Origin of the sequence: Archangium lipolyticum, assembly GCF_024623785.1 — a bacterium.
GTDB lineage: Bacteria > Myxococcota > Myxococcia > Myxococcales > Myxococcaceae > Archangium > Archangium lipolyticum.
In genome coordinates this window covers 57164-113264 of the sequence record NZ_JANKBZ010000016.1, presented here as the reverse complement: position 1 = coordinate 113264, position 56101 = coordinate 57164, and the positions used below count along the sequence as shown (strand labels likewise).

Sequence of the window (56101 nt, the reverse complement as noted above, 5' to 3'; positions counted from 1 at the left end):
CGATGGTCCGCGCCTTCCTGCGCTGATGCCTGGAAACACGACGGGTGAGCACGGTGGCAACCCGAGGGACCGCGCTACCCTCACCCCGTCCCTCTCCCAGAGGGAGAGGGGAAGTGACCCGGGAGCCTCCTTTTGTGCTCCCACGCTCGCCCGGAAGGCAGCGGCCCGCCGGAGCCCCGGAAGGAGATCACCTTCACGGTCATCCAGGGCTACACAACGTTTGAAGTTGGGTGTAGTCTGCTTGTATGAGCACCGAAACCAGCGGTGTGCCTTGGAGCCCCCTTGAAGAGGCCCGCCCGGCTGCCCATGCTCGGGACATGGGCGGAGGGCAGAAGCGCAAGGCGACCTACGCGGACCTGGAGGCAGTGCCTGCCCACCTCGTGGCGGAGCTGCTGGACGGCGAGCTGCACGTGAGCCCCCGGCCGGCCTCACCGCACGCGCTCGCGGCGGCGGTCCTGCACGGTGAGCTTCACGGGCCCTTCCACCGGGGACGCGGTGGCCCGGGAGGCTGGCTGCTCCTCATGGAACCCGAACTGCACCTGGGCGAGGACGTGCTGGTGCCGGACCTGGCCGGCTGGCGTCGGGAGCGCATGCCGGAGATGCCCCGGGTGGTGGGCTTCACCCTGGCGCCGGACTGGGTCTGCGAGGTGCTCTCCCCCTCCACGGCGGTGCTGGACCGGGAGAAGAAGATGAGGGTCTACGCCCGGGAGGGCGTGCGCCACCTGTGGCTGGTGGACCCGCTGCGCCAGGAGCTGGAGGTGTACGGGCTGGAAGACGTCCGGTGGAAGCGCCTGGGCACGCACGGTGGACAGGAGCGGGTACACGCCGAGCCCTTCACACCTCTTCAACTGGAGCTGGGCGCGCTCTGGGAGGGCTGAGGCCACCTACCTGGGCAGCAGGTAGTTCCCCTTGCTCGGGATGACATGGCGCACGCCGCCGCGCGGGTCCTCCATGTCTCCCCGGTAGCGAGGGATGACGTGCACGTGCAGGTGGAACACCGTCTGCCCCGCGGCCTCTCCCACGTTGAAGCCCACGTTGTACCCGTCCGGCCGGTGGCTCGTGTCCAGCTCGCGCCGCACCTCGTCCACCAGCTCGAAGAGGGCGTGCTGCTCCTCCTGCGAGGCCTCGAACCAGGTGGCCACCAGCCGGTGGGGAATCACCAGCGTATGCCCCGGGCTCACCGGGTTGGCGTCCCGGATGGCGAAGGCCAGCCGGTTGGACGCGACCCACCGTTCCCGGGGGACCTGTAAGAAGGAGGAGGACGACATGAGGGGCTCGACGCGAGGATAGACCTACGCGGCGGCCTCCCGGAACTGCCGTTCGACGACTTCCGTCATCGCGTCGCGGGCGCGCTTGCCCTGGTGGGTGACGAGGTACACCTGGTGGCAGATGGGCAGCTCCACCCCGGTGCGCTGCGAGAGCGCATGCGCGCTCAGGGCCGTCTTCACGCCCTCGATGGAGGGCTTCTTGATGGAGCGCAGGATGTCCTCCAGGGCGCGGTCCCTGGCCAGCTCGAAGCCCACCTGCCAGCTCCGGGACAGCTCCCCGGTGCAGGTGAGCACCAGGTCCCCCATGCCGGACAGCCCGCTGAGGGTGCGCGGGTTGGCGCCCAGGTGCACGGCCAGCCGCGAAATCTCCTCCAGCCCCCAGGTGATGAGGGAGGCGCGCGTGTTGAATCCAAAGCCCAGGCCCTCGGTCATCCCCACCGCGAGGGCGATGACGTTCTTCAACGCCCCGCCAATCTCCACCCCGATGACATCCGTGGTGGTGTAGGTGCGGAGCGTCTCGGTCTGGAACAGCCGCTGGCAGTCGCGCGCCACCTGCTCGTCGCGGGCGGCGATCGTCACCGTGGTGGGCTGCCGCCGGGCCAGCTCCTGGGCGAAGGAGGGACCGGACAGCAGGGCGATGAAGGGGTGGAAGGACGGGGGCAGACAGTCCTCCAGCAGCTGCGTCATGGTGAAGAGCGTCCCATTCTCGAGCGCCTTGGACACGGTGAGGAGGGGAACGCCGGACGGCAGGTGGGGGAGGGCGGCGCGCATCACCTCGCGGGTGACGTGCGAGGGGACGGCGGACACCACGAGCCGCGCGCCCTCCAGCGCCTCCTCCATGGACAACGTGGCGCGGATCCTCGGTGAGAGGGGAATGCCGGCCAGGTAGACGCCATTCTCGTGCCGCGCGTTGACGCTGGCCACCACCTGCTCGTTGCGGCCCCAGAGCCAGACCTGGTCGCAATGCACGGCCAACACGTTGGCCAGCGAGGTGCCAAAGGGGCCGGAGCCGAGAACGCAGACACGCATGAGCCGTCTTCCCCCCGCGGACTACCTGGGCTGCGCCGGCTTCGGAAGCAGACTCGGCGCGAGCGCGAAGGCCTCGTCCACGGTCTTCACGAAGCGGGTGACGTGGGCCTTGAGCCAGCGGCGCCCCTGGATGGTGGAATCCCCCACGATGGCCACCACGGGGATGCCCGCCTCGGCGGCGTAGACGATCTCCATCAGCGAGCCGACGTACTGCCAGTTGGGGCGCGCCAGGTCGACGATGAGCAGATCCGACGCCTCGATGAACTTGCGCTCGGTCTCGACGAGATAGGCATTGAGCCGGTCCTCGGGCAGGTCGATCTCCTTGAGCGACTTCTCGAGGAGCTCGTACATGGAGAACAGGGTGGCCTGGGGGCAGTGGCGGGCGAGCGTGGCGCGGGCCTGCTGGATGTTCTCCTTCACCTCGGCGGTGGAGAGATCCTCGATGGCGTGGGCGTAATAGATGCCGCGAGGGGTGATGCCCGCGTCGCGGAACATGCGCACCGTCTTGACCGAGTCATCCTCCATGGGGTGGTGCTGCCAGTTCCAGCGGTCGCCCTTGCCGCTGCGCTCGGCGAGCACCTGGCGGACGAACTGGGAGGAATAGGCGGGCGGGGTGAGGACGTAGTGCGCGCCGTCCGGGTTGCGGACGTAGATGTAATTGTCGGCGGTGCCGGACTCACGCACCTGCCGCAGCTCGTGCATGGCCTCGATGCGCCGCGCCTCGCACGACAGCCGGGTGGCGAGATCCGCGGCCAGGTCCATGTCCACGGGCAGAAGGTGCAGGTGGAGATGATCCACACAGCAGGCCTTGAGGCCACAGTCGAGCGTGGTGCCATGCTCGAACACCACCCAGCGGGTGGCGGGGGTCTGCTTCTGGACCAGGGAGAGCACGGATTCGATCTCCCGCTGCACCTGGTCCGCCTGGGGCGCCTTCAGCGTGGCCACCGAGCTGCGATGCCGCTTGGAGACGAGCATCACATAGCCCTCGATGATCGACCCCAGCGCCGGCAGGATGACGTGCTCGTCGGTGGAATGGACGATCATATTGGCTGGATGTCTTTGCCCTTCCTCCGAGATGGCCCAACACAGTCGACATCCATCGAACTGGTTGCGAACTTCCCTCTGGGAAACCTCGCTCAGGATTCCAAACTGATAGAGACGTGAACCGGGATTTCCCGAAGAAGAAGACAAGCCGGACCTCCATGTGATTTGCGGGTCAGTGTTTATGAAGCAATGGCTCATCATCTGTCAACGGTCTGACATACTCCCCGTGACGATTTCTTTGCCGCGCCGTGACAATCCGAGCCCTCTCGAATTCCCATAACGCACCGCGACAGCCGGGAAAAAGCCGACCAGTCGGTAGGTGGGGAGGGATTCAGGGACGCGCCGGATTCAGGCGCCGCGCCAGAAGTAATAACCCGTCATGGCCCAGGCGGTGGCGCCCACGAAGGAGCGGACGCGGGCGGGCTCCACGCGCTGGGCCAGGACGGCGCCGAGGAAGCTGCCGGAGGTGGTGCCCACCGTGACGAGCACGCCGTGCTCCCAGGCGATGGCGTCCGCGCCCACGAAGATGGCGGTGACGAGCCCATTGAGGATGACGCCCAGGACGGACTTGAGGGCGTTGGCCTGGTGGATGTTCTTCAACCCCATGAGGGAGAAGAGGGAGAGCATCAGGATGCCGAGCCCCGCGCCGAAATAGCCTCCATAGATGGAGACGAGGAATTGCAGCACCAGGGAGAGGCCCAGGGGGAGCGGAGGGGCATCGGCCTCCGACACTCCCCGGAGCCTGGCGAGCAACGGTCCCCCGAAATTGAAGAGCAGGGTGGCCGCCAGGAGCATGATGGGGACGAGCGCGCCGAAGGTGGCGCGCGAGCTGTGGAGCAGCAGGACGGCGCCAATGGCGGCGCCGAGCAGGCTCGCGACACTCAATAACGCGGTGAGCCGTCCCAGTCCTTGCATCTCGCGGCGGTAGGCGAGCGCGCTGGCGACATCGCCCGGCCAGAGGGCGACGGTGCTGGTGGCATTGGCACGGATGGGGTCCACCCCGGTGAACATCAACGCGGGGAAGATCAGGAACGTCCCGCCCCCCGCCACGGCCTTCAATGCTCCCGCCCCGAACGAGGCCAGCAGCAGGACGAAACCCTGGACGAATGTCATTGTGCCTCGGGATTCAAGACCCGGTTGCAACTGTCGGAATCACTTCATGGATGTGAATACTATTGACAGCGGGACGAAAACAATTCTTTTTATCCGATGTCAGACAGTGCGGCCATGATGCGCGGGTGACGGTGACACCCGCCGCCGGCCGGATTCCCGAAAGGCTCCCGTGAAGCTTCCCATCTACATGGACAACCATGCCACCACGCCCGTGGACCCGCGGGTGCTGGAGGCGATGCTGCCGTATCTGAAGGAAGAGTTCGGAAATGCCGCGTCGCGTAATCACTCCCATGGACGCAAGGCGGAGGCGGCCGTCGAGAAGGCGCGCGCGCAGGTGGCGGAGCTGATTGGCGCGGAGAAGCGGGAGATCATCTTCACCTCCGGCGCCACCGAGTCCGACAACCTCGCCATCAAGGGCGTGGTGGAGAGCTACAAGGCCAGGGGCGATCATCTCATCACCTTGAAAACCGAGCACAAGGCGGTGCTCGAGGCCTGCAAGCGGTTGGAGCGGACGCGGGCCGAGCACATCGAGGGCTTGAAGAGGTTGCGGCTCTCGGAGCTGAGCGGCCAGGAAGTCACCCCGGAGAATCAATCCGCGCTGGCCGCCCGACACGACTTCGAGCGGGACGAGGTCTTCCAGCGCTGGCTGCGGATGCCAATGCCGGGCGCGCGGGTGACCTATCTGGACGTGGAGAAGGATGGGCGGGTGGACCTGAAGCGGCTCGAGGCGGCGATGACCGACAAGACGCTGCTGGTCAGCGTCATGCTCGCCAACAACGAGATCGGGACGATCCAGCCAGTCAACGCCATCGGGGAGCTGTGCCGGCGCAAGGGCATCCTCTTCCACTGTGACGCGGTGCAGGGCCTGGGGCGGGTGCCCTTCGACGTGGAGGAGGCGAAGGTGGACCTGGTGTCCCTCTCCTCGCACAAGATGTATGGCCCCAAGGGAGTGGGGGCGTTGTACGTGCGAAGCAATCCCCGGGTGCGGCTCGCGCCGATGATCGACGGGGGGGACCAGGAGAAGGGCATGCGCTCGGGCACGCTGAACGTCCCGGCCATCGTCGGCTTCGGGAAGGCGGCGCAGCTGGCCCGGGAGGAGCTCGAGGAGGATTCCTCCCGCGAGCTGCGGCTCCGGGAGCGGCTGCGCCACGGTTTGTTCTCGCGGTTGGAGCTGCTCACGTTGAACGGGTCGCTCGAGCACCGGTTGCCGGGGAACATCAACGTCTCGTTCGCCTTCGTGGAGGGGGAGGCGTTGATGATGGCGCTCAAGGACGTGGCGCTCTCCTCGGGCTCGGCCTGCTCCACGGCCGCGCTGGAGCCGTCCTACGTGCTGAAGGCCTGCGGCGTGGAGGATGACCTGGCGCACTCGTCCATCCGCTTCGGGCTGGGCCGCTTCAACACCGAGGAGGAGGTCGACCACGTGAGCAACCTGGTGGTGGAGAGCGTCCAGCGGCTGCGCGCGATGAGCCCCCGGTACCAGGCCCTCACCGGGGGAAGCCGGACCGCCGCCGCCGTGGGGTGATACGTGCACCAGGGCTCCCCTCCACGGCTCGTCGCGGGCTCGAAGATGCCCGGCTGGATGCGCCACTTCGGCAGGCCAGAGGGGCTGCTGGGCGCGATCGCCGGCCGGCTCATGGCCTGGAAGAACCGCGGGCGCAGCCTGTCGGTGCTCGAGTTGGTGGACCCGCGCCCTGGCGAGCGCATCCTGGAGATTGGCTTCGGCCCGGGTGTCGACATCCACCGCGTCAGCCGCATCGCCGCCTTCGTCGCCGGAGTGGACCGATCCGAGGTCATGCTGCGGCAGGCCAGGCGCCGCAATGCCGAGGCCATCCGCGCCGGCAGGGTCGAGCTGCACGCCGGAGAGGCCTGTTCACTCGCCTTTCCGGATGGCTCCTTCGACAAGGCCTTCTCCATCAACTCCGCGCAGTTCTGGCCCGAGCCCTTCGCCGTCACCCGGGAGCTCCACCGCGTCCTCGAGCCGGGTGGACGCCTCGTGCTCGCGGTGCAACCCCGCTCGAGTGGAGCCAACGCGCGGACCTCCCAGGAGACGGCCGTGGAGCTCGCCGCGCTGCTGAGGGCCAGCGGGTTCCAGGACGTCACCCCGGAGCTCCGGCCCGCGGGTGGGGTGCCCATCGCCTGCGCCATCGCGACGAAGGCGTCGATTTTGGATTGAGGCCCGAAACAGGGGCTCTTAGTAAGCCGTGCCATGAACACCCAGAATCAGGAACAAGGGCTCGAGCTTCGCTCGCGGGTGAGCTCCCAGGGCGAACTGGAGTTGTCACTGGCGCGGGTCGCGATACCGGACCCGGGTCCCGACGAGGTCGTCATCCGGGTCGAAGCCTCGCCGATCAATCCCTCGGACCTGGGCCTGCTGCTGGGCCCGGCCGACCTGTCCACGGCCCGGGCCGGAGGAACGGCGGAAAGTCCCGTGGTCACGGCGACCATTCCGCAGCCGCTGCTGAAGTCCCTGGCGCCGCGGCTGGACAAGTCCCTGCCCGTGGGCAACGAGGGCGCCGGCGTGGTGATCAAGGCGGGCGCCAATGCCCGGGAGCTGCTCGGCAAGACCGTGGCCGCGCTGGGGGGCGGCATGTACTCCCAATTCCGGTTGCTCAAGGCGTCCCATTGCCTGGTCCTGCCGGCGGACGCGACTCCGGCCGACGGCGCTTCTTGCTTCGTCAACCCGCTGACGGCGCTGGGCATGGTCGAGACCATGCGTCGAGAGGGTCACAAGGCGCTGGTGCACACGGCCGCCGCCTCCAACCTCGGGCAGATGCTCCACAAGATCTGCCTCAAGGAGGGCATCGGGCTGGTGAACATCGTCCGGAGCCCGGAGCAGGTGGCGCTCCTGCGCGGCCTCGGTGCGGTCCATGTGTATGACAGCACCTCGCCCACGTTCACGGAGGATCTGACCAGGGCCCTGGTGGAAACCGGCGCCACGCTCGCGTTCGACGCCACCGGTGGCGGGCGGCTCGCCGCGCAGCTCCTGACCTGCATGGAAGCCGCGGCCAACCGCACCGCCACCTCCTACAGTCCTTACGGCTCATCCATCCACAAGCAGGTCTACATCTACGGCAAACTCGAGCCGAGCCCGATCGAGCTCGCGGGCAACTTCGGCATGGCCTGGGGGGTGGGCGGCTGGCTGCTGATTCCGTTCCTGGAGAAGATTGGACCCCAGGCCGCGCAGAAGCTGCGGGAGCGGGTGGCAGCCGAGCTGAAGACCACTTTCGCCAGTCATTACGCCGCGGAGCTCTCGCTGACCGAGGTGCTGCGGCTCGACATGATCGCCCTCTACAGCAAGCGCGCCACCGGCAAGAAGTACTTGATCAATCCCAACAAGTCGAAGTGAGAAGGGTGAGGGCAGTGGCAACCCGAGGGCCGCACGACCCTCACCCCGACCCTCTCCCGGAGGGAGAGGGGAAGTGACTACGGAGCCGGAGGATTGGCCACGGGGGCCTTGGCCTTCTTCTCCGCTCCGGCGAAGTCACCGGCCTTGACCACCAGCACCTTCTTCCAGTCCAGGTGCCGGGCCATGGCGGCGCGCACGTCCTCGGGCTTGAGCTCGCTCATGCGCTTCTCGAAGGCGGCGTCGAACTCCAGCGTGCGGCCGACGTACAGGTACGAGGCGAGCATGCTGGCCAGGCCGCTGTCATTGGCGCGGCCGGTGCGGCGGTACTCGAGCAGACCCGCGCGGGCCTTCTCCAGCTCCTCGGGGGTGAAGCCCTTCTGCAGCACCTTCTCGAGCTCCTCGCGCATGGCCTTCTCCAGCTTGCTGGCGTTCTGCGGGGCGTAGATGGCGTACGAGGAGAAGGTGCCCACGGGGTCCAACGCGCCCGCGGTCAGCGAGCTGCTGACGCTATAGGACAGGCCCTCCTGCTGGCGCACGCGCGTGGCCAGACGCGAGTTGAGGAAGCCGCCACCCATCATGAAGTTGCCGAGCACGAGCGCGGGGTAGTCCGCGTTGTCATCGCGCAGGGCGAGGCCCTGGCCGGCGAGGAAGAAGGCGTTGGCCTTGTCGGGCGTCTCGATGGAGAGCGGCTGGGCGACGGGCTTGTAGGGCTGGGCGACGATGCGCTCGTAGGAGGCGGGGCTCTTCCAGCCCGTGAACAGCTCGGAGACCTGCTTCTTGAGGGCCTCGGCGTCGAAGTCACCCACGGCGGCGAGCTCACCCTGCGAGGCGCCGTAGAAGTCGCGGTAGAAGGACTGGGCCTGCTCGAGGGTGGTGTCCTTGAGACCGGCGAGCGCCTCCTCGAGGGTATCGGAGTAGTAGGGGTGCCCCTTGGCGTAGGGGGAGAGGGCGCGCGAGTAGGCGATGGAGGCCTGGGTGCTGGGCTCGCTGCGCTGGGCCTCGAGGGCGGCCAGACGCTCCTCCTTGAGGAGGGCGAACTCCTTGGCGTCGAAGGAGGGCTCGCGGAGCACCTCGGCGACCAGCTCGAGCACCTTGGGGAGGTGCTGGCGGGGGGCCTCGACGTAGACGTTGGCACCATCGGCGCGGCCGCTCACGTTGACGCGGGCCTTGAACTGGTCGAAGGCGTCCTTGAGCTGCTGGCGGGAGTGCTTCTTGGTGCCGCGCATGAGCATGGCGCCGGCGTACTCGGCGGCATCGGCGCGGTTCCAGAGGGACTTCTCGGTGCCCCAGCGCAGGGTGAAGACGACGGTGGCCATCTCACCGCGGGTCTTCTTGGGGAGCAGGGCGAGCTTGAGGCCGGCGGCCTGCGAGCGCTGCACGCGCTTCTCGATGTTGGAGGGAGAGGGATCGAAGGCCTCGCCCTGGGCGATCTCCCCCTTGCCCTTGTAGCCCTGGAGCATGGCGGCGACGTCGACGCGCGGAGGCAGCTCGGCGCGGTCGGGCTTCGCGGTGGGGATGAACTGGCCGAGGGTGCGGTTGGAGGGCTTGAGGTACTGCTCGGCGACGCGGGTGACGTCGGCGGGGGTGACGGCCTCGACGCGGTCGCGGTGGAGGAAGAGCAGACGCCAGTCGCCGATGGCGGCCCACTCGGAGAGCTGGATGGCGGCGCGCTCGGAGTTGTTGAGCATGAGCTCCACGGACTTGAGCAGGGCGACCTTGGCGCGGTTGACCTCGTCGGCGGTGAAGGGAGTACGGGCGGACTCCTCGACGGTCTTCAGGAGGGTATCGCGGGCGGCATCGAGGGACTGACCCTCGCGGACCTCGGCGGAGAAGGAGAGGACGCCGGGGTCATGGAGCTGGAAGTTGTAGGCGTCGGCGGTGGCGGCCTTCTTGGTTTCGACGAGGGCCTTGTAGAGGCGGCCGGAGGGCTCGTTGCCGAGGATATGGGTGAGGACGTCGATGGCGGCGAAGTCGGGGTGGGCGCCCTGGGGCACGTGGTAGACGGCGGCGAGGGCACTGACGTCACCGACGCGGCGGAGGGTGACGAAGCGCTCGCCGTCCTGGGTGGGCTCCTCGGTGTAGGTGGCGGGGATGGGCTCGGAGGGCTTGCGCAGCCGGCCGAAGGTCTTCTGGACCTCGGCGAGGGCCTTCTGGGGCTCGAAGTTGCCGGCGACGACGAGCATGGCGTTATCGGGGCGGTAGTACTTCCGGTAGAAGGCCTGGAGACGGTCGATGGGGACGTTCTCGAGATCGGCACGGGAGCCGATGGTGGTCTTGCCGTAGTTGTGCCACTCGAAGGCGGCGCTCATGACGCGCTGGGCGAGGATGTTGGAGGGGTCGTTCTCGCCGCGCTCGAGCTCATTGCGGACGACGGTCATCTCGCTGTCGAGGTCCTTCTTGGCGATGAAGCTGTTGACCATGCGGTCGGCTTCGAAGGAGAGGGCCCAGGCGAGGTTGGAGTCGGAGGCGGGGAGGGTTTCGAAGTAGTTGGTGCGATCCAGCCAGGTGGTGCCATTGGGGCGGGCGCCGCGCTGGGTGAGGGCCTGGGGCACGTTGGGGGTGGTGGGGGTCCCCTTGAACAGGAGGTGTTCGAGGAGGTGGGCCATCCCGGTCTCACCGTAACCTTCGTGGCGGGAGCCGACGAAGTAGGTGACGTTGACGGTGACGGTGGACTTGGTGGGGTCTGGGAAGAGGAGGACGCGGAGGCCGTTGGGGAGACGGTACTCGGTGATGCCCTCGACGCTGGTGAAGGGGGCGAGGGAGCCGGGCTTGGACTTGCTCTGAGGAGAGGGAGCGGCCTGAGCGGGGGCAGGAGGGTTGGGCCCCTTGGCGAGAGCGGGAGCGGAGGAGAGGAGGAGGGCCGCGACGAGGAGTCGGAGGCGAGGGGAGAGGAGCATGCGGGGAAAGCCTGCTTTCGCGAGGGAGTTCCGGGACAGCGTGCGGAAGCTACCAACCGGGCATGCCGCGTCCATGTTCCCAAAAGAAGAAAAGGGAGGGAGCGGCTGGGGACGAGGGGAAACGAGGGAGCACGCAGGCGGAGTCGTGCAGGTCCCCTCTCCCTCTGGGAGAGGGCCAGGGTGAGGGTATATCCCGCCTCGGGTTCCAACCCTGGAGCACGTACGGTCTCCCGCTACAAGGCTCATCCCGGCAGTCCCCCCGCCGCCCCTGGTGGCACATGCGACAAGCACGATCTACCCAGGGCAGGAGCGCGTGGCGTAGCCGGGTAGGAGCGGCATTGACAGCGGTCCTGGCCTTTACCGGATGCGCTCCGAGCATGAACCTGCGTGGGGCGGGCTTTCAAAGCTCGCCTTGGGATGACGACTGCAACAACAATCCCGCAGCCTCGAACGGACCAGCCTCCAGAAGACCAGGCAGGCCCACCTCCCAACCTGACCCGATGCCTCGACGCCTGTGCGGCGGGTGGTGAAGTTCTGCGAAGCTTCTGTCGGTCGATCCGCGATCCCAGACTCAAGGCAGGCTGCTGGGGCTTGGAACTCGTGAGCGAGACCGCATGCCGGGGCTGGTGCTTCTTGTACTATGGCAAGAAGTGAGTCCACGACTCCATGGCCACAAGAGCGAAAAGACCCGTCACGAAGAAGAAGGACGCCCAGTCCCGCCCGTTGGGGACCGTCATTGCCGAGCGGTCGCTCACGATCGTCGGGCAGGGTGATTCTCTCGCGCGCATCCGGGTTGGGAAGCCGAGGAAGGACCGCGCGACGAACGACTACTTCTGTCCCTTCATCCTGCTGGGAGTCGGCGAACAGAAGGTCCGCCAGGCCTGGGGCATCGATTCCATGCAGGCGCTCCAGAACGCCTTGCAGGCCATCCGCATCGAACTTGCTTCCCATGCCGACGATTTGAGGTGGGAAGGTGGGCAGGACGGCTGGCTGGGATTTTCCCAGACGCTCCCCGACCTCTTTGGTCCGAAGTTCACCCGTCGTCTGGAGAGATTGGTGGGGCGAGAAACGGACCGCTTCGCGCGAACCCTGGAAGCAGCCAATCAACCCATCAAACGGCTGGTCGGAGGGAAACGGGTCACGATAACGAAATCCCGGCACTGATACCGGAACGAAGACCATGTCCAAGTACTACGAACTACGGGACGACAGGCGTCATCCGGGGAGATGGCATCTCGGCAGCCCCATCGACGAACGGGGGCTGGAGCTGAATCCCTGGCAGTTCTTCAAGGGCAGGCCTCTGGAGTGGGAAGGGAGGCATCGATTCCCGCTCGATGTACCGGGACACCCACTGGACTTCAGCTGGGCCGCCTTCAGCATCCCCGTGGTTCACGGTCGCTTCGTCCAACTCTTCGAACATCTGGGCGTCCAGGAAGTCCAGTTCCTCCCCGTCCAGGTGGAGGGCCATCCTGGACCCTGGTTCATCCTCAATACCCTGCGGACCCTCCGCTGCATCGATGACGCCCGATGCGAGGAAGTGCGGCACTGGCAGCCAGAGGATGGTCAACCGGAGAAGGTGGGAAGGTATCGCTCCGTCACGGGACTGCGCATCGACCCGGCGAAAGTCGAAGGAGCCCGCATCTTCCGCACCTGGGGCTGGTCGCTCGCCCTCATCATCTCGGAAGACCTCAAGGAGGCCCTGGAGCGCGAGGGCCTCACGGGCACGAAGTTCACCGAGGTGTGAAGCGCCGCCTCTCGAATCTGGCTCCGCATCACACGTCAGGTCGAGCAAGCTGTCGCGCCATGAGGACTCCCCTCGCGTTGCCACACATCGCCGTGGCCCTGTTGCTCCTTCTGCCCCTCTCGTGCGCCACGACACCGGATGAAGCCCCGGGCGGCGTACGCCCGGGGGCGCAGCCCAGGGTGGTGAGAACGAGCGAGCTGCCCGGAGGCAGGTTGCGGCTCTCCTTCGAGCCGGTACCTCCCGACCCTGCCCTGGAGCGGCTGCACGTGCAGGAGGCGAGAGCAGTGCTCGCGGCGCTGTACGACGCCCTGCCCGCGAAGGAGAAGTCCCGGCCGCGGCTCGTCCTGGCCTCAACCGGGACGAATCCAGACCCACAGTGGGAGCTGCGCTTGAGGGAGGAGTACCTGTCCAGGTACGGCCCGCCCCTGCTGCCCCTGCCAGAGTCTGTCGAGAACAGCCCCCTCTTCCTGGCCCTGAAGCTCTCTCCCCGCTACATGGGCGAGGGCGTGCGCGAGGCGGCCGCGGAGCTGTTCCGCTCGCCCGTCTTCCTGGCCAGCGTGGCCCTCTCGGTGCTGGTGTACTTCGCGGCGTGGCTGGCACCCGAGCCACTCTTCACCAAGGCCTTCGCGGCGACGCTGACGGTGGTGCTGGCGCTGACGGTGGGCGTGCTGGAGCTCACCCAACTCGCACGGGCCTGCGTGCGGCTGTACCAGGAGACGCAAGCCGCCCGGACGGTGGGAGAGCTCGAAGCGGCGGCGGAACACTTCGGCAGGGCCCTGGGAGGCACGGCGCTGCGGGTGCTGATGCTGGTGGCGAGCGCGGGAGTGGCCAAGGGGCTGCCGCAGGTGCCCAAGGGCGGCCTGGGCTCGCTGCTGCCGCCCCGGTTCGCCCTGGAGGGAGGCGCGACACTGGTGGGCGCATCGGAGGTGCGGATGGTGGCCGACGGCACCGTCCTCGTCACCGGAGTAGCGGCGGGTACGGCTGCGGCCAGGGCCGGCGCGGCGGGCAGCGCCTGCACCGATGGCTCCCAGAAGCAGGACGGCTACCAGTGGCACCACCTCGCCACCAACAAGAACGACAGCTCGCCGCTGAACGGCGGCCCGTGGACGCCGCAGGTCGAGACAATCTTCGCGAAGGCGGGGATGAGCCTGGATGCAGCGGAAAACCTCGTCTACCTCAAGGGACACAAAGGCCCGCATCCAGAGGAGTACCACATGGAAGTGTACCGCAGGCTCAGGAGTGCGGTCGCACAATGCCGTTCCCAACCGCAGTGTCGTGGCCTGCTGGTTGAGTCCTTGAGAGAGCTGGCGGATGAGGTATGCACTCCAGGTTCACACCTCCACCGTCTGGCAACCAGAAGGGTGGATGGATAGGAACAAGAGCGCATGGGCCGATTTTTCGACCTGGATGACGACAGGCGTTCCCACGATCGCTGGCACTTGAGGAGCCCCATCGACGAGCGCGGGGATGAAATCGACCCCTGGCAGTTCGACGAAGGCAGACGAATCGAGCCCTGGGGAATGACCCGCTTCCCCGTGAAACCCGATGGGCGGGAGCTGGACTTCACCATGGCCGCGTTCTCCATCCCCGTGGTCCACGGCCGCGTCGTTCAGCTCTTCGAACGTCTGGGCGTCCAGGAAGTCCAATTCCTCCCCGTTCAGGTGGAGGGCCATCCTGGAGCCTGGTTCATCCTCAATCCCCTGAGAATCATCCGCTGCATCGATGACGCCCGATGCAGGGAGGTGCGCTACTGGAAACCCGAAGATGGCCAACCGGAGAAGGTGGGTCAGTACCGGGTCGTCTCGGGCATGCGCATCGACCCCGCGAAGGTAGGGGATGCACGCATCTTCCGCCCCTGGGGTTGGACGGTGGCCCTCATCGTCTCCGAGGACCTCAAGGAGGCCCTGGAGCGCGAGGGCCTCACGGGCACGAAGTTCACCGAGGTGTGAAGCGCGGGCCTACCAGCACCGGGCGGCGAAGGCGGCCAGCTCGCGGTTGAACCTGCGTGCGTCCTCCCAGAAGGGCGAGTGGCCGATGCCGGAGTAGAGCGACACCTGGGCGCCGGGCACGACGGAGGCGATGTGGCGGCCGGACTCGGGGCGCACGACGCGGTCCTCCAGCCCATGCGAGACGAGCACGGGGAGGGTGAGGCGGTGCAGCACGTCGTCATTGTCCACCACGCGCGAGCCGAGCGCCTCGCGCACATGCGGGGGCACGTGCCGGGTGTAGGCGAGCACGGTGTTCCGGGTCTCCTGCGGCACGGGCAGGTGGTGGAGCAGCGAGACGAAGCGCTCGAGGGTGGGGTGGCTGGTGGCCTCGTCCTGGGCGAAGAGCCCGGGGATGAGCCCGAGCATCTCGGGGGCGAGCAACCCGAAGGCCTCCTCGGAGCCGCTCTTCACCATGGAGGAGACGAAGTTGATGCCGGAAATGCCCTCCTGGCCGTAGTGGCGCAGGTAGTCGGAGACGACGATGCCACCGTAGGACCAGGCGACGAGCAGGGGCCGCTCCAGGCCGAGCCCGGAGATGACGGCCTGGAGGTCATCGGCCCACAGCCGCCCGTCGCCATAGACGCCGCGGGGCTTGTCCGAGTGGCCATGGCCGCGCAGGTCCACGGCGACCAGACGGAAGCCCAGGCCGAGAGCGCTCTGGAACTGCCGGTGCCAGGCCAGGTGGCACTGGGAGAAGCCGTGGATGAAGAGGAGGGGAGGCCCGTAGAAGTCGCCCGCGTCGTATACGCGGAGCGAGACGTCCTCGGCGCCCTGGACGGTGTGGACGCGGACCGGGACGGGCTCGGCGAAGGGAACCGGAGAAGGCGTCTGCACTGCGAGTGAGAGGATGTCGTCCATGAGCGGGCCCCTCGGGGGGATGCGTGTCGTCTCCTCGGGAAGAAATAGGCATCCCCACAACGCGAGGAGACCCCTCACTTCATTCCACGGCCTTCGGACGTTTCCAGGAAGACGGGTTTAGTCGGACAGCCCATCCACGGGTGGACAGTTGCGCTCCTGGGGAGGGTGGCGGAGATGCCCGCCTGCATGGAGGGCGGGGGCGAATAAAGACGCGGGGTTCGTGTTGGGAGACAGGTGGTAGTAAGCCTTCCGCATACACGCAGGTATCAGGAGCCTCGCGCATGAAACGCTTCATCATCGGTTCGCTCGCGGCAGTGGGCGCGCTGAGCCTTCTCTTCTTTGGAGCCGTGGTGGGGCTCGCCATCCTGGGGGCGGCGAGCAAGCCGGGGGTGCCGTCGGGCCCGATGGTGTTGGAGCTGGAGCTGGACGAGCCGCTGGTGGAGTACCTGCCGGAGGACTCGCTGGCGAGCGCGTTCGGGCAGGAGCGGATGACGGTGCGGGACGTGGTGGACGCGCTGGAGAAGGCGGGGGGTGACGAGCGGGTGAAGGCGCTGGTGGTGCGGCTCAACGGCACCCCGGGGAGCACGGCGGTGGTGCAGGAGCTGAGGGACGCGGTGAAGGCGTTCCGGGCGAAGGGGAAGAAGGCGGTGGCGTACGCGGACACCTTCGGTGAGGGAGGGAGCGGGACGGGGGCGTACTACCTGGCGTCGGCGTTCGACGAAATCTACCTCCAGCCCTCGGGGGACGTGTCGGTGGTGGGGGCGGCCATCGAGACGCCGTTCGCGCGCGAGGCGTTCGCGAAGCTGGGGGTGAAGCCGAGGATTGGACAGCGCTACGAGTACAAGAACGCGGTGAACACGTACACGGAGCAGACGTACACGCCGGAGCACCGTGAGGCGACGGAGCGGTTCCTGACGAGCATGTTCGGGCAGATGGTGAAGGGGGTGGCGGAGGACCGGAAGCTGAGCGAGGAGCAGGTGAAGGCGGCGATCGACGCGGCGCCGCTGTTGGGGAAGGCGGCGGTGGAGGCGAAGCTGGTGGACGGGCTGATGTACCGCGACGAGGTGTACGCGAAGGTGAAGGAGGAGGCGGGGAAGGAGGCGCGGCTGCTGTACCTGGAGAAGTACCTGGAGAGGGCGGGGAGGCCGAACACGACGGGGCCGACGGTGGCGCTCATCTACGGGGCGGGAGGGATTGCGCGGGGCAAGAGCTCGACGAACCCCATGTCGGGAGAGGTGACGATGGGGAGCGAGTCGGTGGCGGCGGCGTTCCGGAAGGCGGCGGAGGACGACAAGGTGAAGGCGATCATCTTCCGGGTGGACAGCCCGGGAGGGAGCTACGTGGCGAGCGACACGGTGAGGCGGGAGGTGCAGAGGGCGAGGGAGAAGGGCAAGCCGGTGATCGTGACGATGGGGACGTACGCGGCGAGCGGTGGGTATTTCGTGTCGATGGACGCGGACAAGATTGTCGCGCAGCCGGGGACGCTGACGGGGAGCATCGGGGTGTTCGGGGGGAAGATGGTGACGGCGGACCTGTGGGAGAAGCTGGGGGTGAACTGGGAGCCGTTGGGGGTGGGGAAGAACGCGACGATGTACAGCACGGATCTGGACTTCACGCCGGAGCAGCTGGCGAAGAACGACGCGTTCCTGGACCGTGTGTACGAGGACTTCACGGCGAAGGCGGCGGAGGGGAGGAAGATGCCGGTGGAGAAGCTGCGCGAGGTGGCGAAGGGGCGGGTGTGGACGGGGGAGGACGCGAAGGAGAGGGGGCTGGTGGACGAGCTGGGTGGGTACGCGGTGGCGCTGAAGCTGGCGAAGGAAGCGGCGAAGCTGGAGGGTGGGGTGAAGGTGGAGACGTTCCCGCGAAAGAAGAGCCCGGCGGAGGTGCTGTCGGAGCTGCTGGGCCAGCAGAAGGAGGAGAGCAGCGACGACGAGGGGACGGGAGTGAAGGTGACGGCGCCGTGGGAGCCGGTGTTGGAGCAGACGCGAGCGCTGTACCAGCTGGGGGTGAAGCTGGGGGTGGTGAGCGAGAAGCGTCAAGTGCTGTCGGCGCCGGTGCCCGACACCACCTGGTAGCCCTCAAGCCCAAACAACCCCTCTCCCTCTGGGAGAGGGCTGGGGTGAGGGAAGAAGAGGGTGAGCTGCCCGTGCACCCTCACAAGCCCAGCTTCGAGAAGGCGGCGCGAGTCAGCGGCCCATAGAAGCCGGTGGACGGGACACCGTGACGGGCCTGGAACTTCTTGAGAGCGAGCTCGGTCTGAGGGCCGAAGATGCCGGGGCCGGTGTTCACCTGAGCCTGAGTCATGTGACCCAGCTTGACCAGGGCGGCCTGGAGCTTCTGCACGTCGGGGCCCTTGGAGCCGCGCTTGAGGTTGCGTGCGGGTAGCGTTTTGGGAGGAGGACGGCGCGAGGGGGGAGGAGGCGGCGGGGTCACCCCACGGGCCCAGCCCCAGTGGCGGGTGTCGCTGCGAGCCGAGGCGCGAATGCTGATATGACAATGATGGGTGTGCGGATTGCTGCCGCGGTAGGGGCGCCACCCGCGCCCATCCCTGGAATTGATGCGCTTGTTCCAGATGACGTAGGTGACGCGGCTGTCGTTCAACGCGTGCCTGGCGATCTCATCACCGGTGGCGCCCGATGCCGGATCATGGGTGATGTCGACGGCGTTGCCGACGTTATGGTCAGACTTCGTCTTCTGGTGGCGAACGTCGCCCATGATGCCGTCGGAAGCCTTCTTGCGCTTGGGCCAACGCGCGTTGGCGTCCTTGAGGGCCTGTCGAGCCGCGGGGGCGGGAGTAGCCATGGGAGCCTCCTATGGGTTTTCCCAGAAGGAGAGGAGTGGGCGGGAATGTGAGCCGCGGGCGGCCGCTCTCATGGCGGCTGAGCGGACGGATGGCGGGCGCTTCAGGGAGAGCCCTCCTGGGGCGCGCGCCGAGGGGCGCCGGGGGTTCACTCCGAGTCACCGTTGGCGCTACAATGCGCGCTCGCTCGAGCCCCGGAGACGCCGGATCCCCGCGCACCCGGGCGAGCCTGGAGCCCTGTATGGTCAGCCGAATCGGTGGAGCAGGCAGTGGTCCCCAACGTCCCTCGGGAATCGACGAGGGGCCACAGCAGCCCAAGAAGGCGCAGGACGCGGCGAAGCCCGCGCCCACGACGGGCACCGAGTCTTCCAGTGGAAGCAACCGCGCCGAGAACCGGGTGGCCCAGAGTACCTTCGAGGGCACCGCGCCCGCGAAGCCCAGGCCGCAGGGTCCGGACGAGTCGGCGGCCATCCAGAAGGATCCGAAGTTCAAACGTCTGGATGACGGGCTGGAGAAGGAAATCCTCGCGCGGATGGAGAAGCTCAAGGGCAACCCCATCGCCCAGGACAACCTGTCCGACCTGGTGAAGAGCGACGGATTCTCCCAGTTGAGCCTCACGCACCAGAGGCAGATGCTCGAGACGCTGGACAAGGCCCCGAGCAATCGCCAGCTGGCGCACGGGTTGAGGGACCTCGCGGGGGATGCCAGCTTCCGCAAGCTCAACTCGGACACGAGCACGCAGCTGCTCGGCGCGCTGGGCCGGCACCCCAATGACGTCAACGCCCAGAAGAACCTCACCGCGCTCGCGCTGAGCCCGGGGTTTGGCCAGCTCAACGCCGCGCACCAGAAGCAGGCGCTCGCGGCGCTGGACCGGGCGCCCGCCGACGCGAAGCTGCTGCAGGACGTCCAGGGGCTCACGGGCAGCGACAAGTTCCGCAACCTCAACGACGCGGTGAAGTCCACGGCGCTCGAGCAGCTCGCCCTGCACCCCAAGGACGACCCGGCCCGGAACACGCTCGTGCAACTGGCCGGCTCGCCCGGCTTCCAGGGACTGGCCGACGCCGACAAGCAGAAGCTCCTGCGCTACGTGGGGGGCACCAACGTGGAGATCTCCACGCCCGCGCGCCGGGGGCTGGACACGCTGCTGAGCTCGGACGCCTACAAGAAGGCCGATGCCGCCGGGCAGCGGACGCAGCTCCAGCAGTTCCTCACCGACCAGCCGGCGACTCCGGGCCTGGTGGATACGCCGGCCGGAAGCTTCGACACCAAGCGCCTGCCGTACAAGCTCAATGGCCCCTCGGACGTGAAGGACTTCGACTTCCGCTCGGGCAAGGCGGACGCCATCAAGTACGAGGTGGAGGTCGACGGGAAGAAGATCCCCGTCTACATGCCGAAGACGCCGGACAAGTCCGCGGGGGTGATTCACAGCATCGACGAGGTGGCCAAGGGGCTGGCGGCGCTGCCGGCCTCGAGCCGCGCGCTGGTGAAGCAGGTGGTGGTGGACGGCAAGCAGAACCCGGACGACGCCTACTGGGCCAGGACGTACAACGATCCCAACTTCCGCTCGTACATGACGGCGGGAGCGGAGGGGAGCATCACCGTCTACCCGAGCCAGACGAAGATGACGCAGGACTATCTCGACGGGACGATGATCCACGAGACGGGCCACACGCTGTCGATGCAGAAGTGGGGGAGCCAGGACAGCGACAAGCGCTGGGACGACTGGAAGGCGGCGGCGAAGAGCGACGGGCTGGTGGCGTCGGGGTACGCGAAGGCGTCGCCGGGCGAGGACTTCGCGGAGACGCTACTCATCTACCAACAGGCGAAGGGAACGCCCCGCGAGGCCGAGTTCCGGGCGATGATGCCGGAGAGATTCAAGATCATCGACGAGCTGCTCGCCGGGAAGCGGTGAGAGTGTGGAGAGCGCGGAAGGAAGAGGAGCCCAGCCCATGAGCGAGCCCAAGCACCCTGGAAGCATCCAGTACATCGACGGCAAGACGCAGCAGGTGACGCAGACGGTGAACGTGTCGGAAGTGCCGGCCAACCTGCGATTCGCGGAGACGCCCGAGGGCCTGGTGCCCGTGGTGAAGGTGGTGGCGCACCAGGAGGGAAACCAGCGCATCATCCGCGAGTACGGCCCGGAGGGGCAGTTCCTCCGCTCGACGGTGCAGGTACGGCCGCCGTCGAGGTGAGCGCGTCGGCTCCAGAACGGAGGCGCCATGTGCGCCCGCGGCCGATCCGGGTGCTGCTCGCGAGCCTCGTGCTGGCGGCCTCCGGAGGCGCGGGGTGCGCACGGTCGCGGGCGGCGGGCCCCCAGGTGGAGCCGGGCACGTACAACGGCCGGCCCGAGCGTTACGTGGGCCTGCTGCAGTTGCAGGTGCGGGAGGACGGGAAGGGGACGTTCCTCAACGTGGTCTCCGCACACCTGCCACCGGTGGAGCTGGAGCGCCGCGAGGTGCGGTTGGAGCCCGGGCCGGAGGGGCGCCTGTGCATGGAGCCGGCGCCGGACTCGGTGGAGAAGTGCCTCACCCGGACCGGGGACGGGGCGCTCGTCGTGGTGACGCGCCCCGAGGGCCACTCCATCCGGCTCGAGCGCATGCCCCGGTAGGACGAGGCGTCACCGTCCCGAGTCGCCGAGCAGCTTGTAGTAGACGACGGTGGGGACCAGGACACCGCCGGCGATCTCCGCGTACTGGGGAATCGAGCCGACGCGAATCCAGCCGAGGGACTGGTAGAGCTGCTCGGAGGGCTCGCCTTCGCGGGTGTCGAGCACGAGGGTGCTCTTCCCGCGAGCCCGGGCCCGAGCCTCCACGGCGCGCATGAGGGCGGCCCCGACGCCCCGGCGGCGGAAGGAGGAATGGACCAACACCTTGGACACCTCGGCGCGGTGACGGGCGTTGGCCTTGTCGGCCTCGACGAGCTGGGCGGTGCCGGCGACCTTGCCATCCACCCAGGCCAGCGCGAGGCCACGCGAGGGTGAGGCGAGCTCGGCCATCACGCCCTGCCAGTAGGCGCGAGCCTCGGCGGCCTCCAGAGGCGGCAGGAAGCCCACGGAGGCCCCGTTGTCCACGGAGTCCCTGAGCAGTTCCACCAGGGCGTCCAGGTGGGACGCGGCTTCAATGGCATCCAGGAAGCGGATTTCCACGTTCACGCGGGCTCTCCCTCTCGAGGCGGTCGAAGTACCCAGCTACCCGGAGCGCGAGAGGAAGAGAAGCCCTCATCTCAAGCGAACTTGCGCGCGTCGAGCACCAGCCCGTTGCCCTTGCCCTCCACGCTCTCCACGTAGGCGCGAGCCACCTGGGCGGCGGGCATGCCCGGCACGCCCTTCATCTTGAGCGCCTCCAGCGTCTCATTCACCCACGGTGGGCTGACGACGTTGATGCGCACCCCGCGCGGCATCTCCAGCGCCGCCGCGCGCGTGAAGCCCTCGAGCGCCGCGTTGACGAGCGCGATGGCGGAGGTGCCCGGCATCGGCTCCTGCGCGAGCACGCCACTGGTGAGGGTGATGGAGCCCCCGTCACGCACGTGCTCGAGCCCGAGCCGCGCGACATTCACCTGGCCCATCAGCTTGTTGCCCAGGCTGAACTGGAAGTCCTCGTCCCCCAGTTGCGTGAGGGGCTTGAAGGCGGCGGAGCCGGTCGCGGAGATGATCGCATCGACGGGACCGACGGACCGGAAGAGCTTGAGCAGCGAGTCCTTCGAGGTGATGTCCACCTGATGGGTGCCACGGCTGCGAGCCGCCTCCAGCACCTCGTGGCGCCCCTTGAGCGCCTGAACGACGGCCTGCCCGATGGTCCCCGTCGCGCCAATCACCAGGATTCGCATGTGCCGCCTCCATGAGCGTACGTTCGCCGCGATACCCCGGGACACGCTGGGTGTGCCCGCATCGCGGCGCAAATCGGCCCCCTGCCTCCCGTGCTGGGTAGGCGAGGAGGCCGGGTCATGCAACGCGCTACTTCAACGCGGTCAGCCCTTGATGAAGGACAGCAGGTCGGCGTTCAGCCGGTCCTTGTGGGTGAAGTACAGGGCGTGCGGCGCACCCGGATACACCTCGAGGCGCGAGCCCGGAATCATCTGGGCCGCGAGCTTGCCGCTGATGTCGAACGGGACGATCTGGTCATCGTCGCCATGGATGACGAGGGTCGGCACCTTGAAGGCCGCCAGGTCCTTGCGGAAGTCGGTCTCGCTGAAGGCGGCGATGCAGTCATGGGTGCCCTTCAACGACGCCATCAGCGCCATGGACAGGGTCCAGGTGAGGAGCCCCTGCGAGACCTTCGCATCCGGGCGGTTGGCCCCGGTGAAGAGCTTGCCGAAGTCGGAGAAGAACTGCGGACGGTCGGCGAGGACGCCGGCGCGGATTCCGTCGAACATGGCCTTCGGCACACCGGCCGTATTCCCCTCCGTCTTGAGCAGGAACGGTGTCACCGCGCCGAGCAGCGCGGCCTTGGAGACGCGGCCAGTGCCATGACGGGCCAGATAGCGCGCGACCTCGCCGCCGCCCATCGAGAAGCCGACGAGGGTGATATCGCGAAGGTCGAGCGAGTTGATCAGCTCCGCCAGGTCATCGGCGAAGTGGTCATAGTCATAACCCTCCCAGGGCTGGCTGGAGCGGCCGAATCCACGGCGGTCATGGGCGATGACGCGATAGCCCCGCTCGGCGAGGAACATCATCTGGTATTCCCACATGTCCGCGTTCAGCGGCCAGCCATGGCTGAAGACGACGGGCCGACCCTTGCCCCAATCCTTGTAATAGAGCTCCACTCCGGACTTCGTCTTCAACGTGGCCATGTCCGATTCCTCTCTTCAAGCGTGGATTGCGCGGGTGCACTGAGCGACGGGGCGACGCGTTTTTCAAGGGTCATGCGTCGATGACGGTCGTCAGTGAACGATGCCGGCCACGAGCTTCAGGGCATTCGCCCCTCCGACTCAGGGCTTCGGGGTCGGCTCCGGGGCCATCCGCTGGTCCATGAGCGTGGCGTTCTCCGCGCCGCCCACGGAGTTGAGGAGGGCCTGGCCGCGTTGGTCGACCAGGCGGGTGAACAGTTGCTGGGCGTAGCCGAAGACGATCGCCCAGGCGATGATCTGCGCGGACGTATCGAGCGCGGACAGGCCGGGGATGAACTGGCCGCGCATGAGGAGCAGCCCGAGGACGGCGGTCAGGGCGCCGGTGGGCAGCTTGAGGAGCGAGAGGGCCAGGGGGACGCTGTAGGGGACGGAGGTGCCCCGGAGCTGCCGCAGGCTCGCGGCGGCGGCCACGGCGGCGGCGGTGAGCCCCACCAGCTCGATGACGAAGTAGTCCGCTCTCGTCGCGAGCTCGGCGAACAGGGGGTCCGGGTCCTCCACGTGTGAGGGGACCGGCTGGCTCGCCGAGGGACAGACGATCTGCCCCTGGGGTTGGAAGCAGATGGGCATGAGCTTCGGGTTGGCGGCCATGAGGATTCCGAGCCCGACAGCGAGCAGCGTGAGACAGGCGGTGACGCCGTACACGATGTTGCGGAAGCTGCGCACGCGCACCTGCTCCTGCTCCTGCGCCGCCAGGGCGGCCTCGACGGCGGTGGCCACGGTCTCGCGCTTCGGCTCGGTCAGCAGGGAAGAGGCGTGCGGGGCTTGTAGCAACTCCTCGACCGCCACCCGGCGCGGATCCTGGGCGGGGAGATGCTCCCGGATGATGGCGATGAGCTCGGGCAACCGTGCCTCCAGGTCTCCGAGCGGCATGTACCGCAGCATCAGGCATTGCGCCGCGTGGAGGCTGGTCTCGATGGTGTCGATGAACACGCCGCTCCGGCCCCAGGGGGAGCGCTTCTGGTGGACGGCCCGGGCGGCACGGCCGAGATGTTCGCGCGCATCCCTGGCCAGCTCCGCCGCGTTGACGGCCGCGTTCGGGCGCAGCGCCATCTCCTGGCAGAGCGCCTTCAGCTCCTCGATGCGGGTCAGCGCCCGCTGCCCCCACGGCCAGGCCCCCATCCGCAAAGGGGTGGCCGACTCCAGAGAACCCGCGGTGGTGTCCATGATCGCCCCCAGGCTCAAACGTGAGCAGCCGTGCATGGGCCGTGGAGGGACGGGCGGACGGAAGCCCGTCCCCTCACGAGGACCCCGGACGTCCAGAACCCGACGGGGACCGCCTCCCATCTCCAGACCAACCAGACAGGCCCTCGAAAGCAGACGGGAAATGGCGCTCACAAGAAAGCAGGTGGCGCGAAGGCGGAAGACACGAGACGTGAAAATGTCCTACAGGGGTGGACGCCGATCGACCGGGTCCGGGGGGGACCGAGCGTTGCAGCGGCACGCGAGGGGGCCAGCCAATGAGGACGAAGAAGCGACTGGGAGAAATCCTGTTGGAGATGGGGGCGGTGGACGAGCTGCAATTGCAGTCGGCGCTGGCCTACCAACGCAAGTGGGGCGTGCCGCTGGGGCAGGTGGTGGTGGACCTGCGCTTCTGCTCGGTGGAGCAGGTGCTGGGAGCGCTGGCGCAGCAGACGGGGGTGCCCGCGGTGGCGCTGGACGCGGAGGTGCTGGAGCCGGGCCTGGCGAAGCTGCTGCCGCGGCGGCTGGCGGAGATGCACCGGGTGGTGCCGCTGAAGCTGGAGGGCCCGAGGGACACGGTGCTGGTGGTGGCGATCGCCGCGCCGGCGAGCATGCACTCGCTGGACGCGGTGCGCAGCGTGACGCGCAAGCTGCGCGTGGTGCCGAGGCTGGCGACGGACGCGGCCATCTCGCGGGCCATCTCCCGGCTCTACCCGGAGGAGGGGGAGACGGCGAGGCGTCCGGAGCAGGAGGCCATCTCGCTGCCCGAGGCGGACGCGGACATGCAGCTGAACCAGGCGTGCATGGCGTCGCTGACGGAGGGGGGACACTTCGACGCGGAGCCGCTCTTCGCGGCGCGCACCATCGTGCTGCCGGACCTGAACCCGCACCAGGAGGCGCTGGAGCTGCCGCTGCTGGAGCCGCTGGACGTGGAGGAGCTGGCGGAGCTGTTGGAGCTGACGGAGCAGGTGGAGCCGGAGGCGAGGGACACGGCGGGCGCGGTGCTCATCTACGGCTGGGGAGCGGCGGCGGCGGCGGGGCTGGTGAAGGTGCTGGGGGAGGCGGGCTTCGTGGCGGGCATGGCGAGCACGGAAGAGGTGCTGGCGGCGCACGAGAGCGCGGTGGTGCTGGCGCCGCTGCCGTCGCTGGAGGCGCTGGAGCGGCGGCCGAGGGCGCAGCTGCTGGTGGCGGGCAAGGTGCCGGAGCAGGACGTGCTGAAGGCGCAGGCGCTGGGAGCGCGCGGCTTCCTGGCGGCGCCCCTGGACACGGACCTGATGCTGCGGGCGGTGCGGCGGCTGGTGCGCACGGCGGAAGAGGCGCCCCGGCTGCTCGTGGCGAGCCAGGGCGCCGCCTCAGCGCACCACCTCCAGGTGCGGCTCGCAGGGTAGCCACAGCGAGGTGAGCTCCAGGGGGAGCGAGGAGAAGGGCTCGGCGCGGACGATGGCCTCGCCCTCGAAGGAGTCGACGAGGAGCCAGCCGCGCTTGACGCGCTGGAAGACCTCGAGCGTGCGGGCGGAGGGGTCCACGAGCCACACGTGCGAGACGCCGGCGCGAGCATAGGCCGGGAGCTTGCGGGTGCGGTCGAGCGCGGCGGTGGAGGGCGCGAGGACCTCGCAGATCCAATCGGGCGCGAGCGTGAGGAAGGGCTCCTCGGGAGCGGGGGCTTCCGAGAGCCTGTCACGGCGCCAGCCGGCGAGGTCCGGCACGAGCACATCGCGGCCGAGGCGCAGCTCGGGAGCGCGGAGGAAGCACCAGCGCCCGGACCCACCGCGCCGGGGATCGAGCCGTTCACCGAGCTCCACGCCCAACATGAAGGCGGCACGGGCCTGACCTGGCGCCGGCCGGGGCGAAGCCACCAGTTCCTCGTCGAGGATCTCTCCCACCCATCCCATGGGCAGCGCCTCGAGAGCCGAGTACGCCGCCTGGCTGTTGCACATCGAAATCACCCTATCCTCCTCCGGCTCGGGTGAGCCGGGCAGGGGAGGCATTCTAGGGAGGGGTCTGACATCCCCCTGGGAAGGGAGGAGGTGTCTACTTTCCGATGCAGAAGCGCTGGAAGATGGCGTCGAGGAGAGCCTCGGAGACGGAGGTGCCGGAGATTTCGCCGAGGGCCTCGAGGGCGAGACCGAGCTCACCGGAGACGACCTCGAGGGAGGAGAAGCGGCAGGCGAGCTGAGCGCGGGAGAGGGAGTCCGCGGTCCGCCGGAGGGCATCGGCGTGACGTTCGGAGACGAGGGCGACGGCGGAGGGAGAACCGCCGTCCCACAAGTGGGAGAGGACAGCGGAGCGAAGGTCCTCCACGCCCTGACCCGTGAGGCCACTGACCGGCAGACCTCCCCTCTCCCTCCGGGAGAGGGACGGGGTGAGGGTACGTGAGCCGTGAGTCGAGCCCGAGTCAATCCCCTCTCCCTCTGGGAGAGGGCCAGGGTGAGGGTCTACGCCGAAAACCACGTCACACTTGCCCGAGACACGAAGAACGGGAGTCGGGCCCGCCTCGAGCAACCACTGTCGAGCCTCGGCCGCACTGGAACCAGGAGGAAGCACGAGAACAGCGAGGTCCACGGCGGCGAGCACCTCGCGGGTGCGAGCGATGCCCAGGGCCTCGATGCGGCCCGGGGCGTCACGAAGACCGGCGGTATCGAGCAGGGAGATACCGAGCCCGTCCCACTCGACGCGGGCCTCCAGGACATCGCGAGTCGTCCCGGGCTCGTCATCGACGAGAGCGCGCTCCTCGCCGACGAGCCGGTTGAACAGGGTGGACTTGCCGGCATTCACGGGCCCGTAGAGGGCGACCCTGGCCCCGCGGCGCACGAGCCGGCCGCGACCCACCTCGGCCAGCAGGGCATCGGCGGAGGCGCGCAGCTGCGCGACGCGGAGCTCGGCACCCTCATCGGCGCCCTCGGCCTCCTCGGGGAAGTTCAACACGCCTTCCAGGTCGGCATGAAGCGAGCGCAGGGGCTCCTCCAAGGCACGAACCCGAGCGGTCAGCGCGCCCACGAGGCCGGCGGCGGCGGCGCGGACGGCGGCCTCGGAGTCAGCGGCGACGAGGTCGGCGACGGCCTCGGCGCGGGTGAGATCGATGCGGCCATTGAGGAACGCGCGGCGGGTGAACTCACCGGGCCCGGCGAGGCGGACGGAGGGGTGCTCGAGGGCACGAGCGAGCAACATGCGCAGGAGCCTGGGGCTGCCATGGGCCTGGAGCTCGACGACGTCCTCGCCGGTGAAGGAGTGGGGGGCGCGGAAGAACAGGAAGAGGCCCTCGTCGAGCACGGAGCCGGAGGCATCGACGAAGGAGGCGAGGTAGGCGTGGCGGGGCGTGGGAGAAGCGGGGACGCCGGGAGCGAGCAGGCGCCCGGCCTCGAGGGCAGCGGGCCCGGAGAGGCGGAGGATGCCGACGGCACCGGCGGCGGGAGCGGTGGCGAGGGCGGCGAGGGTCGCGGGAGAAGAGCTCATACGTCGGACGTCACGGAAGCGGACCGGACGAGCCCTCGGGCGGAGAGGCCCCCGGCACGACAGCCGCCGGGGCGGCCGTCCCGAAGGGTCCCCCGCGGAAGGTCACTCCCGAGCGCCCTGGACGGGAGTGGAGCCACGGGCGGCGCGCTCGACGGCCTCGCGGTTCTCCTCGATGTACTTCTCGACGGCGGCGTCCTCCAGCTCGAGGTCCCGGAGCACGCCGGGGTACACGAACTTGAAGGCAGGGGAGTCCTCGTCCCCGCGCAACCGGAAGCTCATCTTCACCACGGCCGCGCCGTACAGCTTGTCCTTGAGCGACTTGGCCTTGCCCATTGCATGCCCTTTCTCGGTGGACCGCGAGGGACTTCAGCCCTCGAGGTCATCCTCGTCATCGTCTTCCGGCAGCATGCTCCGCTTGGGGAGCGGAGCGGGCTTTGCCGGGGTGAACACGACGCGCCGGTTGCGGCCCTCGCCCTCGCAAGAGACCTTCACCCCCGGAACGCCCTCTACCGCCTTCATGACGCGCGCGCGGTCTTCTTGTTTCACTGTAACGAGGGCGTAGAAGCGGCCGAGCGAGGCCGACTTCTCGGCGAGCTTGCGAGCCACCTCGCGCAGAGCGGGGTCCTCGGCCACCTCCAGGGTGCGCTCGTCGGACTCGGACTGGCGGGCCGGGGCGGCCGGGGCCTTCTCCTGGCGCGTGGCCGGGGCCTGGGCCCGGGCGGGAGCCTTCTCCTGCCTGGGGGCCTGGGCCTGGGCCCTCGGCTGCGGAGCCGGCTGGGGCTGCTGAGCCGGAGCCGCCGGAGCCGGAGCCGCCGGAGCCTGCGCGGCGGCCTGCTCGCGCTTCAACCGCTCGCTGCGAGGCTCCGGGTGGATGCCCGCGCCCACGAGCACGAAGCGCCGCTCGGTGCCGGGGCGGTGGAGCATCTTGTTGAGGAGGAACTGCATCGAGTCCACCACCTGGCTGCGCCTGCCGGGCTCCACGCCGGGGGGAGGCTCTCCCTGGAAGTGGAGGGCGACGGAGAGACTGCCGTCGCTGGCGTCCTTGAAGTCGATGCGGGCGGGGAAGCCCATCAACCCGAGGATGTCGGTGAGGAGCCGCTCCACGCGGGCGCGGAAGTCCGAGCCATTGCCGGCCGGGGAGGGGGCCTCGGGTGGCTGCACGTCGCTCACTTGCGCTTGCCTCCAGCGGTGGCCGTGGCCGTGCCCGCCGGCAGTCCGCCGTCACCGCCGCCGCGCTTCTCCAACCACTTCCTCAGGCCGTACTGCTGGGCGATGGAGAGGATGTTGTTGGTGAAGATGTAGAGGGCGAGACCGGCGGGGTAGTTGAGCAGCGTGAGGGTGAAGATGATGGGGACGAACCAGGTCATGATCTTCGCCTGGGTGGGGTCGCCCATCTGCGGCTGGAGCTTCTGGGTGATGATCATGCTGACGCCCAGGGCGAGCGGCAGCAGGTAGGTGGGATCCTTGTAGGTGAGGTCGCGCCAGACGGGGCCGAAGAAGGGCTCCTGGTAGATGTCGTAGCTGTTGCGCAGGGCGGTGAAGAGGGCGAACCAGACGGGCATCTGGATGAGCATCGGGAGGCAGCCGCCGAGCGGGTTCACCTTGGCCTCCTGATAGAGCTTCATCATCTCCATGTTCTGGCGCTCGCGGTCGTCCGCGTACTTCTTGCGCAGTTCCTCGACGCGGGGCTGGAGCTTCTTCATGGCCTCCATGCTGACCATGGAGCGGTGGGTGAGGGGCAGCAGCAGCGTCTTCACCAGGACGGTGAGGAGGATGATGGCCACGCCCCAGTTGCCGGTGAGGTTGTGGAAGAACTTCATCACCGTGACGAGCAGCTTGGCGATGGCGGCCCACCAGCCGTAGTCGACCGTCTCCCCGAGCTGCGGGTTGGTGGCGACGCTGGCGAGGCCCGCGGTCTGGCGCAGCGCCTGGCCGGGGACGACGTCGAGCAGCTCCGGCTCCTTGGGTCCGAAGTAGCCACCGAAGCGGTACGTCACCGTCTGGCCGGGGCCGGCGGTGAGGGGGAAGCTGGCGACGACGGCGCGCGTCTCCGGGGTGCCCACCAGCGAGCAGCGGCCCTGCGTGGCCCCATCCAGCGGGTAGAGCGCGGAGAGGAAGTACTGCTGGTCGATGCCGAAGAAGTGCACCGGGCCGCGCAGCGTCTCGTCATCCGGCGGGCTCTGGTCCGGCCCCAGCTTGTGCTTCTCCTCGCCCACGTGGCACGAGGCGTAGCTGAGGTTGCCCACGCCGCCGAAGAAGGACGGGGCGTGCTCGGACTCGGGGTTGATGGCGCGGTTGTAGTGCACCGACAGCTCGCCGGTGAGCGGCTGGGCCGAGGTGTTCTTCACCTGGACGGTGTAGGCCAACTCGAAGCCCTCCTTGGGCCACACGAGCGTCTTGGTGACTTCCCACGGCCCCTGGCGCGCGGTGAAGGTGACGCGGCCGTCGCCACTGTCCTCGGACACGGCGTAGCGGGTGTCGGCCGGCAGGGCGGAGGGGCCGTCGATGGAGACGGCGAGCGGCAGGGGCTGGCCCGCCACGGGCTGCGCCAGGTTCATCTGCGGCGGCGGAGACACCTCGCCGCCGAAGAGCAGCTTGTAGCCCTCGGCGAGCGAGAGGTGCTGCTGCTCGCGCATCTTCTCGCCCTGGAGCACGGCCGAGGTCAGGCCCGCGCCCTGCGAGGAGAAGGTGTAGTGCGCCGACTCACGCCGGGAGTCCAGGGTGCGCACCGGCGGGGGCGGCGTGCCCTCCGCGTTGGCCACCGCGGTGCCTCCGGCGGACTCACCGGACGGCGGCGGCGTGGCGGTCCCCGCCGAGGGAGCGGCGGTGCCCCCATCCGCGACGGCCGCCACCTGCCCTCCGTCCTGGGCACCCGCCTCGGGCGGCGGCCCCTTGGGCGCGAAGAAGAAGGTGTAGGCGAAGGTGAGCACCATCGCGAGGGCGAGGGCTGTCAGGAGTCGCCGCTGCGAGTCGGCCGAGTTGGGCGAGAGCGGATCGAGATCGTTCATAGGGAGAGGGCGTTCAAGGCACCGGGTCGAAGCCGCCCGGATGGAAGGGCTGGCAACGCAGCAGGCGCCAGAGGATGAGGCGGAGGCCCCGGAGGGCGCCGTGCTTCTGGAGGGCCTCCAGGGCGTACACGGAGCAGGTGGGATGGAAGCGGCAGGCCGGTGGCAACAACGGCGAGAGGAACCGCTTGTAGAGGCGGATGGGGAGCGCGAGCAGGTAGGCGAGCGGGCTCATCGGGCGGACTCCCGGGGGCCTGACGGAAACAGCCTCTGCAGCTTGCGGGTGACTCCATCGAAGGCCCGCGACATCTCCGGGAAGGAGGCGTCCTTGGCGGACTGGCGCACGACCAGGACTACGTCCACACCCGGAGGCCATTGCGCCCGACGCTTGCGGAAGAGCTCGCGCAGGAGCCGACGCAGGCGGGCACGCACCACGGCATTGCCCACCTTGCTGGAGACGGTGAGGCCCACGCGGGAGTACGGCTTGCCGTTGGGCCTGGCGAGCCCCAGGAGGCAGTCGGAAGGAATCTTCTGACCGCCCTCCTGGACCTCGAGGAACTCGCGCCGCCGGAGCAGGCGGATGGCCTTGGGGAAGCGCTCGTCGCGAGCTGGCGCCTGGCCCTCGGCCGTCACGAGCGAGTCCCGGCTACTTCTTGTAAGCGGACACCACGAGGCGCTTGCGGCCCTTGGCGCGGCGGCGGCTGAGCACGTCCTGGCCCGCCCGGGTGGAGTTGCGCTTGCGGAACCCGTGAGTGCGGTTGCGCTTGATCTTCGACGGCTGGTAGGTGCGCTTGGACACGGCTGAACTCCTGGGACAACGGGGTGTTCGCCCGGGAGGCGGGCACCCTTATCCACGAGACTGAGGAAGGCGGCGCTCGTAACCCGATCTCCCACCCAAGTCAATGTCGGATCACTCCCGGGGGTGCGGAGCTGACGGTCCGTCCCGGTTTTGCGCCCCACACCCGGGGTGAAACGGGGAGGAGGTGGGTGACGGGGGCGAGAACCGGCGGGAGGGGGTGGAGGATTCCGCGCCGGGGTTGCGATCAGAAGGGGGGCCGTAGGGGTGCGGAATCGCTGGGTTTGGGGCGGCAAACTTGATCGCCCTGGGGGGGGCTGTTAGCACGGACGGCCCCCTGCCTGGCGGTTCGCCAGCGCACCGGAGGCCATTCGTGAACGCGCTCGCCCGACCCCTGACCCACACGCCAAGTGCCGAGAATCTCTGGGAGCGGATGCTCGACTGCCTGAGGCAGGACAAGCGGGACTATGCCCTGGGGTGGATCGGACGGATGCAGCCGCTGGAGGTCCGCGAGGGCGTGCTGGTGCTGGGCGTGCCGGACCGGTTCTACCGGGACTGGGTGGACGACCACTACCGGGCGTTGATGGAAGCGACGTTGGCGAAGGTGACGGACGAGGCGACGTCGCTGGCGTACGAGGTGGTGGAGGGGCTGGCCCCGGCGCCGACGCTGCAGCCCGCACCACAGGTCAAGAGCCAGGGAGGGACGAGGCCGCCGCGGTTGAACGCGCGCTTCACGTTCCAGAGCTTCGTGGTGGCGGACAGCAACCAGCTGGCGGCGGCGGCGGCGCACGCGGTGGCCGAGAGCCCGGGCCGGGCCTACAACCCGCTCTACGTGTATGGAGGGACGGGGCTGGGCAAGACGCACCTGCTGCACGCCATCGGCAATAAAATCTGGGAGAGGGATCCGACGCAGCGGGTGGTGTACCTGTCGAGCGAGCAGTTCACGAACGAGTACATCGAGAGCGTGCGGGAGCAGCGGATGCCGGAGTTCCGGAGGAAGTTCCGGGACGAGTGCGACGTGCTGCTGATCGACGACGTGCAGTTCCTGGGACGGAAGGAAGAGACGCAGCGGGAGTTCTTCCACACGTTCAACACGCTGCACGAGCTGGGCAAGGCCATCATCCTGACGAGCGACATGGTGCCGGCGGAGGTGCCCGGGCTGGAGGAGCGGCTGAGGAGCCGGTTCAGCATGGGGCTGATCACGGACATCCAGGAGCCGAGCTTCGAGACGCGGGTGGCGATCCTTCAGAAGAAGGCGGCGCTGGAAGGTCTGGATCTACCGGACGAGGTGGCGCACTTCATCGCGAGGGCGATCCAGAAGAACGTGAGGGAGCTGGAGGGGGCGCTGGTGAAGGTGAGCGCGATCCACTCGCTGTCGAGACAACCGGTGACGGTGGACTTCGTGTCGCACGTGCTGAAGGACGTGCTGCCGACGAGACAGGTGGTGGACGTGGAGAGCATCCAGCGCGAGGTGGCGCGGTACTACAAGGTGCCGGTGGAGGCGCTGAAGGAGGACCGGAGACACAAGGCGCTCGCGCACGCCCGGCAGGTGGCGATGTACCTGAGCCGGAAGCTGACGAAGGGTTCGTTCCCGGAGATCGCGGCGAGGTTCAACAAGGACCACTCGACGGTGATTTCGGCGGTGCGCAAGGTGGAGAAGCTGCGCGAGACGGACACGGCGGTGAAGCGGGAGCTGGACGAGCTGGAGTCCAAGCTGACCGGCGAGTAGTGCGAACCCACGAAGCACCTCCAATCCCAACCCCAACCACCCCCTCTCCCTCCGGGAGAGGGACGGGGTGAGGGTATCGAACCCAATCAGGTTGGATCCGAGAAAGCCCCCTCTCCCTCTGGGAGAGGGCTGGGGTGAGGGTCTGTCCGAGGAAGTAGAGCCCGCGAGCACCTGACCCATGCAGTGACTTGACGCGTGGTGACCTTTTGAGTCACCCTACGCAAGAAGTCACCACGGAAGGAGAGTGTCGATGGAGAATTCCACGTTGGTGTTCACGGGCACGAACGAGCAGAACCTGACGCCGGGAGAACAGCGGCTCCAGGCGCTATTGGACCAGCGATTGGATCGCGTGAACCAGCAGCTCAAGGATCTAGCACGCATGGTGGAGTTGGAGGCAGCCAAGAGCGAGGAGCGAGACCGCCAGCTGGCCAACGAAATCCAGCATCTCCGGTTGGAGGTCCAGGAGCGGGATACGCAGCTCCGAGGGACCATGGACAGACGGGTAACCATGCTTCGCAAAGAACTCTGCGAGCGTTTCGACTAGCACGGCGACACGTCGAGTCCCCCATCCGCCTGAGCCCGGAACACCCTTCTCAAATCCCGGGAAGAACCTCCTCCCGCCGCCCTTCCTGCCCGTGAGCCCTCTCGTGACACACAGCGTGCGGACATCCTGGCACCGGGGACGATATACCCCGGCCCCGGCTTGTACGGAGGAGAGACACCCATGCGGTTGACGGTCTTCGGAGCGACGGGGCGGGTCGGGCACACGCTGGTGCACGACGCGCTGGGGCAGGGGCACGAGGTGACGGCGTACGTGAGAGATCCGCAGCGGCTGGGGCTCAAGCACGGGCGACTTCACGTGCGCAAGGGACGCATGGAGGATGTCACCGCCGTGGCCGAGGCCGTCCGCGGCGCGGAGGTGGTGGTGAGCGCGCTGGGCGCTCGGGACGTGACGCACCCCGTGACGATGGTGACCGAGGCCATGCGCACCCTCGTTTCGGCCATGAAGACCGAGGGCGTTCAACGGCTCGTCACCGTGGGCGCGGCCGGACTGCTGCCCCACCCGGCCGGTGGGCTCACCGGAGAGCACGGCCTGCCCCCGTTCCTGCGTCATGCCTTCGAGGATCACCGGGGCGCGCTCCAGGTCCTTCAGGAGAGCGGACTGGACTGGGTGATCGTGTGCCCGCCCGTCATGCCCAGCGGCGTGAAGACGGGCAAGTACCGCACCGCCGTCGAGGCCCTCCCCACCGGAGGCCGTCAGGTGTACGCCGAGGACGTGGCCGACTTCACCCTCAAGGCGGCCACCGGCAACGAGCTCCACCGGGTCCGCGTGGGCATCGTGGGCGACTGACCCGGGAGCGTGGCGAACCACGGGGCCGGGCCTTACACAGGGCCCACCCATGCGCCTCCCCGCCAGTCCCACGCGGGACATCCTCCTCTTCGTCCCGCTCTTCCTTGGGCTCGTCCTCGCCGGCTGCGCGCTCCCCGCGCCCCAGTCCGGCCAGCTCCTCCGCTCCGAGCCCACCCCCATCGCCGAAGCCCTCTTCCAGGTGCGCGCCCGCCACACGGACCTCGTCCCCGTGCGCGTGGTGTTCCCCTCGGATGCGCAGGGCCGCCCCGCCCGGCCCATCGACGGCTCCCGGCTGCCCGCGCTCGTCTTCATCCACGGCGGCCTCGTCCCGCCCGAGGACTACCTCTGGCTCGCCGAGGCCCTCGCCTCCCGGGGCTTCGTCGTCGCGCTGCCCTCCCACCCGTTGGAGCTCGCCCTGTCCGCCCCCGACAACGGCCGCTTCGCCCGGGAGCTCCTCGTCTCTCCCCCCGAGGACTCCCTCCTCCAGGGCCTCGTGGACCCCGCCCGCATCGCCGTGGCCGGCCACTCCCTCGGAGGCGTCGTCGCCAGCACGCTCGCGCTCGATGGGGGCTTCGCCGCGCTCGCCCTCTTCGCCAGCTACCCCAACCCCGCCGACGCCCCCCGTGTCCCCTCGCTCGCGGTGCCCTCACTCTCCCTGGCCGGTGAGCTCGACTGCACGGCCCCGCTCCCCCGCGTCCGCGACGAGGCCTCCCGTCTCCCCACTCCCTCCGTGTTCGCCGTGCTCCAGGGCGTCACCCACTACCAGTTCACCGTCAGCGACCAGAAGGACGTGACCGGCGGTTGCACCCCCGCGGTGCCGCTCGACGCCGCCCACGAGCGCATCACCGAGGTGCTCTCGCGCTTCCTCCTCGCCGCCCTCGCGGGACGGGGCACCGGCGCCGACGACATCCGCCAGGTCCCCGGCACGGAGGTGACCGTCCGATGAAGGCCCTCGTCTTCTCCACCGTGTTGCTGCTCGCCTCCGTGGCCGCCGCCGAGGCCCCCATCCTCACCGCCCGGAGCCGCGTGGATGACTCGCGCCTCTCGCTGTTCGCGGGCCCCCAGGGTGTTGGCGTGGGCTTCCTCCTCCCCCGGGCCCCCGAACCCGGCGTGCGCCCCACCGCGTTCGGCGGCGAATTCTTCGTCCACCCGGGCAGCGGCGTGCTGGAGCTGCGCGGCGCGGGCCAGTGGCGGCTCGGCTCGGGCGAGGGCTCCTTCTCCGCCTCGGCGCAGCTCGGCCTCACCGCCTATGGTGTGGTGCGCGGCCCGGCCGACGCGGGGCTCGGCCCTCACGGGGGACTCTTCGTGGGCCTCGGGGGCCCGCGCCTCGAGGGGTTCCTCGGCGCCCAGGCCGGAGCCGAGGCCTTCCTCCGCACCGGCGGCCCCCGCTTCCCCCTGCGCGCGGTGCTCGGCGGGCACGGACGGCTGGGGCCCCTGGGCCTCACCCTCACCGCGCGCGCCGGCGTGGACCTGGAGCACGGCCTGTCTCCCACCTGGCGCGGCGACGTGCTGCTCTCGCTCGACTGGTACGGCCGCTTCTCCCCGGCCGCTACGGAAGCCTCGGCGCCTCCACGTCCGTGATGATGAGCGTGTTGGTGCGCGCGTCCACGCTCACGCTGCCCCGCGGCGACAGCACCGCCTTCACGTGGGGCACCAGGTCCGACGCCTTCGCGTAGTTGACGGGGACGAGGAAGGTGCGCAGCGGGGCCGACTCCTCCCGGGCCTGCTTCAGCTTCACGTGCGCCTCGGCCTCCTCCTGGAGCGTCTTCAGCGGCGCCACCCGCAGGATGTTGCCCCGCTGCTCCATGCCCAGCCCGTGCGAGGCCAGCACCACCTCGAGCGCCTCCGTCCACGGCACGTTGCGCAGCGTGAGCGTCACCGTCCCCCGCACCTCCTCGGACACCACCAGGTTCTTGCGCCCCACGTCCGCGAGCATCCGCAACACGTCGTGAATGTTGGCCCGCGTCACGTCCAACGAGATGCGCCGCGCTTGCTTCGACGCGGCCAGGGCAGGCGTGGCGGCGAGCGCCAGCGCCAGGAGCACGACTCGGGCATGCCTCATGGGAGATCCTCCGGCGGAACGGACGAGCCAGTGTAACCCAGCGTCCTCACGTCCTCACCCGCGCCTCGGGCCTCCGAGGTGGGGCCCGGCCCCACATGTAGGCACAGAATCCTTGTGGCCGATATCCAACGCGTGGGGTCCAGGGTACTGGAACGGGAAGAACTGCCCAACGGAACCTCCCGCTCCGACCCGACGACCATGAACTTCCGAGCTCCCTCGCTCCGTCAGACGCTGCTGTCCGCCGCCGCCGTGTCGCTCGCAGCCTGCGGGGGAGAGGGCGCCTCGCTGAGCTTCTCCGTCTACGAGGCCCAGGCCCAGGCCGCCAGCGTCCACGTCCAGGCCGACCATCGCCCCATCTACCCCACGCCCACGTTCCTCTCCAGCGACGGCGTCACCTTCACGCTCACCGAGGCCCGCATCCACCTCAAGGACATCCGCCTGGACCTGCCCCAGGGGACGAAGTGCGGCGATGTGCGCGGCCTGCTGGCGGGCGCCACCTGCAAGGGCGGTGAGTCCGGCAGCGGCTCGGGCACCGTGGTCATCCCCGGTCCCATCATCGTGGACCTGATGACGGGCGCCACCCTGCCGGACCTGGCCACGCTGCGCCTGCCCGCGGGCACCTACAAGCGCATCGACTTCCGCCTCGAGGAGGCCAAGGAAGGCGAGGTCGCCGCCACCGAGCCCCTCGTGGGCTACAGCATGCTCGTGAAGGCCAGCTTCACCCAGGACTCCACGCCCTCCACCCTGGAGCTCAAGCTCAGGTTCAGCGAGGACGCGCGCTTCGAGTCCGCCACGGGCGTGGAGGTGGGCGCCAATGACACGCTGCTCGCGCTGCTCGAGCCCCATGCGTGGCTCGAGGGCCTGCCCGTGGCCGCGTGCCTCCAGCAGGGCGACCTGGAGATGAGCAGCGACGTCCTGCGCGTCGACGCGCGCGCCAGGGGCGACTGCAGCGGCGCCGAGGAGACCGTGAAGAGCAACATCAAGAACAGCGGAGAGTTGCGCAAGTCCAAGAACTAGCCCGAACCGTCAATCCACCCGGGACGCGAGCCCCACTTCTCCCAGCATCTCGCGCCCTGGTGGATTGCCGGCCCGCACACGGGGGTTGCCTCCCACCGTGGCTCGGGCCCGGCCCCCTCCGGGACCTCCACCCCGGAGGGGGCTGTGCGGATGACGGCCCCACCCCGTCCGTCCCTCGTGCCGTTCGCCGTGCGCCCCCGCCTGGAGCAGCCGTGCGGGCTGGCGTCGCTTGTGGCCCCGGTGTCCCGGCCCCACCCTCGAAGGAGACGATTCCCCATCCACCCGAGAGGAAGCCATGGCCGACAAGAATTGGGGCAACTGCAAGGGCTGTCGTTACTTCGCCAGCCACCATGCCAACCCGGACGACACCGAGGTGGCCCGCTGCATGGAGCCGGATTTGCGCAAATTCGACCTCCAGGTGTCCGGCATGAGCGGTTGTAGCGAGTTCGAGGCCCGCACCGGCATCTCCGACGGCGTCTACATGGAGCCCGACGCCGCGCCCACGATGCACTGAGCCCCGAGGACTGGCCGCCTGTCCACGGGACGGGCGCCACGCCGGGGAAAAAAGCATCGGAGCACCAAAGATCGATACGGGTATGCTGCATCACATGGCCTTGTCGCCGATGGACCTCTCCGACCGGGCAGGCACGGCCCTGCCCTCCGGACTGGGCCCCGCCGTTCTCCTGGATGCCATCCAGGCGCTCGTGCTGGTGCTCGACCCGAAGGGGTGCATCGTCCACCTCAACCAGCTGGGGGAGCAGGTCCTCGGGCGCTCCAGCCTCGAGGCGCGGGGCCTGCGTCTGGAGGAGCTCGTCACGCCAGGGTTGGAGCAGGAGCCGGAGCGCCAGGCGCTCGCGCGGCTGGTGGAAGGCCCCCATCCCGCCCGCCACGACGGCCTCTGGCACAACACCCGCGAGGGCCAGCGCCGGTTGATTGAATGGAGCACCTCGCGGCTCGACTCCGGGGAGGCCGCCGGCTACCTCATCCTCACCGGCGTGGAGGTGACGGGGCGCGCGCAGGCGCTGCACGAGCAGGTGGAGTTCTTCCAGAAGCTCATCGACAGCATCCCCAACCCCATCTTCCACAAGACGCTGGATGGGCGTTACCGCGGCTGCAACCGCGCCTTCCTGGAGATGCACGGCAAGGAGCGCGAGGACATCGTCGGCAAGTCCGTCTGGGAGATGGCCCCGCCCGAGCTCGCCGCGCGCTACGCCGCCAAGGATCAGGAGCTCTTCGACCGCCCCGGCATCCAGACGTACGAGTCCCAGGTGCGCTTCGGCTCCGGCGAGGTGCACGACGTCATCTTCTACAAGGCCACGTACACCGACGCGCGCGGGCAGCCGGCGGGGCTGGTGGGCATCGTCCTGGACATCACCGACCGCAAGCGCGCCGAGGCGGCGCTGGCCCGAGCCCACGACGAGCTGGAGGTGCGCGTGCGCGAGCGCACCGCGGAGCTGCAGAAGCTCAAGGACGCCGCGGTGGCCGCCGACCGCACCAAGACCGAGTTCCTCAACATCGCCTCACACGAGCTGCGCACGCCCCTGACGTCGCTGCACCTGGTGCTCACCCAGGCCCGGCGCCAGCTGGAGGCGCACCAGCCCGTCTCGGACGTCACGCTCATCTCGCGCATGGAGCGCTACACGGGGCGCCTCACCCGGCTGGCGAATGATCTGCTGGACGCCTCGCGGCTGGAGCGGGGCCAGCTGCACATCCGCACGCGGCCGGTGGACCTGCGCTCCCTGGTGGCCGACGTGGCCGAGGACTTCCGCCAGCAGCACCCGCAGCGTCCGCTGGAGGTGCAGCTGCTCGAGAGCGTCGCCTGGGTGAGCGCGGACAGGGATCGCATCGAACAGGTGCTCGGCAACTTCCTCGACAACGCGATGAAGTACACCCCGGCCGAGGCCCGCGTGGCCGTGGGGCTCGCGCAGTGGGACGGCGCCTTCCGTGTCTCCGTCTCCGACGAGGGCCCGGGGATTTCCCCCGAGGAGCAGGGCCTGCTCTTCCAGCGCTTCAACCGGCTGTCCTCCTCCGTGCACCAGCCCGGCCTGGGCCTGGGCCTGTACATCTCGCGCGAAATCATCGCGCGCCACGGCGGCACCCTCGGCGTGCACGACCACGCGGGCCGCCCCGGCATCACCTTCTTCTTCCAGCTGCCCCGCTCCCGCTGAACGTCCGCTACCGCACGTCCCAAGTGCCCGGGATTATCTAGCGCTACAGCATTTCTACACTCTCAGCGAACAAGAATCACGCGCACGAGACGACCTGGAGTAGACCAGGGGATCTCATGTTCCACCCCAAGGGACCGAGCCTCGTGGAGCTCGTGCAGCAGGGCCTGAGCTCGGTGGAGCGCGGGTATGACCTGCTGGCGCCCAAGTTCGAGTACACGCCGTTCCGCACGCCGGACGCGCTGCTGAAGGCGAGCCTGGAGCTGGCGGGGAGTCCTGGGAGCGTGGGGAGCGGGCTGGACGTGTGCTGCGGGACGGGGGCGGCGATGCGCTACCTGAAGCCGCTGTGCCGCGAGCGGGTGGTGGGGTTGGACCTGAGCCAGGGGATGCTGGACGAGGCGGGGCGGCTGCTGGCGGACGTGCCGGGAGAGGCGCGGGTGGAGCTGGTGCGGGGCGACGCGTTGGAGATGCCCTGGCGCGAGGAGTTCGATCTGGTGACGAGCTTCGGGGCCTTCGGACACGTGCTGGAGGAGGACGAGCCGAGGCTGGTGGCGGGCATCCACCGGGCGCTGAGACCGGGAGGCCGGTTCGTGTTCGTCACGGGGGAGGAGCCCTCGAGGCTGCGCCCCGGTTACTGGGTGGCGAGGGCCTTCAACGCGGCCATGCGGGTGCGCAACGCGCTCTGGAAGCCACCCTTCGTCATGTACTACCTGACCTTCCTGCTGCCGCGAGCCCGCGCGCTGCTGGAGACCCACGGGTTCACCGTGGACGTGCGGCCGGAAGCGCTGCCCGAGCCCTATGGGCGCTACGGGTTTCGCGTGGTGATCGCCACCCGGCGCTGAGGAAAAGACCCGTGCAGCTCCCGATTCCCTCGCTTCGCCCCATCGACACCCCGGTCCCCGCGGAAGCCGCGAGCACGGAGAGGGAACAACGCCGGCGCAAGAGCCTGGTGTTCGCGGTGGGCATCCTCCTGCTGTACGGCATGGACGTGCTCATCCTGGGACGGACGAGCCTCGAGCTGCTGGTGACGCGGGTGCTGTGGTTCACGCAGTTGATGACCTACATCTGGCTGGTGTGGAAGCTGGACGAGCGCTGGTACCCGATGCTGGCCACGGTCAACAGCGTGCTCACGAGCGCCTTCTTCCTGAGCCTCATTCCGTTCACGGGAGGAATCCAGAGCCCGTACATCAACCTGGTGCCGACGGTGCCGATGATGATGGCGCTCGTGCATCCGCGGCATGTGGGGCCGGTGCTGGGCAGTGGCATCACCACGTCGCTGGGGGTGCTGGGCCTGCTGCTGGCGACGCACGACAGCGTGCCGCACGCACTGGGGTGGGCGAGCATGGTGGGCTCGTCCGCGTTCTTCGCGACGTACGCCTCGGCGCAGCTGCGCAAGGCGCAGACGGCGGAGAGCGCGGCGCGGCTGGAGCGGGCGCGGCGCGAGTCGCTGGAGAAGCTGACGGTGGCCGATCGCTACCGGGCGCAGACGGAGAAGCTGGCGACGGTGGGGCGGCTGGCGGCGAGCGTGATGCATGAAATCAACAACCCGCTGGCGTTCGTGCGCTCGAACCTGGACTTCCTGAGGACGGAGGTGCTGGCGCAGCAGCTGCCGGACGAGACGCGTCAGGAGTTGCAGGAGGTGATGGACGAGACGCGCACGGGGGTGGAGCGGATCCGTCAAATCGTCTCGGACCTGAAGGGCTTCTCGAGGATGGATCAAGAGGATCCCTGCGAGTGCGCGCTGGCGGACGTGGTGACGGACGCGACGAGGCTGGCGGCGGTGAGGCTCAAGCACGTGGCGAAGCTGAAGGTGGAGGTGCCGGCGGAGCTGCCGGAGGTGTTCGCCACGAGGAGGAGACTGGCGCAGGTGCTGTTGAACCTGCTGGTGAACGCGGGGGACGCGCTGGAGGAGGCGAAGGTGCAGGGGGGAGAGGTGACGGTGAGGGGAGTGGCGGAGGGGGGGAAGGTGACGTTGATGGTGGAGGACAACGGACCGGGAATCCCGCCCGAGGTATTGCCGAGGATCTTCGACACGTTCTTCACGACGAAGGGACCGGAGAAGGGAACGGGGCTGGGGCTGTCGATTTCGAAGGAGCTGGTGGAGCGCTTCGGAGGGACGCTGAGAGCGGAGAACCGGCCGGAGGGAGGAGCGCGCCTGTGTCTGGAATTGCCAGTGCACGTGCCCACCTCCCCTCTCCCTCTGGGAGAGGGACGGGGTGAGGGTCTTTGACCCCTCGGGTTGTCTTCGTACCAACTGAGTCAACCCCGGTCCAAGTAGACACACCTACATCCGGCCCCTAGCATCGCGCGCCATGCCGAGTTTCCCGCTCCATGCGCGACTGATACTGGCCCTGTGCATGCTGACCGTGGCAGCCACCCCGAGGGCGGCGCACGCGCAGGATGCCTTCAACCGCTACCTCACCGCCGCGGTGAGGCTCTACGAGAGCCTGGAGTACGAGCGGGCGATGGAGCAGCTCCAGCGAGCCAAGGGATTGGCGCGGAACATGGAGCAGGACGTGGCCATCGCGTTGCACGAGGGCATCATCCTGGCGGACCTGGGGAAGAGGGAGCAATCCCAGACGGCCTTCAAGACAGGGCTGCTGCTCAACCCGGAGGCGAAGCTGCCGCTGACGGTCTCGCCGAAGGTCGAGCGTGACTTCGAGGAGATGAGGGCGCGCGTGTACAAGGAGCTGGGCCGGGCTCCGCCGGTGGCGCAAACGCCCAGGCCCGCGCCAAAGACCAGTTCCCCGAAGGAACCGAACCCTCCTGCCATCGCCAGCAAGGACCGGCCCGAGCAGCCGGCCCCGGCGCCCGATCTGAGCGCGCCCACGCCCGCGACGCCCTCGCCGTTTGTAACCCGTGTGACGGAGCTTTCGCGCAAGCGGGTGCCCATGACGTCCATGGTGCTGGCGGGAGTAGGGGTCGCGGCGCTCGGAGTAGGAACGATGTTCGGCTTTCAGTCGCGAGCCAGCGTGACCGACGCGCGGAACACCCCGTACCAGGATGTGACGCGCTCGCACTGGGAGGACGCCCGGAGCAGCGCGAATGTGGCCAACGTGCTGTTCGGCACGGCGGGGCTCGCCGCCGTGGGAGCAGTCGTCACCTGGGTGCTGTCGCCGAATGACAGCGCACCCTCGACCGCGAAGGAGACTCACTGATGCGCCGCCTGGTGGGATGCATGGGAGTGCTGTGGCTGCTCGCGGGCTGCACGGTACCGAGCCTGGAGGACTTGCTGAAGGACAAGGCTCGCGAGTGCAACGCTGAGCACCCCTGCGACGAAGGATACCAGTGCGTCCAGGCGCTCTGTACGAACCAATGCGATAGATCCGTGGCGATGGCGGGGTACCGCGATGAGGACGGGGATGGATACGCCGGGACAGGCGCGGCCTATGTGATTTTCTGCGACAACGTGCCGGCTGGTTACGCATCCCAGGGCGGCGATTGCGACGACAATGACAAGGACAGTCGGCCCGGCGCCTCCGAACTATGTGATGGCCGGGACAACAACTGCGACGGCGAGCTCGATCAGGGTCTGCCCAAACAGGCCTGGTACCCCGACCGCGATGGCGACGGCTTTGGTGACCAGAAGGCCGATGCGCTGATGGCCTGTGCCAGACCTACAGACCCAAGCAACACCCGCTACGTACAGGACGCCACGGACTGCGGGGACTCGGATCCCGAGGTCTTCCCACGCCCGGGCATCAACGAAGCACTGTGCGACGGGGTGGACAATGACTGTGACGGCAATAAGGACGACGGTTTTGCCATAGGCATCCATTGCAGCAATCCCTGTTCGGGCGGGAAGTTGGCCTGCAATGCCAGCCAAAATGGTGTGAGTTGCATCGACTCCCCTCCGACGATCTCTTACTACCCGGACTTGGACGGTGATGGTGCGGGCGACGAGCGCGGCACCCCAGCCCAGGTGTGCCCTAGCGAGACACCGCCCCCGGGCTTCGTCCTCAATACGGACGACTGCGACGACTGGGACAAATACAACCGGCGCAACAAGGCCGAGGTGTGCGACGACCGCGACAACAACTGCGATACACGGCGAGACGAGGAAGACATCTGCGGGGGCAAGGGGTGGAAGGTGGCCAATGATCCCGCTCTCACAGGGAATAAGCAGTGGAAGACCGTGGGGCTCGGCGCCAACGGGCGGGTCTGGATCGCGGGCGATGGCGGCAAGATCGCGGTCCGACTCGCCGCGGGCGAGGCCTTCAGGAGCCTCGATGGGAGTTGCGGCAACTTCAACTGGCGCGCAGCCTGGGTGAGCCCCAATAACAATCACGTGTACCTGGCCGGTAGTGGAGGGAATCTGGCCGAGCATGACGGTGGAAACTGCTACAATCAGGTCACCGTTCCCTCTGGCAATACTCTCCAAGGCCTTATCGGGATCAGTCCCTTGATTTACGTCGTGGACGACCGGGGGCGGCTGTACGTGTGGTCTCCGGGAGTCTCACTTTCGGAACGCTACAACCTGAACCCAGTGATGTACTTCGACATCCACGGATTGGACTCCACGAAACTGCTCACCATCGGAGGCACGGAAGACAGTCCCTCGACACCATATATCACCAGCTATCCCGGCACCGGCAGTACCGCGACGTATCACTCAGTGAGTACCCCCAGCGGCTACAACGGCGCCCTGCGCGGTGTATGGATGGCCAGTTCCAACCTTGCCTATGCGGTGGGAGATAGCGGCTTGGTGGTGAAGTGGGACGGAGCCACAAGTTGGACGCGCATGACCCCGCCTTCGGACAGTTCCAGTGCCCCGTTCACCAGCGTGGTGGCACCGGACCCTTTCACTATCTACGTCACCGACGCCAATCCCAGCGGTGCCATCCGTAGACTGAGCGCCACCGGCGCATGGTCCACCGCCTACACCTTGGACAAGCCGCTGCGGGATATCGCGGTCACCTCACAGGGCGACATCTGGGCCGTGGGCGATGACGGCCGCGTGGTGCACTTCCCGGAATAGACCCAGGCAGAGAGCAACACCCACCTGCGCACGACTCTCAGGCTCGCGACTCTCAAGAGCCGCGAACCACGGAGAATTCCAGAGCATCTGGAAATCCCTATTTTTCCTTGACCCGATCCGAGCACGTCGCGCCTCATGGGGTTCAAGCCCGGGAGCGGTCGCACACGGCCGCCCTCCGGGAACAACCCCCGAGGACCCACCGTGCCGAACACCGCATTCCAGTTCAGAACCCTGGCGTTTGGGGCCGCGTTTCTCTCCACCCTGGCGGGCTGCTCCGGAGAACCCGCTGATTTCTCCGAGGAGCCCACGGCGAAGGTCGAGGAGCGGGCGCTCGCGACGAAGGTGATCGGCTACGTCCCCACGTGGGCGGGCGACATCAACGCCGTCCAGTACGACAAGCTCACCCACATCAACTACGCCTTCGTCCTGCCCACGGCGCAGGGTGGCCTCACGGGAGTGAGCAGCGGGGACGCTCGGCTCAAGTCGCTGGTCCAGACGGCGCACTCGCGGGGCGTGAAGGTGCTCATCTCGATTGGCGGCTGGAACAATGGAGATGACTCGGGCTTCGAGAAGCTGGCCGCCAACGCGAGCACCCGGACGACCTTCGTCAACAACGTGGTGAACTTCGTGACGGCGGCGGGGCTGGACGGCGCCGACATCGACTGGGAGTACCCGGATCCGGGGACCTCGGCCACCAACTACGGCCTGCTGATGCGCGAGCTGTCCACCGCGCTCCACAGCCGCGGCAAGCTGCTCACCGCGGCCGTCGTGGCCAATGGCTACACCGGCGGCGGCGTCCCCACCGCCACCTTCGCCGACGTCGACTTCCTCAACCTCATGGCCTACGACGGCGGCCAGCCCCACTCGACGTATGACTACGCCGTCCAGTCGATGAACTACTGGCTCGGCCGCGGTCTGCCCAAGGAGAAGACGGTGCTCGGCGTGCCCTTCTATGGCCGCTCGCCGTCGTCCTACGTCGGCTACAACGAGCTCGTCGCTCGCGATCCGCAGGCCCCCTACAAGGACAACGTCGGCGACGTCTATTACAACGGCATCGCCACCATCCAATCGAAGACCCGGCTCGCCATGCAGCAGGGCGGCGGCGTGATGATCTGGGAGCTGTCCCAGGACACCTCGGGGGCCACCTCGCTGCTCAACGCCATCGCGCAGGTGGCCAGCGGCGGCACCGGGAGCAACACGTACCGGATCATCAACAAGGCCTCGGGCAAGTGCGTGGACATCGCCGGTCCGAGCACCGCCGATGGCGCCAACATCCACCAGTGGACCTGCCACACCGGCGCCAGCCAGCAGTGGACGATGGAGCCCACCGACAGCGGCTACTACCGCTTCGTCTCTCGCTACAGCGGCAAGGTGCTCGACGTCGCCGGTCCGAGCACCGCCGATGGCGCCAACATCCATCAGTGGACCTCCTTCAACGCCACCAACCAGCAGTTCAAGCCCGTGTCGCTCGGCAATGGCTACTACCGGCTCGAGGCTCGGCACAGCGGCAAGGTGATCGACGTCACCAACTGCGCGAGCAGCGGTGACGGCACCAACATCCAGCAGTGGACCTGGTCCAACAACGACTGCCAGCAGTTCCGGCTCGAGCAGTTGTAGGGATCCAGGACAGAAGTGCTCCATCAACCGGGGCGGCTGCCGCGAGGCAGCCGCCTTTTCACCTGAAAGGACATGGCCTCATGAACAGACATCACATTGCGGTAGGGGGTTGGCGGTTGGCGCTCGCGGGGATGGCCTCCGCGCTCGTCGCCTGTGGTGGGGGTGACCTGGGTGGAGTGGAGACGTTCCCGGGCGAGGCCGGGCAGGAGCTCGCGGCCTGCTCGTACACCATCACCACGAACACCTACGATGGCCCGGATTACTGGGGCACGATCATCTTCAAGAACACCGGCACGGCCGCCATGACGAGCCCGCGCATCTCCTTCAACGTCCCGAGCGGCGTGACGTGCGATTACGACGAGCCGGGCTGGTCGCACACCCAGAGCGGCACCACCTGCATCTACTCGAGGACCTCGAGCCTGACCGTAGGGGTGAACGCCTCGTACACGTTCTATTACTCCACGAACTCGAACGTCTCGTTCACCGCCACCAACGTGCAGATCAGCGATCCCAGCTGCGGCTCGGGCGGCAGTGACGGTGGCACCGGCACCGACGGAGGTACTGGCACCGACGGTGGCACGGGCACCGACGGCGGTACCGGCACCGACGGTGGGATGACGGCCAACCAGAAGAAGGTGGCGGAAGGGCTGACCAGCATCTGGGAGAACGACACGCCCGTGCTCGCCTACGATTACGCGGAGAACATCGACGATGGCCGCGGGTACACGAACGGGCGCGCGGGCTTCTGTACCGGCACGGGCGACGCCATCCAGGTCATCCAGTGCTACGTGAACCTCCGGAGCGCCTCCAACGGCAACCTGATGGCCAAGTACATGCCGGGGCTCACCACCATCAACAACCGCTACCTCTCGACGGGCCAGAACCAGGCTTCCACGGCCGAGCTCGACGCTGTCGGCAACTGGATCAGCGACTGGGCCACGAGCTACAACAACACCACCACCCGGGCGGACTTCAAGAGCTGCCAGGACCAGGTGAGTGACCGTCTGTATTTCACGCCCGCGATGAACGAGGCGAAGAAGTGGGGGCTCACCTCGGCGCTCTCCAAGGCCGCGTTCTACGACGCCTATATCAACCACGGCACCCTGCGGGAGTTCATCACCGCGGCCAACAACGCCCTGGGCAATCCCAATCAGGTCGCCCCCGCCATCGGCTACAACGGCATCACCGAGAGCGCCTTCCTCCAGAAGTTCCTCGAGAAGCGCCGCGACGTGCTCTACAACGACTCGACGTGGCGCAAGGCCATGGACCGCGTGGCCGCCTACGAGAAGCAGCGCCGCCGGGGGAACTGGAACTTCACCTCCGCCGTCAGCAACGACGTCCGCGCCCGCGACTGCTGGGGCACCGCCTACCCGGCCAGCGGCTACACCGTGCGGACCATCAACCCCGACGGCACCTGGAGCACCCCGAGTTCGTACACGTACTCCTGCAACTGAACCGTCCCCTCCGAATTCTACCCGGGTGATATTGACGGGGAATTTCACCCGGGTATAAAGCCGCCCATGATTCTACCCGGGTGAAATTCCCACCCAGGGCGAGGAGTGGGACATGGGCGGAGAAAAGCCGAGGAATTACACGGGCTTCGCCGGGCACCGGCGCATCGCGTCGGGAGCCCTGGCGGACGTCGCGTTGAAGGCCAAGGAGGTGGTGGACGGCGGCGAGCGCGCGCCGATCGCCATCTTCGAGGACGAGACGGGCGACCCGGTCGACCTGGACTTCCGGGGGACGCGCGACGAGCTCCTGGAGAAGCTCGCCCGGAAGCGGGCCCGGGAGGCCGCGGCGCAAGCCGAAGCCGAGGCGGAGGAGCCTCGCAAGGCTGGGCCGGGCCGGCCGAAGCTGGGCGTCGTCTCGCGGGAAGTCTCGCTGTTGCCGCGCCACTGGGAGTGGCTCAACGCCCAACCGGGGGGAGCCTCGGTGACGCTGCGCAAGCTCGTCGAGGAGGCTAGGCGCGCGAGCCAGGGCGCGGACAAGGCCCGTCGATCCCAGGAGGCGGCCCACAAGTTCATGTACGCGCTGGCGGGAGATCTCCCCGGTTTCGAGGAGGCCTCGCGGGCCTTCTTCGCGAGGAGTCCCGAGCGCTTCGACCAGCACATCCAGTCCTGGCCGGAGGACGTCCGGGAGCATGCCCGGAAGCTGGTGGAGCGCGCCTTCCGGGACGCGGAAGAGGCCACGCGGCAAGCCAACAAGGGAGGAAGCACATGAAGGAGCTGAGGGACAGGGTCGCGGTCATCACGGGAGCGGCCAGTGGCATCGGCCAGGGGCTGGCGGAGCGGTGCGCCCGCGAGGGCATGCGGGTGGTGCTCGCGGACGTGGAGGAGGAGGCGCTGCGCCGGGTGGGCGCGGAGCTGGAGGGGGCGGGAGCGCGGGTGCTGTGCGTGCGCACGGACGTGTCGAGAGCGGGGGACGTGGAGGCGCTGGCGGAGCGGACGCTGAGCGCGTTCGGGGCCGTGCACCTGGTGTGCAACAACGCGGGCGTGGCGGCGGGTGGCGTGGCGTGGGAGGCCTCGAGCGAGGACTGGGACTGGGTGTTGGGGGTGAACCTCCTGGGCGTCATCCACGGGGTGCGCACCTTCGTGCCTCGGATGCTGGCGCAGGACACCGAGGGGCACGTCGTCAACACCGCCTCGCTGGCGGGCGTGCTGCCCTTCCACCCGAGCGCGCCCTACCAGGTGAGCAAGGCCGGAGTGGTGGCGCTCACCGAGCAGCTGCATGGCTCGCTGAAGATGCGGGGCGCGAAGGTGGGGGCGTCGGTCCTCTGCCCGGGCTGGGTGCGCACGCGCATCCTGGATGCGGCGCGCAACCGGCCGGGGGGACCCCCACCTCCGCCCGTGGCGCCCCCCACTCCCGCCCAGGTGGCGATGAACGCGTACCTGCGCCAGGAGGTGGAGGCGGGCATGACGCCCGCGCGGGTGGCGGACCAGGTGCTCGCGGCCGTCCGCGAGCAGCGGCTCTACGTCATCACCCACCCGGAGATGCTCGGGGACGTCCGCACGCGCATGGAGGCCCTCCTGGCGTCTGCCTGACCCACCCCACGCGGTCAGTCTCCAACATCGGACGGAGAACCTTCTTCCCGAGGGGATTCCCCCTCCGTCGGGAACAAGGCACGTGCTAAGCGGATTGCCTCTGGACAACCCGAGGAGGCAAACGCTCCGCATGAAAGCGCTCATCGCCGCCGCCGTCCTCGCCCTCGGCCTCCCGGCCTTCGCCCAGCAGCAGGAGGCGAAGCCGCTGGAGCCCGGGCGCGAGGCGCTGGCCATTCCCTATGAGAAGTACAAGCTGCCCAACGGGCTGGAGGTCATCCTCGCCCGGGACACCAAGCTGCCGGTGGTGGCCGTCAACATCTGGTACCACGTGGGCGCCTACAACGAGCAGCCGGGCCGCACCGGCTTCGCCCACCTCTTCGAGCACATGATGTTCCAGGGCTCCAAGCACGTGCCCGACGACGTCCACATCTCCATGCTCGAGCAGCTGGGCGCCAATGATCTCAACGGCACCACGAACTTCGACCGGACCAACTACTTCGAGACGGTGCCCAGCAACCACCTGGAGACGGCGCTCTGGTTGGAGAGCGACCGCATGGGCTTCCTGCTGGACGCGTTGGACCTGAAGAAGCTCGACAACCAGCGCGAGGTCGTGAAGAACGAGCGCCGCCAGGGCGTGGAGACGCGCCCCTACGGCGTGGCGATGGAGAAGCTCTGGCAGACGCTCTTCCCGGCGCCGCACCCGTACCACGGCAAGGTGATCGGCTCCATGAAGGACCTGGACGCCGCCACGCTGGACGAGGTGAAGGACTTCTTCCGCAAGTGGTACGCGCCGGCCAACGCCACGCTCGCGGTGGTGGGTGACTTCGATCCGAAGGAGGCGCGGGCGCTCATCGAGAAGTACTTCGGCTCGCTGCCGAGCGGCCCCAAGCCCGAGAAGCCCCAGGTGGCCGGGGTGAAGCACACGAAGGAGCAGGTCATCCGTCACGACGAGAAGGTGGGCACGCTGCCCATGGTGATGATGGCGTGGCTCACCCCGGCGTACTTCACCGCGGAAGACGCGGCCGGAGACGTGCTCGCCAACGCGCTGGGCACCGGCAAGTCCAGCCGCCTCTACAAGCGCCTGGTGCTGGAGAAGGGTCTGGCGCAGAGCGTGAGCGCCGGCCAGCAGAGCCTCGGGGCCCAGTCCGTCTTCATGATCGACGCGGTGGCACGGCCCGGAGTCACCAGCGACGCGCTCGCGAAGGAGATCGACGCGGTGCTGGACGAGGTGCGCCGCGAGGGGATTACGCAGGAGGAGCTGAGCCGGTCGCTCACGCGCTTCGAGACGCAGATGCTGGCGGGGCTGCAGTCGGTGGGCGGCTTCGGCGGCAAGGCGGACGTGCTGCAGAGCTACAACCACTACGTGAACGACCCGGGCTACCTGGACGAGGACCTGGCGCGCTACGCCGCGGTGACGACGGACAAGGCGCGCGACTTCGCCCGTGACTTCCTGAAGCCCGAAGCCCGAGTGGTGGTGCACGCCGTGCCCACCCAGAAGTCCCCCGCCGCCACCGGGAAGGAGACCCGCTGATGCGCCGCCTGTTCATCGCCGTTTCCGTCCTGACGCTCGCCGCCGGGTGCGCCAGCGCCCCGATGCCCAAGCCCGAGGAGCCCACGCCGGCGCCCGCGCCCGAGACGCCCGCCCCCGCGCCCCAGCAGGACGCCGAGGCCTTCCGCGCGCAGCCGCCGAAGCCGGGCGAGCCCCCCGAGCTGGTGTTGCCGAAGTTCGAGCAGGCGAAGCTGGACAACGGGCTCACCGTGCTGGTGAGCACGCGCAAGGAATTGCCGCTCGTCTTCGTGGGCGTGGCCTTCGCCACGGGAGGAGCGCAGGACCCCGCGGGCAAGTGGGGCCTGGCGGATGTGACGTACAAGATGATGATGGAGGGAGCGGCCGGGAAGGACACGCTGGCGCTGGACCGGGCGTTCCAGGACCTGGGCGTGTCGCCCTCGGTGAGCACCAACCCGGACGGGGCATTCATCGGGACGCGGGTGCTCAAGCGCAACACGGAGGCGGCGCTGGCGCTGCTCTCGGACGTGGTGCGCAAGCCCAACTTCGCGCAGAGCGACTTCGAGCGGCGCAAGAAGCTGCAGCTGGCGGAGCTGGTGCGGGCGCTGGGGAGCCCGGGCTTCCTGGCGCAGCAGGCGTACCTCAACGCGGTGTTCGGCCCGAAGCACCCGTACGGGCACCCGGTGAGCGGCCTGCCGGCGACGGTGGAGTCGCTGACGCTGCGGGACGTGAAGTCCTTCTACCAGAAGAACGTGGGCCCCAAGGCGGCCGCGCTGGTGATGACGGGTGACATCACGCTGGACGAGGCGGTGAAGCTGGCGAAGAAGGCGTTTGGCGACTGGAAGGGGAGCGCCACGCTGCCCGCGGTGCCGCCCGCGCCGCCGGTGCCGGCGCGCCAGCAGGTGGTGTTCGTGCCGAAACCGGGGCTGGACCAGACGATGATCGTCATGGGGCGGCCGGGCATCGCCATGGGCAACCCGGACGAGCACTCGCTGGACCTGGCCACCACGGTGTTCGGCGGCTTCTTCGGCAGCCGGCTGAACATGAACCTGCGGGAGGACAAGGGGTACAGCTACGGGGCGGGGGCGAGCTCGGACGCGCGGCTGGGAGTGGGACCGCTGACGGCGTCGTCGGCGGTGAGGGCGGACGTGACGGGCCTGGCGGTGGCGGAGTTCTTCCGGGAGATGAAGGGGATTCGCGAGCGTCCCATCACGCAGAAGGAGCTGGAGGCGGCGCGCGAAGGGCTCATCCGGGCGATTCCGGGCGAGTTCGAGTCGGTGGAAGGCTTGGGAGCGAGCGCGGCGCAGCTCTTCTTCCTGCGCCGGCCGATGGACGAGTTCGCGAGGACGGTGGCGGGGCTGGAGAAGGCGACACCGGCGGAGGTGCAGCGGACGGCGGAGGCGTACCTGAGCCCGGAGGCGATGCAGGTGGTGCTGGTGGGAGACCCCGAGGTCATCCAGCAGCAGGTAGGCCCGTTGGAGCTGGGCAAGCTGGTGGCGGAGAACCCGGTGGAGCCGCCGGCCACGAAGCGGTGAAGCATGGGTTCGCGGAAGGAAAGACCCTCACCCTAGCCCTCTCCCAGAGGGAGAGGGGACATCCACGGTGAAAAACCAGGTCAGGCCCTCTCCCTCTGGGAGAGGGTCGGGGTGAGGGTATACGGGCCCCGGGTTGCCAACCGCGCCCCCCTTCGTCACTCCCTGTCCCTGTCCTGCTTCTCCTCGCCGCGCTGCCTGCGGAGCTCCTCATCGGCCTCGTCGATGGGGCTGCGGATATCAGGCACGTACCCGCCCACCTCGGCGTCACTGTCCAGGGCGAACTTCTGCTCGCGGGTGGGGTGGATGGAGTCAGCGGCGTAGAGGGGCCGGGTGTCATCGGCCTCGAGACCGCGCTCGACACGGTCCTTGGCGAAGGGGGGCTTGCGGCTCTCGTCCTCCTTCGGGTGAACGGGGTTGTACTTCCTTCCGTTGTCGTTGCCGGCCATGGTGACGGCTCCTCGCGTGGACCGCGGGCGCACGGGTTTGCGCGCCCCTACGAGGTTCAATGTGGGGCGCACCGCAAGCGCTCCAAGCTTCCCGGGGAGGGACGAGCGCAGGCCCGCCCGGCCGGTGCGCGGGCACCCAGGCGAGACTCAGAGCCGCTGGATGCGAGGCGCGCGGAAGCGGACGCGTGAGCCGGCGTGGTGGGCCTGCAGCCCGATACGGCCGGAGCGGGGCTTGTGCGCGGGCGCGGTGAAGACGCACACCTCCACGCCATTGAGGACGACGCGCAGGTCCAACCCACCGGCGAGGATGTCGAAGTTGTTCCACTCGCCCAGGGGCCTGGAGGCCATGAGGAGCGCGGGGGCGAGCGTGTAGAGGGCGCCGGTGAGGTGCAGGGGGCTGCCCTGCTTGCCGTGCTCGGGGTCGACGCCGCGGTCGTCGATCTGCACCTCGAAGCCGGCCTTCCAGTCGGGCTGCTTGCGCGCGAGCTCGGCGGTGGGGAAGCGGAAGAAGACGCCGGAATTGTCCTCGATGGAGTGGGCGAGCCAGTCCACCTGGAGCCGGAAGTCGGAGAACTCGGCGGGGGTGTACCAGAGGAGGCCGGAGCCGCCCTCGGACTCGAGGACGCCGGGGCCGGCGGGGACGAAGCGCCCCTGGCCCGCCATGGCCCAGGCACCGGGGATGTCGAAGGACAGCGTCTCGAAGGAGTCCATGTGCCGCCCAGGGTGGCGCGAGCGCGGGCCCGCGAGCAAACGCACGAGGTCACATCCTTCATCTGGTCGACGGAGTCATCCCCTGACTGGCCGGCAAGCGTCCTGGGAGCGACGCCCGTCACAATTCCAGACCCGCCATTCCGTCCACCCTGGGGGAGTGTCATGACACCAGTGGAACGGAAGAAGCAGCAGGAGCGGGACGAAAGGCAGCAGAAGAAGAGGGAGTGGAAGGACTGGATGGGGGCCGTGGAGCAGGCGCGGCAGGAGGTCGCGGGCCTGAAGCTCGATTTGAAGCAGAAGCCCTCGCCGTTGGAGTTCAAGAAACACTTCCTCGGCCACGCGGGGGTGGAGGAGAGGCTCCAGAAGCTCCGGGAGGAGTGCGAAGGCAAACGGTTCTCCGACGTCGTCGATGAGGAGGGACACCAGTACGTCGACCTGGTGATGGAGGGCGGGGGGACGCTGGGAATCGCGCTGCTCGGGTACATCCACGCGCTGGAGTCGGTGGGCATCCGCTTCCTGAGCATCGGAGGGACGTCGGCCGGATCCATCACCGCGCTGCTGCTGGCGGCGGCGAACCCGGACAAGCGCCAGGCGAAGGCCGAGGAGCTGTTCCACATGCTCTCGCAGCTGGATCTGCCCACCATCCTGGACAGCAGGTTCCCGGTGAACCGGTTCATCCGGGCCGTCCAGCGGCGGGTGCCCAAGCAGGCGCGCGACGCCAGGTGGGGAGCCCGGATGAAGGGGAGGCTGAGGTCCCTCGCCGTGGGGTTCTCCCGCTTCCAGTGGGGTCTGTTGTCGTGTCCCAGCGTCCTGCGCCGTCTGGGGCTCAATCCGGGTGAGCGCTTGCTGAAGAGGGTCCACGGGGTGCTCGAGGCCCACCAGGTGAGGACGGCCGGGGACCTGAACGCGCTGATGGCCACGCTGCCGGGGAGACTCCTCGAGAAGAAAGACAACCAGGAACCGAAGCCCCTCGAGATACCGGAGGACAAGAAGCCACGCCTGGCGCTGGTCGCCTCCGAGGTCTCCACGGGCACCAAGGTCGTCTTCCCGCAGATGGCGCGGCTCTTCTGGAAGGACGCGGAGAAGGTGGATCCGTCGCTCTTCGTCCGGGCCTCCATGTCGGTGCCGTTCTTCTTCCGCCCGCTGCGGCCGGAGGGGATGCCGCGAAACGACGACGAGTGGAACGCGCTGGTCGACTACGACGGGGGCACGCCCGTGGATTCCTGCATGCTGGTGGACGGGGGCATCATGTCGAACTTCCCCATCAGCGAGTTCCACTCGACGACCACCCCACGCACGCCGACCTTCGGCGTGAAGCTGGGGCTGGAGAAGCGCCAGCGCATCGACGCCCTGTCACGAGGCCTGAGCGCCAGGCCCCTGGGACAGCTCGGCGCGGCCATCTTCAACTCCGCGCGGCAGACGCTCGATGAGGACTTCATCAACAAGAACCCGGACTACAGGAAGCTCATCACCACCATCGACACGGGCCCGCACAACTGGCTCGAGTTCGAGCTGAGCGCGGACGAGCAGGTGGACCTGTTCCTCCGGGGCGTGGCGGCCGGAGCCATCTTCCTGAAGCACTTCGACTGGCCGAAGTACAAGGAGGTCCGCAAGCAGCTCGAGCGGGCGCAGCTCGTGGGCACCGAGGGGCAGCCGGACCTCACGCCGCCCGCCGCCCCACCCGCGTGACGGTGAGCGTGCGCGGCGCCTCGGGGGGAGCGGCCTCGTGCCGGGGCTCGCGCGAGTGCCGCGCCCACCAGGCCCGTGCGTCGTCCTCGGACCACGCGGGCACGTCCTCGCACGCGGCGAGCCCGCGCAGGAGCGCGGTGGCGCTCGGAGGACGGCGTGCCGGGTCCTTCTCCAGACACGCGAGGATCAGCCGCTCCAGGCTCTCGGGCAGGGGGCGGCCCAGACGCTCCGAGGGAGGCAGGGGCGGCGCGTGCAGATGGCGCGCGCAGACCTCCATGACCGTCCCCGCGGAGAAGACGGGCTCGCCGGTGAGGAGGAACCACGCCACGGCGCCCAGCGAGTACAGGTCGCTGCGCGCGTCGGCCTTCTCGGGCGAGGTGATGGCCTCGGGAGACAGGTAGAGGGGGGTACCGGTGATGCCCACCGAGCCGCTCGAGCGCGGATTGCCCTGGGACAGCTCGCGCACGAGGCCGAAGTCGAGCACCTTCACGAAGTCCGTCAGGCCGCCGCGCTCGCACAGGAAGACATTGGCGGGCTTCACGTCACGGTGGACGAGCCCGGCGGCATGGGCCTCGGCGAGCGCCCCGGCCACCTGCTGGAGGATGGAGCGCACCCGGCCCGGAGGCTGCGGCCCGTCGGCGCGCACGAGCGCCTCCAGGTCGATGCCCTCCAGGTACTCCATGGCGTAATAGAAGACGCCCTCGGGGGTGCGGCCGAAGTCATAGAGGGCGATGGTGTTCGGGTGGGTGAGCCGGCACGTCACCTGGACCTCGCGCTCGAAGCGGGCGATGGCCGACTCACCGGCGCGCTCGGGGGGCAGCAGCTTGATGGCGGTGGGGCGGCGCAGCAGGGCGTGGCGGGCGCGGTACACCACACCCATGCCGCCCT

56 protein-coding genes (2 of these 56 cut by a window edge) are annotated in these 56101 nt (G+C 68.6%); 33 read left to right on the top strand and 23 right to left on the bottom strand.

What is annotated here, in order from left to right; genetic code table 11:
• A protein-coding gene (locus tag NR810_RS30105; protein WP_257457778.1) for an HNH endonuclease family protein crosses the window boundary here: on the top strand, positions 1–26 show its 3' end. Its footprint begins 715 nt before the window's first position; only the last 26 of its 741 coding nucleotides appear in the window; the start codon falls outside the window, past its left edge; it ends in the stop codon at positions 24–26.
• A 291-nt stretch (positions 27–317) separates the two neighbouring features.
• On the top strand, positions 318–878 hold the full coding sequence (locus tag NR810_RS30100; protein ID WP_257457914.1) for a Uma2 family endonuclease: 561 nt from the start codon (positions 318–320) through the stop codon (positions 876–878).
• 6 nt (positions 879–884) lie between these two features.
• On the opposite strand, the gene NR810_RS30095 is transcribed toward NR810_RS30100, so the two are convergent.
• From NR810_RS30095 to NR810_RS30080, 4 genes are all read right to left on the bottom strand, one after another.
• Positions 885–1268, bottom strand: coding sequence for an HIT family protein (locus NR810_RS30095; protein WP_257457777.1), 384 nt, complete (start codon positions 1266–1268; stop codon positions 885–887).
• Between the two features lie 24 nt (positions 1269–1292).
• The gene (locus tag NR810_RS30090) at positions 1293–2297 is read right to left on the bottom strand and encodes an NAD(P)H-dependent glycerol-3-phosphate dehydrogenase (RefSeq protein ID WP_257457776.1); all 1005 of its coding nucleotides are present in this window, start codon (positions 2295–2297) and stop codon (positions 1293–1295) included.
• A 21-nt stretch (positions 2298–2318) separates the two neighbouring features.
• Positions 2319–3341 carry an HIT family protein gene (locus NR810_RS30085; protein ID WP_257457775.1) on the bottom strand — a complete coding sequence of 341 codons (1023 nt, stop codon included), beginning with the start codon at positions 3339–3341 and terminating at the stop codon, positions 2319–2321.
• A gap of 348 nt (positions 3342–3689) precedes the next feature.
• On the bottom strand, positions 3690–4454 hold the full coding sequence (locus tag NR810_RS30080; RefSeq protein WP_257457773.1) for a sulfite exporter TauE/SafE family protein: 765 nt from the start codon (positions 4452–4454) through the stop codon (positions 3690–3692).
• A gap of 169 nt (positions 4455–4623) precedes the next feature.
• Here NR810_RS30080 and NR810_RS30075 point away from each other — a divergent pair, with 169 nt between their 5' ends.
• From NR810_RS30075 to NR810_RS30065, 3 genes are read left to right on the top strand one after another with little or no spacing between them, the layout of a single operon-like run.
• The gene (locus tag NR810_RS30075) at positions 4624–5976 is read left to right on the top strand and encodes an IscS subfamily cysteine desulfurase (RefSeq protein ID WP_257457772.1); all 1353 of its coding nucleotides are present in this window, start codon (positions 4624–4626) and stop codon (positions 5974–5976) included.
• A 3-nt stretch (positions 5977–5979) separates the two neighbouring features.
• Complete coding sequence (locus NR810_RS30070) at positions 5980–6627, top strand: class I SAM-dependent methyltransferase (RefSeq protein WP_257457770.1); 648 nt, start codon at positions 5980–5982, stop codon at positions 6625–6627.
• Between the two features lie 33 nt (positions 6628–6660).
• On the top strand, positions 6661–7800 hold the full coding sequence (locus tag NR810_RS30065; protein WP_257457769.1) for a zinc-binding dehydrogenase: 1140 nt from the start codon (positions 6661–6663) through the stop codon (positions 7798–7800).
• A gap of 77 nt (positions 7801–7877) precedes the next feature.
• Here the strand turns inward: NR810_RS30065 and NR810_RS30060 are convergent, their stop codons facing one another.
• The gene (locus NR810_RS30060) at positions 7878–10697 is read right to left on the bottom strand and encodes a M16 family metallopeptidase (RefSeq protein ID WP_257457768.1); all 2820 of its coding nucleotides are present in this window, start codon (positions 10695–10697) and stop codon (positions 7878–7880) included.
• Between the two features lie 666 nt (positions 10698–11363).
• On the opposite strand from NR810_RS30060, the gene NR810_RS30055 reads away from it, so the two are divergent.
• Genes NR810_RS30055 through NR810_RS30040 form a run of 4 tightly spaced genes read left to right on the top strand, consistent with a single transcriptional unit; the run spans position 11364 to position 14390 of the window.
• A complete protein-coding gene (locus tag NR810_RS30055; RefSeq protein WP_257457767.1) occupies positions 11364–11861 on the top strand; it encodes a DUF6968 family protein in 498 nt (165 codons plus the stop codon).
• Positions 11862–11877: 16 nt separating this feature from the next.
• Positions 11878–12441, top strand: coding sequence for an imm11 family protein (locus NR810_RS30050; protein ID WP_257457765.1), 564 nt, complete (start codon positions 11878–11880; stop codon positions 12439–12441).
• 59 nt (positions 12442–12500) lie between these two features.
• Positions 12501–13814 (top strand): AHH domain-containing protein, encoded by a 1314-nt coding sequence (locus NR810_RS30045; protein ID WP_257457764.1) that lies wholly within the window; start codon positions 12501–12503, stop codon positions 13812–13814.
• A gap of 12 nt (positions 13815–13826) precedes the next feature.
• Positions 13827–14390: an imm11 family protein gene (locus NR810_RS30040; RefSeq protein WP_257457763.1), complete on the top strand. Its 564-nt coding sequence runs from the start codon at positions 13827–13829 to the stop codon at positions 14388–14390.
• Between the two features lie 9 nt (positions 14391–14399).
• Here the strand turns inward: NR810_RS30040 and NR810_RS30035 are convergent, their stop codons facing one another.
• A complete protein-coding gene (locus NR810_RS30035; protein ID WP_257457762.1) occupies positions 14400–15287 on the bottom strand; it encodes an alpha/beta fold hydrolase in 888 nt (295 codons plus the stop codon).
• Positions 15288–15568: 281 nt separating this feature from the next.
• On the opposite strand from NR810_RS30035, the gene sppA reads away from it, so the two are divergent.
• Positions 15569–17362 (top strand): signal peptide peptidase SppA, encoded by a 1794-nt coding sequence (gene sppA, locus NR810_RS30030; protein WP_257457760.1) that lies wholly within the window; start codon positions 15569–15571, stop codon positions 17360–17362.
• Positions 17363–17441: 79 nt separating this feature from the next.
• Here the strand turns inward: sppA and NR810_RS30025 are convergent, their stop codons facing one another.
• A complete protein-coding gene (locus NR810_RS30025; protein ID WP_257457753.1) occupies positions 17442–18089 on the bottom strand; it encodes a peptidoglycan-binding domain-containing protein in 648 nt (215 codons plus the stop codon).
• Positions 18090–18328: 239 nt separating this feature from the next.
• On the opposite strand from NR810_RS30025, the gene NR810_RS30020 reads away from it, so the two are divergent.
• Genes NR810_RS30020 through NR810_RS30010 form a run of 3 tightly spaced genes read left to right on the top strand, consistent with a single transcriptional unit; the run spans position 18329 to position 20695 of the window.
• The gene (locus tag NR810_RS30020; RefSeq protein WP_257457752.1) at positions 18329–19999 is read left to right on the top strand and encodes a putative zinc-binding metallopeptidase; all 1671 of its coding nucleotides are present in this window, start codon (positions 18329–18331) and stop codon (positions 19997–19999) included.
• 37 nt (positions 20000–20036) lie between these two features.
• Positions 20037–20279: a hypothetical protein gene (locus NR810_RS30015; protein WP_257457751.1), complete on the top strand. Its 243-nt coding sequence runs from the start codon at positions 20037–20039 to the stop codon at positions 20277–20279.
• Positions 20280–20308: 29 nt separating this feature from the next.
• Positions 20309–20695 (top strand): hypothetical protein, encoded by a 387-nt coding sequence (locus NR810_RS30010; RefSeq protein ID WP_257457750.1) that lies wholly within the window; start codon positions 20309–20311, stop codon positions 20693–20695.
• Between the two features lie 9 nt (positions 20696–20704).
• Here the strand turns inward: NR810_RS30010 and NR810_RS30005 are convergent, their stop codons facing one another.
• The 4 genes from NR810_RS30005 to NR810_RS29990 all read right to left on the bottom strand — a co-directional run bounded on the left by NR810_RS30005 (position 20705) and on the right by NR810_RS29990 (position 24096).
• Positions 20705–21238 carry a GNAT family N-acetyltransferase gene (locus NR810_RS30005; RefSeq protein WP_257457748.1) on the bottom strand — a complete coding sequence of 178 codons (534 nt, stop codon included), beginning with the start codon at positions 21236–21238 and terminating at the stop codon, positions 20705–20707.
• 71 nt (positions 21239–21309) lie between these two features.
• Entirely contained in the window at positions 21310–21912 is a 603-nt protein-coding gene (locus tag NR810_RS30000; RefSeq protein WP_257457747.1) for a short chain dehydrogenase, read from the bottom strand.
• Between the two features lie 141 nt (positions 21913–22053).
• A complete protein-coding gene (locus NR810_RS29995; protein WP_257457746.1) occupies positions 22054–22875 on the bottom strand; it encodes an alpha/beta fold hydrolase in 822 nt (273 codons plus the stop codon).
• Positions 22876–23013: 138 nt separating this feature from the next.
• Positions 23014–24096, bottom strand: a complete 1083-nt coding sequence (locus NR810_RS29990; RefSeq protein WP_257457744.1) for a hypothetical protein — start codon at positions 24094–24096, stop codon at positions 23014–23016.
• Positions 24097–24389: 293 nt separating this feature from the next.
• On the opposite strand from NR810_RS29990, the gene NR810_RS29985 reads away from it, so the two are divergent.
• Positions 24390–25499, top strand: coding sequence for a GspE/PulE/PilB domain-containing protein (locus tag NR810_RS29985; protein WP_257457742.1), 1110 nt, complete (start codon positions 24390–24392; stop codon positions 25497–25499).
• Here NR810_RS29985 and NR810_RS29980 read toward each other — a convergent pair.
• The 8 genes from NR810_RS29980 to rpmH form a co-directional block, all read right to left on the bottom strand.
• Positions 25464–26048, bottom strand: a complete 585-nt coding sequence (locus tag NR810_RS29980; RefSeq protein WP_257457913.1) for a Uma2 family endonuclease — start codon at positions 26046–26048, stop codon at positions 25464–25466. The two genes, NR810_RS29985 and NR810_RS29980, sit on opposite strands and share 36 nt — an antisense overlap.
• A 94-nt stretch (positions 26049–26142) precedes the next feature.
• Positions 26143–27564: a tRNA modification GTPase gene (locus NR810_RS29975; RefSeq protein ID WP_257457739.1), complete on the bottom strand. Its 1422-nt coding sequence runs from the start codon at positions 27562–27564 to the stop codon at positions 26143–26145.
• A 102-nt stretch (positions 27565–27666) separates the two neighbouring features.
• Entirely contained in the window at positions 27667–27897 is a 231-nt protein-coding gene (locus NR810_RS29970) for a hypothetical protein (RefSeq protein WP_257457738.1), read from the bottom strand.
• A gap of 33 nt (positions 27898–27930) precedes the next feature.
• Complete coding sequence (locus NR810_RS29965) at positions 27931–28734, bottom strand: KH domain-containing protein (protein WP_257457737.1); 804 nt, start codon at positions 28732–28734, stop codon at positions 27931–27933.
• Positions 28731–30572 (bottom strand): membrane protein insertase YidC, encoded by a 1842-nt coding sequence (yidC, locus tag NR810_RS29960; protein WP_257457736.1) that lies wholly within the window; start codon positions 30570–30572, stop codon positions 28731–28733. Before yidC ends, NR810_RS29965 begins: the two co-directional genes overlap by 4 nt.
• Before the next feature lie 13 nt (positions 30573–30585).
• Positions 30586–30804 (bottom strand): membrane protein insertion efficiency factor YidD, encoded by a 219-nt coding sequence (gene yidD / locus NR810_RS29955; RefSeq protein ID WP_257457732.1) that lies wholly within the window; start codon positions 30802–30804, stop codon positions 30586–30588.
• Positions 30801–31202, bottom strand: coding sequence for a ribonuclease P protein component (gene rnpA, locus NR810_RS29950; protein ID WP_257457731.1), 402 nt, complete (start codon positions 31200–31202; stop codon positions 30801–30803). The genes yidD and rnpA overlap by 4 nt, the downstream gene beginning before the upstream one ends.
• A 13-nt stretch (positions 31203–31215) precedes the next feature.
• Positions 31216–31368 carry a 50S ribosomal protein L34 gene (gene rpmH / locus NR810_RS29945; RefSeq protein ID WP_002621386.1) on the bottom strand — a complete coding sequence of 51 codons (153 nt, stop codon included), beginning with the start codon at positions 31366–31368 and terminating at the stop codon, positions 31216–31218.
• 370 nt (positions 31369–31738) lie between these two features.
• Here rpmH and dnaA point away from each other — a divergent pair, with 370 nt between their 5' ends.
• The 5 genes from dnaA to NR810_RS29920 all read left to right on the top strand — a co-directional run bounded on the left by dnaA (position 31739) and on the right by NR810_RS29920 (position 36026).
• Positions 31739–33094, top strand: a complete 1356-nt coding sequence (gene dnaA, locus NR810_RS29940; protein WP_257457729.1) for a chromosomal replication initiator protein DnaA — start codon at positions 31739–31741, stop codon at positions 33092–33094.
• Between the two features lie 250 nt (positions 33095–33344).
• Positions 33345–33638 carry a hypothetical protein gene (locus NR810_RS29935; protein WP_257457726.1) on the top strand — a complete coding sequence of 98 codons (294 nt, stop codon included), beginning with the start codon at positions 33345–33347 and terminating at the stop codon, positions 33636–33638.
• A gap of 180 nt (positions 33639–33818) precedes the next feature.
• On the top strand, positions 33819–34445 hold the full coding sequence (locus NR810_RS29930; RefSeq protein ID WP_257457725.1) for an NAD(P)-dependent oxidoreductase: 627 nt from the start codon (positions 33819–33821) through the stop codon (positions 34443–34445).
• Between the two features lie 49 nt (positions 34446–34494).
• Positions 34495–35391, top strand: a complete 897-nt coding sequence (locus tag NR810_RS29925; protein ID WP_257457724.1) for an alpha/beta hydrolase family protein — start codon at positions 34495–34497, stop codon at positions 35389–35391.
• Positions 35388–36026 (top strand): hypothetical protein, encoded by a 639-nt coding sequence (locus NR810_RS29920; protein WP_257457723.1) that lies wholly within the window; start codon positions 35388–35390, stop codon positions 36024–36026. Before NR810_RS29925 ends, NR810_RS29920 begins: the two co-directional genes overlap by 4 nt.
• On the opposite strand, the gene NR810_RS29915 is transcribed toward NR810_RS29920, so the two are convergent.
• Positions 35995–36507 carry a secretin and TonB N-terminal domain-containing protein gene (locus NR810_RS29915; protein WP_257457722.1) on the bottom strand — a complete coding sequence of 171 codons (513 nt, stop codon included), beginning with the start codon at positions 36505–36507 and terminating at the stop codon, positions 35995–35997. The two genes, NR810_RS29920 and NR810_RS29915, sit on opposite strands and share 32 nt — an antisense overlap.
• A 198-nt stretch (positions 36508–36705) precedes the next feature.
• Here NR810_RS29915 and NR810_RS29910 point away from each other — a divergent pair, with 198 nt between their 5' ends.
• The 13 genes from NR810_RS29910 (at position 36706) to NR810_RS29850 (ending at position 52367) form a co-directional block, all read left to right on the top strand.
• Positions 36706–37524, top strand: a complete 819-nt coding sequence (locus NR810_RS29910) for a hypothetical protein (protein ID WP_257457721.1) — start codon at positions 36706–36708, stop codon at positions 37522–37524.
• Positions 37525–37819: 295 nt separating this feature from the next.
• Positions 37820–38038, top strand: coding sequence for a hypothetical protein (locus NR810_RS29905; RefSeq protein ID WP_257457720.1), 219 nt, complete (start codon positions 37820–37822; stop codon positions 38036–38038).
• 82 nt (positions 38039–38120) lie between these two features.
• Positions 38121–39692 carry a sensor histidine kinase gene (locus tag NR810_RS29900; protein WP_257457718.1) on the top strand — a complete coding sequence of 524 codons (1572 nt, stop codon included), beginning with the start codon at positions 38121–38123 and terminating at the stop codon, positions 39690–39692.
• Positions 39693–39808: 116 nt separating this feature from the next.
• Positions 39809–40531, top strand: coding sequence for a class I SAM-dependent methyltransferase (locus NR810_RS29895; protein WP_257457714.1), 723 nt, complete (start codon positions 39809–39811; stop codon positions 40529–40531).
• 11 nt (positions 40532–40542) lie between these two features.
• Entirely contained in the window at positions 40543–41919 is a 1377-nt protein-coding gene (locus NR810_RS29890) for a sensor histidine kinase (protein WP_257457713.1), read from the top strand.
• Positions 41920–42046: 127 nt separating this feature from the next.
• Entirely contained in the window at positions 42047–42847 is an 801-nt protein-coding gene (locus tag NR810_RS29885; RefSeq protein WP_257457711.1) for a hypothetical protein, read from the top strand.
• On the top strand, positions 42847–44667 hold the full coding sequence (locus NR810_RS29880; RefSeq protein WP_257457710.1) for a putative metal-binding motif-containing protein: 1821 nt from the start codon (positions 42847–42849) through the stop codon (positions 44665–44667). Before NR810_RS29885 ends, NR810_RS29880 begins: the two co-directional genes overlap by 1 nt.
• Before the next feature lie 201 nt (positions 44668–44868).
• Positions 44869–46284: a glycosyl hydrolase family 18 protein gene (locus NR810_RS29875; protein WP_257457708.1), complete on the top strand. Its 1416-nt coding sequence runs from the start codon at positions 44869–44871 to the stop codon at positions 46282–46284.
• Positions 46285–46364: 80 nt separating this feature from the next.
• Entirely contained in the window at positions 46365–47738 is a 1374-nt protein-coding gene (locus NR810_RS29870; protein ID WP_257457706.1) for a chitosanase, read from the top strand.
• A 112-nt stretch (positions 47739–47850) separates the two neighbouring features.
• Entirely contained in the window at positions 47851–48504 is a 654-nt protein-coding gene (locus NR810_RS29865; RefSeq protein WP_257457705.1) for a DUF2239 family protein, read from the top strand.
• Positions 48501–49325 (top strand): SDR family NAD(P)-dependent oxidoreductase, encoded by an 825-nt coding sequence (locus NR810_RS29860; protein WP_257457704.1) that lies wholly within the window; start codon positions 48501–48503, stop codon positions 49323–49325. Before NR810_RS29865 ends, NR810_RS29860 begins: the two co-directional genes overlap by 4 nt.
• A gap of 130 nt (positions 49326–49455) precedes the next feature.
• A complete protein-coding gene (locus tag NR810_RS29855) occupies positions 49456–50856 on the top strand; it encodes a M16 family metallopeptidase (RefSeq protein ID WP_257457699.1) in 1401 nt (466 codons plus the stop codon).
• Positions 50856–52367: a M16 family metallopeptidase gene (locus NR810_RS29850; RefSeq protein WP_257457697.1), complete on the top strand. Its 1512-nt coding sequence runs from the start codon at positions 50856–50858 to the stop codon at positions 52365–52367. The genes NR810_RS29855 and NR810_RS29850 overlap by 1 nt, the downstream gene beginning before the upstream one ends.
• A 155-nt stretch (positions 52368–52522) precedes the next feature.
• Here the strand turns inward: NR810_RS29850 and NR810_RS29845 are convergent, their stop codons facing one another.
• Complete coding sequence (locus tag NR810_RS29845) at positions 52523–52813, bottom strand: hypothetical protein (protein ID WP_257457695.1); 291 nt, start codon at positions 52811–52813, stop codon at positions 52523–52525.
• 147 nt (positions 52814–52960) lie between these two features.
• Positions 52961–53569, bottom strand: a complete 609-nt coding sequence (locus NR810_RS29840) for a 3-keto-disaccharide hydrolase (RefSeq protein WP_257457694.1) — start codon at positions 53567–53569, stop codon at positions 52961–52963.
• A gap of 117 nt (positions 53570–53686) precedes the next feature.
• Between NR810_RS29840 and NR810_RS29835 the strand changes: the two genes are divergently transcribed.
• Entirely contained in the window at positions 53687–55213 is a 1527-nt protein-coding gene (locus NR810_RS29835) for a patatin-like phospholipase family protein (protein ID WP_257457693.1), read from the top strand.
• Here NR810_RS29835 and NR810_RS29830 read toward each other — a convergent pair.
• Positions 55185–56101, bottom strand: the 3' portion of a protein-coding gene (locus NR810_RS29830; protein WP_257457692.1) for a serine/threonine-protein kinase. The gene runs 595 nt beyond the window's last position; the window shows 917 of its 1512 coding nt (coding positions 596–1512); its start codon lies beyond the right edge, outside the window; the stop codon is at positions 55185–55187. The two genes, NR810_RS29835 and NR810_RS29830, sit on opposite strands and share 29 nt — an antisense overlap.

Bases quoted from the DNA above. Each gene is read 5' to 3' on its own strand.
- NR810_RS30100 (WP_257457914.1), top strand. From the start codon at position 318: ATGGGCGGAGGGCAGAAGCGCAAGGCGACCTACGCGGACCTGGAGGCA.
- NR810_RS30095 (WP_257457777.1), bottom strand. From the start codon at position 1,268: ATGTCGTCCTCCTCCTTCTTACAGGTCCCCCGGGAACGGTGGGTCGCG.
- NR810_RS30090 (WP_257457776.1), bottom strand. From the start codon at position 2,297: ATGCGTGTCTGCGTTCTCGGCTCCGGCCCCTTTGGCACCTCGCTGGCC.
- NR810_RS30085 (WP_257457775.1), bottom strand. From the start codon at position 3,341: ATGATCGTCCATTCCACCGACGAGCACGTCATCCTGCCGGCGCTGGGG.
- NR810_RS30080 (WP_257457773.1), bottom strand. From the start codon at position 4,454: ATGACATTCGTCCAGGGTTTCGTCCTGCTGCTGGCCTCGTTCGGGGCG.
- NR810_RS30065 (WP_257457769.1), top strand. From the start codon at position 6,661: ATGAACACCCAGAATCAGGAACAAGGGCTCGAGCTTCGCTCGCGGGTG.
- NR810_RS30060 (WP_257457768.1), bottom strand. From the start codon at position 10,697: ATGCTCCTCTCCCCTCGCCTCCGACTCCTCGTCGCGGCCCTCCTCCTC.
- NR810_RS30055 (WP_257457767.1), top strand. From the start codon at position 11,364: ATGGCCACAAGAGCGAAAAGACCCGTCACGAAGAAGAAGGACGCCCAG.
- NR810_RS30050 (WP_257457765.1), top strand. From the start codon at position 11,878: ATGTCCAAGTACTACGAACTACGGGACGACAGGCGTCATCCGGGGAGA.
- NR810_RS30045 (WP_257457764.1), top strand. From the start codon at position 12,501: ATGAGGACTCCCCTCGCGTTGCCACACATCGCCGTGGCCCTGTTGCTC.
- NR810_RS30040 (WP_257457763.1), top strand. From the start codon at position 13,827: ATGGGCCGATTTTTCGACCTGGATGACGACAGGCGTTCCCACGATCGC.
- NR810_RS30035 (WP_257457762.1), bottom strand. From the start codon at position 15,287: ATGGACGACATCCTCTCACTCGCAGTGCAGACGCCTTCTCCGGTTCCC.
- sppA (WP_257457760.1), top strand. From the start codon at position 15,569: ATGAAACGCTTCATCATCGGTTCGCTCGCGGCAGTGGGCGCGCTGAGC.
- NR810_RS30025 (WP_257457753.1), bottom strand. From the start codon at position 18,089: ATGGCTACTCCCGCCCCCGCGGCTCGACAGGCCCTCAAGGACGCCAAC.
- NR810_RS30020 (WP_257457752.1), top strand. From the start codon at position 18,329: ATGGTCAGCCGAATCGGTGGAGCAGGCAGTGGTCCCCAACGTCCCTCG.
- NR810_RS30015 (WP_257457751.1), top strand. From the start codon at position 20,037: ATGAGCGAGCCCAAGCACCCTGGAAGCATCCAGTACATCGACGGCAAG.
- NR810_RS30000 (WP_257457747.1), bottom strand. From the start codon at position 21,912: ATGCGAATCCTGGTGATTGGCGCGACGGGGACCATCGGGCAGGCCGTC.
- NR810_RS29995 (WP_257457746.1), bottom strand. From the start codon at position 22,875: ATGGCCACGTTGAAGACGAAGTCCGGAGTGGAGCTCTATTACAAGGAT.
- NR810_RS29990 (WP_257457744.1), bottom strand. From the start codon at position 24,096: ATGGACACCACCGCGGGTTCTCTGGAGTCGGCCACCCCTTTGCGGATG.
- NR810_RS29985 (WP_257457742.1), top strand. From the start codon at position 24,390: ATGAGGACGAAGAAGCGACTGGGAGAAATCCTGTTGGAGATGGGGGCG.
- NR810_RS29980 (WP_257457913.1), bottom strand. From the start codon at position 26,048: ATGTGCAACAGCCAGGCGGCGTACTCGGCTCTCGAGGCGCTGCCCATG.
- NR810_RS29975 (WP_257457739.1), bottom strand. From the start codon at position 27,564: ATGAGCTCTTCTCCCGCGACCCTCGCCGCCCTCGCCACCGCTCCCGCC.
- NR810_RS29970 (WP_257457738.1), bottom strand. From the start codon at position 27,897: ATGGGCAAGGCCAAGTCGCTCAAGGACAAGCTGTACGGCGCGGCCGTG.
- yidC (WP_257457736.1), bottom strand. From the start codon at position 30,572: ATGAACGATCTCGATCCGCTCTCGCCCAACTCGGCCGACTCGCAGCGG.
- yidD (WP_257457732.1), bottom strand. From the start codon at position 30,804: ATGAGCCCGCTCGCCTACCTGCTCGCGCTCCCCATCCGCCTCTACAAG.
- NR810_RS29935 (WP_257457726.1), top strand. From the start codon at position 33,345: ATGGAGAATTCCACGTTGGTGTTCACGGGCACGAACGAGCAGAACCTG.
- NR810_RS29930 (WP_257457725.1), top strand. From the start codon at position 33,819: ATGCGGTTGACGGTCTTCGGAGCGACGGGGCGGGTCGGGCACACGCTG.
- NR810_RS29925 (WP_257457724.1), top strand. From the start codon at position 34,495: ATGCGCCTCCCCGCCAGTCCCACGCGGGACATCCTCCTCTTCGTCCCG.
- NR810_RS29920 (WP_257457723.1), top strand. From the start codon at position 35,388: ATGAAGGCCCTCGTCTTCTCCACCGTGTTGCTGCTCGCCTCCGTGGCC.
- NR810_RS29915 (WP_257457722.1), bottom strand. From the start codon at position 36,507: ATGAGGCATGCCCGAGTCGTGCTCCTGGCGCTGGCGCTCGCCGCCACG.
- NR810_RS29910 (WP_257457721.1), top strand. From the start codon at position 36,706: ATGAACTTCCGAGCTCCCTCGCTCCGTCAGACGCTGCTGTCCGCCGCC.
- NR810_RS29905 (WP_257457720.1), top strand. From the start codon at position 37,820: ATGGCCGACAAGAATTGGGGCAACTGCAAGGGCTGTCGTTACTTCGCC.
- NR810_RS29900 (WP_257457718.1), top strand. From the start codon at position 38,121: ATGCTGCATCACATGGCCTTGTCGCCGATGGACCTCTCCGACCGGGCA.
- NR810_RS29895 (WP_257457714.1), top strand. From the start codon at position 39,809: ATGTTCCACCCCAAGGGACCGAGCCTCGTGGAGCTCGTGCAGCAGGGC.
- NR810_RS29885 (WP_257457711.1), top strand. From the start codon at position 42,047: ATGCTGACCGTGGCAGCCACCCCGAGGGCGGCGCACGCGCAGGATGCC.
- NR810_RS29880 (WP_257457710.1), top strand. From the start codon at position 42,847: ATGCGCCGCCTGGTGGGATGCATGGGAGTGCTGTGGCTGCTCGCGGGC.
- NR810_RS29870 (WP_257457706.1), top strand. From the start codon at position 46,365: ATGAACAGACATCACATTGCGGTAGGGGGTTGGCGGTTGGCGCTCGCG.
- NR810_RS29865 (WP_257457705.1), top strand. From the start codon at position 47,851: ATGGGCGGAGAAAAGCCGAGGAATTACACGGGCTTCGCCGGGCACCGG.
- NR810_RS29860 (WP_257457704.1), top strand. From the start codon at position 48,501: ATGAAGGAGCTGAGGGACAGGGTCGCGGTCATCACGGGAGCGGCCAGT.
- NR810_RS29855 (WP_257457699.1), top strand. From the start codon at position 49,456: ATGAAAGCGCTCATCGCCGCCGCCGTCCTCGCCCTCGGCCTCCCGGCC.
- NR810_RS29850 (WP_257457697.1), top strand. From the start codon at position 50,856: ATGCGCCGCCTGTTCATCGCCGTTTCCGTCCTGACGCTCGCCGCCGGG.
- NR810_RS29845 (WP_257457695.1), bottom strand. From the start codon at position 52,813: ATGGCCGGCAACGACAACGGAAGGAAGTACAACCCCGTTCACCCGAAG.
- NR810_RS29835 (WP_257457693.1), top strand. From the start codon at position 53,687: ATGACACCAGTGGAACGGAAGAAGCAGCAGGAGCGGGACGAAAGGCAG.